This window comes from Pseudomonas sp. PDM32, from assembly GCF_019219225.1.
In the GTDB taxonomy this organism is placed as follows: Bacteria; Pseudomonadota; Gammaproteobacteria; order Pseudomonadales; family Pseudomonadaceae; genus Aquipseudomonas; species Aquipseudomonas laurylsulfatiphila.
Genome location: NZ_JAHUWE010000010.1, coordinates 57,672 through 115,342 on the forward strand (window position 1 = coordinate 57,672; position 57,671 = coordinate 115,342).

The window sequence follows — 57,671 nt, forward strand, 5'->3', positions numbered from 1 at the left end:
TCGAAGCCGGCGCCGACAGCGAAGCCCTGTGGCGCTGGAAGCTCAGCTCCCTGTTCCTGGCCTGCACCACCCTGCTCGGCTTCGGCCTTTGGTGGCGTGGCCGCTGGCAACCGGCGGTGGCGCGCACTGCCCAAACCGGCCCGAGCCCGCGCACCGTGCTCGACGACCTCAAGCGCGCCTGCCTGGCCAATGATTCCCACGCCACCCGCCAGGCCCTCGACGCCTGGGCCCGGCAACAACCGGAAACCCTGGCCGACATGGCCGCCCGCTTCGTGCCCCTGTCCAACGCCCTCGACGGCTTGAACGGCGCGCTCTACAGCGAAAGCGGCCAGTACTGGCAAGGTGACGAGTTGTGGCGGGCGATCAAGGCGATTCCGATGGCCGAACGGGTGCAGGATCCGGTCGGTGACAGTGGGTTGCCGCCGCTTTATCCGAAATAGAACCCTTCGCCGGCAAGGATGCATTTGTGGCGAGGGGGCTTGCCCCCGTTGGGCTGCGAAGCGGCCCCAAGTTTTTTCTGGCACACCGAGCTGCCCGGATTTACGGCCGCTTCGCGACCGAACGGGGGCAAGCCCCCTCGCCACAGAGCATTCCATCGCGCGACCGGGCATTTTTACCAGTAAACTCTCCCCCCTTTCGCCGCCTTCATTTTTCACGCGGCCACCACCTGTTTTTTGTACCGGAGTCCGCCTTGCGCTTGTTTCACACCTCCGACTGGCACCTGGGGCAAAACCTGCACGGCCAGGATCGCGATTTCGAACATGGCTGTTTTCTCGAATGGCTGTTGCGCCAGCTGAAACTGGATCAGCCGGATGTGCTGTTGATCGCCGGCGACATCTTCGACACGGTCAACCCGCCGGTCAAAGCCCAGGAGCGGCTCTACGACTTCATCGTCAGCGCCCACGAGCAGCAGCCGTCGCTGACCATCGTGATGATTGCCGGCAACCACGATTCCGGCTCGCGGATCGAGCTGCCGGCCCCCTTGATGCGCCGCTTGCGCACCCATGCGCTCGGTCGTGTGCTGTGGCTGGATGACGGACAGCTGGATGCCGAGCGCCTGTTGTTGCCGTTGCCTGACGCCAGTGGTGAAGTCACCGCCTGGTGCCTGGCGCTGCCGTTCCTGCGCCCGGCGGAAGTCACCGGCGCGCATTTGGGCGACAACTACCTGCGCGGGATCGGTCAGGTGCACGAATGGCTGATCGAAGCGGCCAACGCCAGGCGCACGCCAGGCCAAGCACTGATCGCCATCAGCCACGCGCACATGGCGGGCGGTTCGGTGTCGGAAGACTCCGAGCGCAGCCTGATCATCGGCAACGCCGAAGCCCTGCCCGCCAGCCTGTTCGGGCCGAGCATCAGCTACGTTGCCCTCGGTCACCTGCACAAACCGCAGAAGGTCAACGGCGAGGAGCGCATCCGCTACAGCGGCTCGCCGATTCCGCTGTCGTTCTCCGAGATCAGCTATCAGCACCAGATTCTCGATATCAAGCTCGACGGCGAAACCCTGGTCAGCGTCGAGCCGAAACTGATTCCCCGCGCGGTCAACCTGCAACGCATCGGCCCGGCGCCCTTGAGCGAGATCCTGCTGCAGCTGGCGGACCTGCCGGACATCGACCTGTTGGCCGACATCCAGCGCCAACCCTGGCTGGAGGTGCGGGTGCGCCTCGATGAGCCGCAGCCCGACCTGCGCAATCAAGTGGAAACCGCCCTGCAAGGCAAGGCCGTGCGCCTGGTGCGCATCGCCGCCGAGTACGCCGGCAATGGCGGCCGTGACGGTGCCGATGAGGGCAGCGCGCTGATCGAACTGGACCAGCTCACGCCCCAGGAGCTGTTCAGCCGCGCCTGGCAGGACAACTACGGCAGCGAGGTCGACGAGCAAACCCTCAAGGACTTTGCCGAGCTGTTGCAGGACGTGCAGATGGAGAGCGAACAGCCATGAAGATTCTCGCGATCCGCCTGAAAAACCTCGCCTCCCTGGCCGGGCCGTTTGAAATCGACTTCACCGCCGAACCCTTGGCCAGTGCCGGACTGTTCGCCATCACCGGCCCCACCGGTGCCGGTAAAAGTACGTTGCTCGATGCTTTGTGCCTGGCGCTGTTTGGCGCCGTACCACGCCTGAACAACACCGGCCGCGACGCCAAAGTGCCGGACGCCGACGGCGAAATCGGCACCGGCGACCCGCGCACCCTGCTGCGTCGCGGCACCGGTGAAGGCTACGCGGAAGTGGATTTCGTCGGAGTCGACGGCCGCCGTTACCGCGCCCGCTGGGAAGCCAATCGCGCCCGGGACAAGGCCGCCGGCAAGCTGCAGGCCAGTCGCCAAAGCTTGCGTGACATCGATCAGGACCAGTTGCTGGCCAGCCAGAAAGGCGAATACAAGGCTCAGCTCGAGGCCGCACTGGGGCTGAACTTCGAACAGTTCACCCGCGCCGTGCTGCTGGCGCAAAGCGAGTTCAGCGCCTTCCTCAAGGCCGACGACAACGACCGCAGCGAACTGCTGGAAAAACTCACCGACACGGCGCTTTACACCCGCCTCGGTCGTCGCGCCTTCGACAAGACCAAGGAGGCTCGCGAGGTTCACAAACTGCTGCAGGATCAGGCCAGCGGAGTGACACCGCTGGCGCCACATGCCCGTGCGGAACTGGATGAGCGCTTCAATGCCGCGCAGCAACAGCTGAAGTTGCAGCAGGCACAACTCAAACAGCTTGAGCAGCAGCACACCTGGCTCAAGGATTTGCGTCAGTTGCAGGACACTCAACTTGCCGCGACCGAACAACTTCACGGTGCCCAACAGCAGTGGGAAGGATTGGCCGGCGAACGCTTGAAGCTGACACGGCTGGAACAACTCGGCCCGCAACGACATCAGTTCGCCCGCAAAACCGAACTCGATGCACTGCTGACGCCACTGGCCGCCCAGGTTGCTGCCCATACCCGGCAGCAGCACGAACTGACTGAACGCCAGACGTTGCTGGAGCAAAACCTCTCTGCCACACAAATTGCCCTCAGCGAAGCCCTGCAACGACAAACCGACAGTGCTCCGCTACTGCGTCAGGCCTTCGAGGAACAAAGCACCCTCGCCCGCCTGGCCAGGGACACCGCCCTCAGCGCCGACGCGAAGCACACCGCAAAACAAACCTGCATCCAGGGCCAAAGCGCCATTCAAGCCTTGCTGGAAAAGCAGAACCAGGTTGCCGAACGTTTGCAGCGTATCGCCACCGAGCTTGAGCAAAGCGGCCATCTGGCACCGCTCAGCGACGCGTGGAATGCCTATCGGGATCGCCTGCAACAGTTGATGTTGATCGGCAACCGCTTGAACCAAGGCCAGGCCGAGCTGGCGACCCTCGAACAAACCGCCACCCGCTGCGGCGAAGAGCTCGCCTTGCAAAAGCAGCAACTTGAAGTGCTGTTCAAGGAGGCCGGCGCGGAGCCGGACGCCGTGGCCGAGCAGATCGGCATCCTCGGCAACCTGTTGCAGGACAACCGTAAACAGCTGCGCGCCATCGAAGACCTGACGCGGCTGTGGGCCAGCCAGCAGGAACTGGACAAGCGCGGCGCCGAACTGCAACAACGTCAGCTTGCCGCGCAACAGGAACGTGAGCGCCTGACTCAGGACGGGGTGAAAACCAAAGCCGAACTGACGGTCGCCGAACAAACCTTCAACGTCACCCGGGAACTGCTGGAACGCCAACGTCTGGCCCGCAGCGCGAGTGTCGAAGAGTTGCGCACGCAGTTGCAGGACGACCAGCCGTGCCCGGTCTGCGGCAGTCACGAGCATCCTTACCATCAGCCCGAAGCGCTGCTGCAAAGCCTCGGTCGCCACGATGAAAACGAACAGGCCCGCGCGCAGCAAGCGGTCGACCAGCTCAAGGAAAAGCTCACCGAACTGCGCGCAGAGGTGGTGGGCGTCATCGCCCGGCAAAAGGAGCTGCTGCAACAACAGGAGCAACTGGACGCCCAGCAACAAGCCTTGGCACCGAGCCTCGACGCTCACCCACTGGCCCCACAGCTGCTGGATCAGGACACCGAAAAGCGCGACGCCTGGCTGACCCGGCAAAACGATCAGTTGAACCAGAGCATCACTCAGGACGAACAACGTCAGCGCGCCCTGCTCACCCTGCAGCAGGACGCCGCGCGCTTGACCCAGCAATTGCGCCATGCCGAAACCGCGCATCAACAAGCGGCCCAGCACCTGAGCAACCAGCAGCGCGAACTGGACAGCGACCGTCAACGGCTCGACGAGGAACTCGCCGCATTCGGCAGTCTCCTGCCGGCCGAAACCCTCGATGCGCTACGGATGGAGCCTGCTGCAACGTTCATGCAGCTGGATCGGCAGATCGCCGAACGCCTCACACAGCTCGATCAGCAGAAAGAAGAACTTGCCGAGCAGCAACAGCGTCAACAAACGCTAGAGAAAGAACAGGATCGCCAGCAAACCCGCGTACAACAACTGCAAATCGCCGAGCAGCAGTTCAGTGCACTGGCCGAACAGCAAACGGCTTGCCAGCACCAACTTACACAACTGCTGGGCGAGCACGGCAGCGCCGAGCAGTGGCAGCAAGGGCTGGAAAGCGCCGTAGAGCAAGCGCGCAATGCCCAGGCAACAACGGCGCAGGAGCTGCAGCAGGTACGTACGCAACGGGTGCAGATCGCCGCCGAACTCAAGGCACAGCAGGAGCGTTTGCAAGCGCTGGAAAACGAAGATCGCGATCTCACCGACAAGATCGCCGACTGGCGCGGCCGACATCCTGAGCTGGATGACGGTGGCCTCGAAGATCTGCTGCGGGTCGACGACATGCAAGTCAGCGAACTGCGCCAACGCTTGCAACACAACGAAAAAGCCATCGAACAGGCCAAGGTGCTGCTGCAGGAGCGTGATCAGCGCTTGCTCGACCATCAAGCCCAGCACAACGGCCATCTCGATGCCGAGCAACTCGCCACTGCCCTCACCGACCTGCAAAACCAGTTCGCCGTCAGCGAGCAGCACTGCGCCGAACTGCGCGCCGAGCAGGTCGAGGACCAGCGCCGGCAGAACGCCAATCAGGCCCTGGCCCAACAGATTGCCGGCGCCTACAACGAGTATCAACGCTGGGCACGCCTGAATGCGTTGATCGGTTCCGCCACCGGCGACACCTTCCGCAAGATCGCCCAGGCCTACAACCTCGACCTGCTGGTGCATCACGCCAACGTGCAATTGCGCCAACTGGTGCGCCGTTATCGCCTCAAGCGCGGCGGCAGCATGCTCGGGTTGCTGGTGATGGACACCGAAATGGGTGACGAACTGCGTTCGGTGCATTCGCTGTCCGGTGGCGAGACCTTCCTGGTATCGCTGGCACTGGCCCTCGGCCTGGCGTCGATGGCATCGAGCACGCTGAAAATCGAGTCGTTGTTCATCGACGAAGGCTTCGGCAGCCTCGATCCGGAGTCCCTGCAACTGGCCATGGACGCCCTCGACGGCTTGCAGGCCCAGGGCCGCAAGGTCGCGGTGATTTCCCACGTACAGGAAATGCATGAACGGATTCCGGTGCAGATTCAGGTCCGCCGCCAGGGCAACGGCCTGAGCACCCTGGAGGTGAAATGAACACGCTGTATTCCTTCCGCCGCTGCCCGTACGCCATGCGCGCACGCATGGCCCTGCGTTATTCGGCAGTGGCCGTGGACATCGTCGAAGTCAGCCTGAAGGCCAAACCCGCCGAGATGCTCGCGCTGTCGGGCAAAGGCACGGTGCCGGTGCTGAGCGCCGACGGCCGGGTGATCGACGAAAGCCTCGACATCATGCGCTGGGCCCTGGCACAGAACGATCCGCAAGACTGGTTGCTCAAGGATGATCCTGACGCAGCGGCGCAAATCGCCAGCCTGATCGAACAGAACGATCAGGTGTTCAAGGTGCACTTGAACCGCTACAAGTACGCCGAGCGTTATCCCGAGCAGCCGATGGAGGCGTATCGCGCCGAGGGCGAGGTGTTTTTGCAAAGGCTGGATGAGTTGCTGGAGGGACGCGACTATTTGCTGGCCGACCATGCAAGCCTGGCCGACGTGGCGCTGATGCCCTTCGTGCGGCAGTTCGCCCACGTCGACCGTGAATGGTTTGCGCAGACGCCGTATCGGCGGTTGCAGGACTGGTTGCAGCGGTTTCTGGAGTCTGAACTGTTTACCAGTGTGATGCGCAAGTAAGCACACCGACACTGTGGCGAGGGAGCTTGCTCCCGCTGGGCTGCGAAGCAGCCCCAAATCCATTGCACTCAATTCTTCAGGTAAACCATATCAACCGGTTTACGACTGCTGCGCAGCCGAGCGGGAGCAAGCTCCCTCGCCACAAAGGATTCAGTGACCAGCAGAGTTCAAGCCAACACCTCACACATCCCGATCGCCGAGCAATCCACATGGAACGGGCCGAAAACCACGCCTTCATTCCTGATCGGCGGGTTGCCTGCCAGCATGCCCTGCACGTTGGCATTTTCGATATTGCGGGCGATGTTGTGATTGGCTTCGATGGCGCGCGCCACTGAACCCGCCGAGCCCTGTCCGATCCCCAGCAGGGAGGATCCGTTGGTCATGAACGCCAGGAAGGCGATGACCCACAGTCTGTGCCCTTTCATGCGCCGGCGACTCCTGCGAGTTCAGCCTGATCAACGCTGGCGTTTTGCGCGCGGTGATCAAACTGGATGCCGGGATGAGCGACCTGGATCGGCGCTTCGAAGCTGGATTGTGACTGGGCTGACAGGCTGACCCACAGCACCATGGCAAGGTACAGGCCGATCGCTACATAGGCGCCGTGTTTGGCAGAAGTGAGAATTGCGCTGGCCATGATGTTCTCCGCAGGCATGTTTCAATGCCCACAGAATCGATCAAAAAAGCCTGGGTCACCACTCAGGGTTATCCATAGTGATCATCAGCTTCGTTGATCATCAAGCCAGACTATTTCAGTCTTCAATAAAACTCATCAAGCGCTCGCGCGCAGCTTCCGGTTCTCCAGAAACAGCGTCGGATGCCGACAAAATAGGGGTGGAATAGAGAAACAGAAGAACCAATGCCAGACGCGTCACCATGCTGCCGATCCTTGCCGTGAGGAGGAGTCAAAAAATCAGCGTCAATTTAAACGGATGGCCATGTGATATCAAGCGCGACATTGATAGCAAACTGATGCTGTCGCAAATGCGTTATGCAGGAGCGACATCACTCTGATCGTTTTCAACAGCTGTCGATCATCAGTGACTTCGCTCCTGCATAAAGGCAGGGGGGGGAAGTTCAGGCTTGGGTCTTGTGATCCAGCGCGGCGTAGAAGTTGGCACTCTGTTGCAGGTATTTCTGGGTGTAGCTCTGGGTGTGGGCTTTTTTATCGCTGATTTCAACGTTGGCACTGGCTGGCAGCGCAACGGTGGCAGAAATGGCGGAAGCGGCGATGACAGAGAAGATGTTGAAGTTCATGGCGGTATTCCTCGGATTCAGTTGGCTTGCTTGCCCGGTGGGGCCGTGAAGCAAACTTAACCCTCGAGGGTTCATGCCTTGAAATGCTTTGTAGCAGTACCAGATATCAGCGTCATTGATAAAAGCAGGCAGGCCCCATCAACCGGGGCCTGCGGCTTATTGACGCAGCAGAAACTTCAGGTCGCTCGGGGCGTCCATCGGCAGTTTTTGCACGGTTTTACCCAACAGACCGCTCTTGGCGTCGCGTTCGACGACGACAATCTGGTTGCTCTTCTGGTTGGCGATCAACAGGAATTTGCCGCTCGGGTCGAGGCTGAACTCCCGCGGATGATCGCCTTCTACCGCCCGGCGTTGCAGCTCGGTTAGGCGTCCGGTTAGCGGATCAATGGCAAACACCAGCAGTTGATTGGCCGTACCACGGTTGCTGACGTAGAGGAACTTGCCATCGGCCGAGGCATGCAGCGCCGCGGCCGCCTTGTCCGAGACGGATTGCCCGGCAGCCAGGTCGACCATCTGCGTCTGCTCGAGCGTGCCGTCGTGGTAATCGAACACCGCCACCTGAGCGCTCATTTCCATGGTCAGCCAGGCATGTTTGCCATCGGCGCTGAACAGCAAATGACGCGGCCCGCTACCGGGCGGCAGTTGCACGAATGCCGGGTTGGCCGGGGTCAATGGCCGCTGCGGATTGGCCTTGGGGTCGAAACGGTAGGCAAACACCTTGTCGGCGCCCAGGTCGTTGGAGAACACGTATTTACCGTCCGGCGATGGGACGGTCGAATGCACGTGCGCCGAGGCCTGGCGCTCGGGATTGACCCCGCTCGCCGGGTGGCTGCTCATCTGCACCACCGGTTTGAGCTTGCCATCTGCCGCCACCGGCACCACCGCGAGGGTGCCGCCGGGGTCTTCGGCCACCGAGTAATTGCTGACAAACAAATGGCTGCCATCGACGCTGAGACTGGAATGGGTCGGTTCGTTGCCCAGGCTTTGCACCTGGCTGATCAGGCTCAGCCCGTGGGTCTTGGGATCAATCGCATAACTGCTGACGCGCCCGACCGGATCAGCCTGGCCCGGACCGTTTTCGTTGACCACGAACAGGTGTCTCTGGTCTTTCGACAGGGTCAACCAGGATGGATTTTCGCTTTTCACCACTTGCAAGGGAGTGGCGTTGATCTGCCCGGTGGCGCTGTCGAACGCCAGGCGGTAGATCCCCTGGCTTTGCCCGGCGGTGTAGGAGCCCACCAACAGTTGATAGTCCTCGGCGGATGCGGCCTGGACGCCCATCGCGCCGATGCTGCCGGCCATCAACAGTGGCCAGAGGTTACGCATCGTCCTGGTCATCATCTTCGTTGTCACAGCCGACGATATCGCCCAGGCACACCAAACGGTGTTCGCCCGAGTCACCGGTGATCAACCAGCTTTGCAGCGAGGTGTCGAAGGTCGCGGACTGAACCTGCGCCGGAGTGAACTCCCAGTGTTTGGCCGCACGGCCATCCATGCATTCAATGTGCAGGTTATCGAACTCGTCGAGGGCAAATTCGAAGGCATGCAGCCCGTCGATTTCCACCATTCCGCAGTGTTCGAGGGCATTGAGCAGGGTGTCGGTTGGGGCAGTCATGGCAATCAGTCTTTGAATGAGAAAGACGCAATGATAGCTCATCGCACCCCATTTCCCTTGGCTGGAATGATCAACCTGTGGGAGCGGGCTTGCTCGCGAATGGGGGGGGGTAACATTCAACATCTCTATCGACTGACACTCCGCCTTCGCGAGCAAGCCCGCTCCCACAGGGATTGTGGTCAGCCGCTAGAGGGCGTCGCGCGATGGTTGCCCATCCACCAGTCGCTGGATCCGCAGCGGATTGCCGTTCTTCAGCGCGTCCGGCAGCAAGCTGTCCGGGTAGTTCTGGAAACACACCGGGCGCAGGAAACGATCGATGGCCAGTGTGCCCACCGATGTACCGCGCGCATCGGAGGTTGCCGGGTAAGGTCCGCCGTGGACCATCGAGTCGCAGACTTCCACGCCAGTCGGATAGCCATTGACCAGGATTCGCCCGACCTTCTGCTCTAGCAACCCCGTCAGCCCGGCGAACTGCTCGAGGTCTTGCGGCTCACCAATGACGGTGGCGGTCAATTGGCCGTGCAGGCCGTTCAGGGCCGCCGTCAGTTGCGCCTGATCCGCGACCTCGACCATCACGGTGGTCGGCCCGAACACTTCCTCTTGCAGGACTTCATCGCCATCGATCAGCAGGCGCGCATCGGCCTTGAACAGCTGCGGATGAGCCTGATTGCCCTGCTGCGGATCGCCGGCCAGGTGTTGAATTCCCGGATGCGCCAGCAGTTTTTGCAAGCCTTGACCGTAGCTGCCCAGGGTGCCGACATTGAGCATGGTTTGCGCCGGTTGGTCGCCCATCAGCACGGCCACTTGCTGCACAAAGGCACTGAACGACGCCGAGCGAATGCCAATCACCAGACCCGGATTCGTGCAGAACTGCCCGCAACCCTGCACCACCGAAGCAGTGAGGTCCCGGGCAACCGTGTCGGCCCGCGCCTGCAATGCCTGGGGCAAGACAATCACCGGGTTGATGCTCGACATCTCGGCGAACACCGGAATCGGTTGCGCACGTGCCGCGGCCATGTCGCACAGAGCTCGACCACCTTTGAGCGAACCGGTGAACCCCACGGCCCGGATGGCCGGATGCTTGACCAGCGCCTCGCCGACACCGGCGCCGTAGATCATGTTGAACACCCCGGCCGGCATACCCGTTTTTTGCGCAGCGCGAATGATCGCATCTGCCACCTGCTCGGCCGTGGCCATGTGGCCGCTATGGGCCTTGAACACCACCGGGCACCCGGCGGCCAGCGCCGAGGCGGTATCGCCGCCGGCGGTGGAGAACGCCAGCGGAAAGTTGCTGGCACCAAACACCGCCACAGGTCCCAGGCCGATGCGGTACTGACGCAGGTCCGGACGCGGCAACGGCTGACGCTCCGGCAATGCCCGGTCGATTCGCGCGCCGTAGAAATCACCGCGACGCAGCACCTTGGCGAACAGGCGCATCTGCCCGCTGGTACGCCCACGCTCGCCTTGAATCCGGCCTGCGGGCAACGCCGTTTCGCGGCAGACGACAGCGACAAAATCATCACCGAGGGCGTCCAGTTCATCGGCGATGGCATCGAGAAACTGCGCCCGTCGCTCCGCACTCAGGCTGCGATAGGCCGGATAGGCGGCCGCTGCTGCGTTGGCCGCCGCATCGACCTCCTGCGGTGTCGCCTGAAAAAAAACGTGGGGCAATGCCTCACCCGTGCTGGCATCGACACTCTGCAACTTGATGCTGCCGGCGGCGCTGCGTTGCCCGCCGATGTAGTTGTGACCAATAATCCCGATCATGGGCAAATCCTCAAAGTGTGCCGACAGTGCCGGGGTCGAATGCCGCCGGGACCGGGGCGATGCCGTTGATCAATGGTGCGCCGAACTCGGCCTGGGTGATCTCGAACACGTCACCCGGTCGGGTGCGAATGCCGTCGGCAAAGGACAGGGTCGCGGTGCCGAAGAAGTGAACGTGCACATCCCCCGGGCGCAGGAACTGGCTGTACTTGAAATGATGGAATTCCAGGTTGGCGAGGCTGTGGCACATGTTCGCCTCGCCACTGAGGAACTCGTTCTGCCACAGCACTTCGCCGTTGCGCAGGATGCGACTGGTGCCCGCCAGATGCTGTGGCAATTCACCGACCCGCAGTTCCGGACCATAACTGCAGCTACGCAATTTCGAATGGGCCAGGTACAGGTAGTTCCTGCGCTCCATGACGTGGTCGGAGAACTCGTTGCCCACGGCAAAACCCAGACGATACGGCTTGCCGTCGTGACCGATCACGTACAGGCCGGCGATCTCCGGTTCTTCCCCGGCATCTTCGGCAAACGGCGGCAATGGAAACGGCTGGCCCGGCCTGACGACGATGCTGCCATCGCCTTTGTAGAACCATTCCGGTTGCACACCGGCTTGATCCGCCGCCGGCTTGCCGCCCTCCACGCCCCATTTGAATATGCGCATGGTGTCGGTCATCGCGGTTTCGTCGCCGCTTTGCTGGTGCATCTTGTCCCGGGCCGACGCGCTGCCCAGATGGGTCAGGCCCGTACCACTGACCAGCATGTGCGCCGGGTCCGGATGGTCCAGCGGCGGCAGGATGCGCTGTTGCGCCTGCAATTCGGCATAGTCATGGCTGATGCCCAGCCCCAGGCTCTGCACCTGTTGGTCAAGGCTCGCGCCCGCCTCGATCGCCGCCAGTGCCAGGTCGCGAACAGTGCGCGCGCCCTGCACTTCACGAACCAGGCCGTTGTCGACCACGCCGACACGGCGTTCGCCGTTACTCAATTCGAATTGAACCAAATGCATGAGTTTTCTCCTGTAAAACAAAACTTCAAATCACCGCAGAACCAATGTGGGAGCGGGCTTGCTCGCGAAGAGGCCGTCATACCCGACATCACCAGTGACTGACACTCCGCTTTCGCGAGCAAGCCCGCTCCCACATTTGGTCGGTGTGAACTCTCAAAATCAGGTACGGGTGGCCCCACGCGCGCTGGCGGCAAACTCATCGGCCGGCAACACGTGCTTGCGTTCCAGCAAGCGATACACCACACCGGTCAACACCAGCCCGAACACCATCACGCCCGACAGGAAATACAGGCCCGAAGCCAGGTTGCCGGTGTATTCCTTGAGTGCGCCGATCACGAATGGGCCGAGGTAGCCGCCGAGGTTGCCCACCGAGTTGATCAAGGCGATCCCCGCCGCCGCACTGGCGCCGGCAAAGAAGCGGCCCGGCAAGGTCCAGAACACCGCCGTGCAGGAAAACAGGGCGAACGCCACCAGGCACAGCGCCGCCAGTTGCAGCACCGGCACCGACAGCCAGGCGCTGAGAAACAGGCCGATCGCACCCAGCACGTAAAGCATGGCGAGGTGGCCGTAGCGGTCATTCAAGCGGTCGGAACTGCGCGGAATGATCAGCAGGCCGACAATGCCGAAGATGTACGGCACCGCGGAAACGAAACCGGTCACCAAGTCGCTGCCACCGAACTGCTTGATCAGGGTCGGCAACCATAAGCCGAGGCCATAGATGCTCAGGGTCACCGGCAGGTAGAACAGCGCCAACAGCAGGACGCGCTTGTCCTTGAGGGCGTGCAGCGGATTGCCGTGACGGGTCTGGCCGTACGCGTCCAGGTCCTTTTTCAGCTCGCCGCTCAGCCAGTCTTTTTCCGCCTGGTCCATCCACTTCACTTGCTGCGGACCGTCCGGCAACCAGCGCAGCACAGGCCAGGTCAGCAGGATCGCCGGGGTGCCAATGACAATGAACAGCCACTGCCAGCCATGCAGCCCGAGCACGCCATCCATACCCAGCAGGCCGCCGGACACGGGGCCGGTGATCATCATCGCAATGGGTTGCGAGAGGATGAACAGCCCGAGGATCTTGCCGCGATGTCGCACCGGGAACCATTGGGTGATGTAGTACAGGACGCCCGGGAAGAATCCGGCCTCGGCGGCGCCAAGCAAAAAGCGCATCACATAGAAGCTGTTCGGCCCCTGGACGAAGGCCATGCCGATGGTGATGGCGCCCCAGGTGAGCATGATCCGCGCGAACCAGCGCCTCGCGCCAAAGCGGTCGAGCATCAGGTTGCTGGGGATTTCCAGCAGGAAGTAGCCGATGAAGAACAGCCCGGCGCCAAGTCCGTAGGCCGCATCGCCCAGACCGATGTCGGCGCCCATGTGCAGTTTGGCGAAGCCCACTGCGGAGCGGTCCACGTAGGCGATCAGGTACAGCAGGATCAGGAAGGGAATCAGTTTCAGCGTGATGCGACGGATAAGCCGCAGTTCCTGGCTCATGAGATCGGTCTCCGATTGTTGTTGTTATGGAACCTCGGGGGACGCCTCTCGCGAAAAATTCGCCAGGGCCATCCCTCCGTTTGAGCGGACTATATAGTAATACTATTTACTCAACAACACTTCCAAACGTCGCAATTTGAGCTTATGTTACGCCTCAGCTCGAACAATATAGTCATACAATAAGAGAACCGATCATGTCTGATAAGAAACCCACCCTGCGCTCGGCCCAATGGTTTGGCACGGCCGACAAGAACGGCTTCATGTACCGCAGCTGGATGAAGAATCAGGGCATCGCCGACCACCAGTTCCATGGCAAGCCGATCATCGGCATCTGCAACACCTGGTCGGAACTGACTCCGTGCAACGCGCATTTCCGCCAGATTGCCGAGCACGTCAAACGCGGCGTGATCGAGGCCGGCGGCTTCCCGGTGGAGTTCCCGGTGTTCTCCAACGGCGAATCCAACCTGCGTCCTACCGCCATGCTCACCCGTAACCTGGCGAGCATGGATGTCGAAGAAGCCATACGCGGCAACCCGATCGATGGCGTGGTGCTGCTGACCGGTTGCGACAAAACCACCCCGGCACTGCTGATGGGCGCCGCCAGTTGCGACGTGCCGGCCATCGTCGTCACTGGCGGGCCGATGCTCAATGGCAAGCACAAGGGCAAGGACATCGGCTCCGGCACCGTGGTCTGGCAGCTCAGCGAACAGGTCAAGGCCGGCACCATCAGCATCGACGACTTCCTCGCGGCCGAGGGCGGCATGTCCCGCTCGGCCGGCACCTGCAACACCATGGGCACGGCCTCGACCATGGCCTGCATGGCCGAAGCACTGGGCACTTCCCTGCCCCACAACGCCGCAATCCCGGCCGTGGATGCGCGCCGCTATGTGCTGGCGCACATGTCCGGCATGCGTGCAGTGGAGATGGTGCGCGAAGACCTGAAACTGTCGAAGATCCTCACCAGGGAAGCCTTCGAAAACGCCATTCGCGTCAACGCCGCCATCGGTGGTTCGACCAACGCAGTGATCCACCTCAAAGCCATCGCCGGGCGCATTGGCGTGGAGTTGGACCTCGACGACTGGACCCGCATCGGTCGCGGCATGCCGACCATCGTCGACCTGCAACCGTCGGGACGTTTCCTGATGGAAGAGTTCTATTACGCCGGTGGCTTGCCGGCAGTGCTGCGTCGCCTCGGCGAAGCCAACCTGATCCCGAACCCGAATGCCCTGACCGTCAACGGCAAATCCATCGGCGAGAACACCAAAGACGCGCCGATTTATGGCGAGGACGAAGTGATCCGCACCCTCGACAACCCGATCCGCGCCGATGGCGGCATCTGTGTCTTGCGCGGCAACCTGGCACCGCTGGGCGCCGTGCTCAAGCCGTCCGCCGCCACGCCGGCACTGATGCAGCATCGCGGTCGCGCGGTGGTGTTCGAGAACTTCGACATGTACAAGGCGCGGATCAACGACCCGGAACTGGACGTGGATGCCAACTCGATCCTGGTGATGAAGAACTGCGGGCCGAAGGGTTATCCGGGCATGGCCGAAGTGGGCAACATGGGTTTGCCAGCCAAGCTGCTGGCCCAGGGTGTAACCGACATGGTGCGTATTTCCGATGCGCGCATGAGCGGCACCGCGTACGGCACTGTTGTTCTCCACGTCGCCCCGGAAGCCGCTGCCGGTGGACCGCTGGCCGCAGTGAAAGAAGGCGACTGGATCGAACTCGATTGCGCCAGCGGCCGGTTGCACCTGGATATTCCCGATGCAGAACTGGCCGCGCGCATGGCCGACCTGCAACCGCCGCAGAATCTGATCGTCGGGGGATATCGTCAGCTGTACATCGACCATGTGCTGCAAGCGGACCAGGGTTGCGACTTCGACTTCCTGGTTGGTTGCCGTGGGGCTGAAGTGCCGCGTCACTCCCACTGATCACCTCCGTCCCCTGTGGGAGCGGGCTTGCTCGCGAAAGCGGAGTGTCAGCCTACGCATATGTTGCCTGACCCACTGCTTTCGCGAGCAAGCCCGCTCCCACATTTGATCTACGCCCGCCTCAAGTTCGTGCCGCGCCTGCTATCATGCGCGACACCTATTCGCACAGGACCGCGCCGTTCCCCATGGATTACCGCAAACCCTCCGACCGCAAAAGCATGCACTCGCGCATCGTCCAGGAACTGGGCATGCAGATCGTCTCGGGACGCTTTCTACCGGACGACAAACTGCCCGCCGAAGCGCTGTTGTGCGAAGAATATGCGGTCAGCCGGCCGGTGCTGCGCGAAGCCACCCGAGTATTGGTTGCCAAGGGCCTGGTGTATTCCCGCCCGCGCGTGGGGACCGTGGTCAAGCCGCGCAAGGACTGGCACATGCTCGATCCGGACGTGCTGCACTGGTTGATGCAGAGCAGTCCGCAGAACCATTTTTTCGACCTGCTGACCAGTGTACGCAGCATCATCGAACCGGCCGCTGCCGCCCTCGCCGCGCAATTCGCCACCGAGGCGGACATCGCGTCCATCGGTGAGGCCTACCAGCGCATGGAAGCCGCGCCGACACCGGAGGCGTTGTTGCAGCCGGACTTGGACTTCCACAGCCGCATCGCCGACGCCACGCACAACGACTTGCTGGCCAACCTGTGCAACATGCTCTCGGTGGCGATAGCCGAAGCCTTGAAGCATTCGAACCAGCGACCGAACCTGCATGAACTGGCGCTGCCGCGGCACAAGGCGATTCTTACCGCCATCGAGAACCGTGATGCTCTGGGCGCACGGCATGCGACGCTGGTGCAGCTCGATGATGCGCGCAGTGCGTTGAATGTCGTATTGGGCGCCGATCTTTCATAACGACCAAAGAACCCATGTGGGAGCGGGCTTGCTCGCGAAGGGGGACTGCCAGTCACTATTGATGTCGACTGTTCCTGCCCCTTCGCGAGCAAGCCCGCTCCCACATTGGACGGTGTGAAATTCGAATAAAAAAAGCCGCAACCCTGAGGTTGCGGCTTTTTCACTTCTGCATGGATCAGTGAGCAAACAACGAATTACCCTTCTGCCCCGCCAGTTTCTCCGGCTTGATCAGGAACCGCGCCAGTGCCGGCAGCAGCCACAGTGCGCCGAACATGTTCCACAGCAGCATGAAGGTCAGCATCAGACCCATGTCGGCCTGGAACTTGATGGCCGAGAAGATCCAGGTGCACACGCCGATCGCCAGGCACAGACCGGTGAACAGCACGGCCTTGCCGGTGGACTTCAGCGTCTGGTAGTACGCCTCTTGCAACGGCAGGCCGGCGCGCAGGAAGCTTTCCAGGCGGCTGTAGATGTAGATGCCGTAGTCCACGCCAATCCCCACCCCGAGCGCCACGACCGGCAGGGTCGCCACTTTCACGCCGATGCCCATGAAGGCCATCAGGGCGTTGCCGAGTACCGAGGTCAGCACCAGCGGCAGCACGATGCACAGGGTCGCCGCCCACGAGCGGAAGGTGATCATGCACATGACCGCCACGCAGATGTACACCAGGATCAGGATAGTCAGCTCGGACTTCTTGATCACCTCGTTGGTGGCCGCCTCGATCCCGGCGTTACCGGCAGCGAGGATGAACTCCAGGCCTTCCTTGTTGTTTTCCTTGGCGAACTCCTGCACCGCATGCACCGCACGATCCAGGGTCTCGGCCTTGTGATCGTTGAGGAACACCAGCACCGGCGCCAGGGAGCAGCTGTTGTTGTACAGGCCGTCGGCGCGGGCAATGGAGTTGTTCAGCACATCAGGGTTACGCGACAGGGTTTCCCATTTCAGGTTGCCTTCGTTCATGCCCTTGATCATTTGCTTGGATACAGTCACCAGGGAAATCGCCGACTGCACGCCCTCGGTGTTCTGCATCTTCCACATCAACTCGTCGATCGGCGCCATGGCTTCATAGCGCGAGCAGCCTTCGGACTTGGTCTTGACCATCACCACCAGCACGTCGGAACTGGTCGAATAGTTGTTGATGATGAAGTTGTTGTCCTTGTTGTAGCGCGAGTCCGGACGCAGCTCCGGGGCACCCTGGTCGAGGTCGCCGATTTTCAGGTTCTGGCTGTACCACAGGCCACCACCAAAGGCGATCAGCGCTAGCAGAATGGAAACCGGTGCGACTTTGGCGCTGGCGAAATTCGCCAGCAGGCGCCAGAACGGATGTTCGCGGGTGGCGTCTTTCTTGCTGCGGGCCACGGCACGCTTGCTGATGCCGACATAGGAAATCGCCACCGGCAACAGGATCAGGTTGGTGAACACGATCACCGCCACACCGATGGATGCGCCGATGGCCAGCTCGCGGATCACGCCGATATCGATGATCAGCAGCGTGATGAAACCCACGGCATCGGCGAGGATCGCGATCATCCCCGGCAGGAACAATTGACGGAAGGTGCGACGCGCCGCCGTCAGGGCGTTTTCCGCTTCACTCGATTGCAGGGCGATCCCGTTGATCTTCTGCACGCCGTGGGAAATACCGATGGCGAAGATCAGGAACGGCACCAGCATCGAATAGGGGTCGAGCCCGAAGCCGAAGAAGTGCATCAGGCCCAGTTGCCAGACCACGGCCACCAGCGTCGTGCTCAACACGGCGACGGTACTGCGCAGGCAATTGGTGAACCACAGCAGGAGGATCAGGGTAATGACGAAGGCGATGCCGAAGAACATCACGACCATCACCAGGCCATCGATCAGGTCACCGACCTTCTTGGCGAAACCGACGATGTGGATCTTCACATTCGGGTTCTGCGCTTCGAACTTGGTGCGGATCTTGTCTTCAAGCTCGTGGGAGAACTGGCGATAGTCCAGCGCCAGCAACTTGCCCTGGTCCTGCGGGTCCGGGTAGGACTCCAGCAACGGAATATCGACGATGCTCGATTTGAAATCGTTGGACACCAGGCGCCCGACCTGACCGGACTTAAGCACGTTGTTGCGCAGCAAATCGAGGCTGGCCTGGGAGCCGTTGTAGCTCTGCGGGATCACTTCACCGCCGGCGAAGCCCTCCTCCGTCACTTCGGTCCAGCGAATACTGGGGCTCCACAGCGACTTCAGACCGGAACGGTCGACACCGGAAATGTAGAACACCTCGTCGTTGATCTGACGCAGGGTCTCCATGTACTCCTTGGAGAAGATGTCGCCATCGGTGGCTTCCACCGAGATCCGCACGGTGTTGCCCAGGTTCGCCAGATCGTTGCGGTGCTCCATCATCTTCTGGATGAAGGGATGCTCCAGCGGGATCATTTTTTCGAAGCTGGTGGACGGACGGATCAGCGTCGCCTGCCAGAACAGGAAAATACTGACCAGCAGGCAGATCGTGATCACTGCCGGGCGGTTGTTGAAGATCAGGCGCTCGAGGAACGTCGCCTTGTCCTGGTGATGTGTACTCAAGGAAGTCATAGCTCCGCCTTCTTATTATTAACCCGGCTCATTTGCCCGACTCGGTACCGTTTGGCGAGGTGACGCGAACGCCGCCCTGCCCGGCCAGAACCAGATTGCCATTGCCTGCCGCCGCCACTGCCGAGACCGAAATACGGTCCGGACGGTTGACCACCTTGAAGGTTTCGCCATTGTCACTGCTGCGAATCACCGAACCGCCGTTGCCGACGATCACGATCGAACCATCGTCGAGCAGCGTGCCGCCGGACAGCCCGAACTCCAGGTCGCCGCGCTCAGCCTTGAGCTCGACTTGCTCCCAGGTGCTGCCGAAATCCGTGGAGCGATAAAGGTTGCCGCGCAGACCGTAGGCCAGCAGCGTATTGGCCTGCGCCGTGCCGATCACGCCAAACAGCGAACCTTCGTACGGACCTTCGAGCTTCTCCCAGGTCTGGCCCCAATCAGCGGAGCGGAACATGCTGCCCTGCTCGCCAACGATGAACAGCCCAGCATCCTTGACCGCGGCGATCGCGTTCAGGTGGTACTGGTCTTCGTTGTCCAGGCGGTCGCTGGCATCTTCCCAATGCTTGCCACCGTCGGTGGTTTCCATCAGCGAGCCATAAGCGCCCACGGCAAAGCCGCTGTCGACGTCCTTGAACCAGACATCGAGCAGCGGCGATTCACGATTCAAATCTTCGAATTGCTTGGTCCAGGTCGCGCCGCCGTCCTCGCTGGCGAGGATCTGCGCGTCATGGCCGACGGCCCAGCCGTGCTTGTCATCGACAAAAAACACCGACGTCAGCAGGGCCCGGGTCGGCACCTTGGCCTGGGTCCAGGTCGCGCCCTGGTCATCGGAATACAGGATGTGCCCACGATCCCCGACCGCCACCAGGCGCTTGCCGGCGTGGACGACATCGAGCATCAGGCTTTTGGCAGCCTTGGCCGATTCAATGGAATAAACAACATCGGATGCTGGCGCCGCCGCGGCCAGCACAGGTGCCGACAGCATGGCAGAGCCCAACAGCGAGAGCGCTGTAGCCAGCAACGCTAATTTGCGCAGTGCCGGCGGGCGGCAGATACCCACACCCATGACAGGCTCACTCATAGACCTTCTCCCATTATTATTGTTAGGTCGTTCAACCTTTCTGGGCGCCGCAAGGATGCGTGTCTGGACCGGCTGTTTCAGAGCATAGTCCTGAAACCCGCAATCCAGAGCCCCTTCGGAAGCTGGCCTATCCTATCGGTGTTTTTTAATGTCTGACAATCGACGCCACGTTATCTTTTGTTAACCGAAGGGGATGGGGGCTTGGTCTGAATGGTTGGGTATCAGGTGGGGTGATGGGGGGGGATTGCTTGACCAGTTCAAGCTCGCTCCTACAGAGCCCGCCGCCATCCATGGGCAAGAAGATCAAAAGATCGCAGCCTGCGGCAGCTCCTACATTGACCGGGTACACCGCCAATATCGTGGACGGACAAAAATCCCCGTAGGAGCTGCCGCAGGCTGCGATCTTTTGATTTTGATTTTTCACAATGTCTAAAGAGCGGAAGATCAAGATCAAAAGATCGCAGCCTGCGGCAGCTCCTACAGGCCGAGCGTTAGCTCGCCTGCAGCTCTTGATCTTGATCCACCCGCCCCCTCGGAAGGCTGAGTGGAGGCGTTCATCCGGGGGGTAGGCGCGCAGCGCCGTTCGGCGCAGCCGAACACATCGAGAGGAGGTCGAGCGAAGCCGACCGGAGGCGATGCCCCCGGATGAATGCCGGAGCGAAGGAACCCCGAGCTTTAGCGAGGGGCCGTACGTAAGGGGCGAGACCTTTTGGTTCCTTTTGGGGCGTTTGCCAAAAGGGACTCGCCGTAAGGGCGAAACCATAAGCCGCCGTTACCGAAGCAACGGATATGCACTCAATCAACCCATGACCCTGGCCGGCCCGAAGGCCGCCAAGGTCAACAGCAGACTCAAGCCAAACTCTTGCTGACCACCTCAAACACATCACTGGACAACTGCCCCGAAGCCCGAATCCGCTCCAGCTCTCCCTTCATCAAAGCCTGCCGGGCACCGTCATACTTGCGCCAGCGAGTCAAAGGCGCCAACTGCCGAGAAGCAATCTGCGGATTGAACCCGTTCAGCTCAATCACCAGATCCGCCAGGAAGCGATACCCGGAACCATCAGCCGCATGGAAGTTGATCAGGTTTTGCCCGGCAAACGCGCCGACCAACGCCCGCACCTTGTTCGGGTTCTTGATGTTGAACGCCGGGTGCTCCATCAACGCTTTTACCCGCGCAAGTCCTCCCGGCAACACGCTGCCGGCCTGGACACTGAACCACTGGTCCATGACCAGCGGGTTGTCCTTGAAGTGCTCGGCGAAGCTGGCCAGGGCCTTGGCCTTCTCGGCTTCGAACGGCGAGTTGACCAACACCGCCAGCGCGGTCAGGCGTTCGGTCATGTTGTCGCACGCGTCGAACTGCTCCAGCGTCGCCGCCAGAACCTCCGGCTTGCCGCTGAGCATCAGGTACGACAGCGCGATGTTCTGCAAGGCACGACGGGCAAAATGTTCCGCCTCGGCCACGTACGGTGTTTGCTTCGAAAGTTCGCGGTTGGCCTGGTAACGCAGCCACAAGCCTTCGAACAACGCGTCAGCCAGTTGCTTGCGGGCAAATTCGCGGGCGCTGTGAATCGCTTCGACATCCGCCACTTCGCTGATTTCGGTCAGGTACGCTTCGCTTGGCAGCGAGAGCATTTCGGCGACCATGGCCTGGTCCAGCGACTCGTCCGAGAGCACCGTGCGCAGCGCCGACACCAGACGCTGATCGAGCACCAGCGCTTCGCCCTTCTGCTGCTGGGCGATCAGCTCTTGCAGCACCTGCACCGACAGTTGCTGGCCGGCATCCCAGCGGTTGAAGCCGTCGCTGTCGTGCTGCATCAGGAACATCAACTGGTCGCGGTTGTACGGGAAGCTCAGTTTCACCGGCGCGGAGAAACCACGCAGCAGCGAAGGCAGCGGCTGTTCGGCGATATCGACGAAGGTGAAGGTCTGCTCGGCTTCGGTCACGGAAATGACCCGCGAAGTGCCTTGCGCGGCGGCCTCACCGGACAGACGCAGGGTAATCGCTACCCCTTTGGTATCCAGCAGCCCCAGTTCGACCGGGATCACGAACGGCAGTTTTTCAACCTTGTCCGGGGTTTCCGGGCAGCTCTGGCGGAAGGTCAGGCTGTAGGTTTTCGCCGCGGCATCAAAGGACTCGCTCACCGCCAGACGCGGTGTTCCGGCCTGGCTGTACCAGCGCTTGAACTGGGTCAGGTCGACGCCATTGGCATCTTCCATGGCCTTGATGAAGTCATCGCAGGTCACGGCCTGGCCGTCATGGCGTTCGAAGTACAGGTCGCTGCCTTTGCGGAAGCCTTCGGCGCCGAGCAAGGTGTGGATCATGCCGACCACTTCCGAGCCCTTTTCGTACACGGTCAGGGTGTAGAAGTTGGAAATCTCGATGAAGCTGTCCGGGCGCACGGCGTGAGCCATGGGGCCGGCGTCTTCGGCGAACTGGTGGGTGCGCAGGTACGCCACGTCCTGGATGCGCTTGACCGTGGCCGAGTTCATGTCCGAGGAGAAACCGGCATCGCGGAACACGGTGAAGCCTTCCTTGAGCGACAGCTGGAACCAGTCGCGGCAGGTCACGCGGTTGCCCGACCAGTTGTGGAAGTATTCGTGGGCGACGATCGCCTCGACCCGCTGGTGCGCGGCGTCGGTGGCGGTTTCGGCCTTGGCCAGCACGGCGCTGGAGTTGAAGATGTTGAGGCCCTTGTTCTCCATGGCGCCCATGTTGAAGTCGTTGACGGCGACGATCATGAAGATGTCCAGGTCGTACTCGCGACCGTAGACCTCTTCATCCCAGCGCATGGACTTCTTCAGGCTGTTCATGGCGTGCTGGCATTTGTCGATGTTTTCCGGCTCGACGTAGATGCGCAGCGCCACGTTGCGCTCGCTCAGGGTGGTGAAGCTGTCTTCGACGCACCACAGGTCACCGGCCACCAGCGCAAACAGGTACGCCGGTTTCTTGAACGGGTCTTCCCAGGTCGCCCAGTGCCGGCCGTCTTCTCCGGGGCCGGAAGCGATCGGGTTGCCGTTGGACAGCAGCACCGGATAGCTGTGCTGCTCGGCGACCACCGTGGTGGTGAAGGTGCTCATCACGTCCGGGCGGTCGAGATAATAGGTGATCTTGCGAAAGCCTTCGGCCTCGCACTGGGTGCAGAACATCGTGCCGGACTTGTACAGGCCTTCCAGCGCGGTGTTGGATTCCGGGTGGATCCTGACGCTGGTATCGACCGTGAAGGTAGCGCTGGTCGGTTGCAGGGTCAGGTGATTCTCGGTCAGTTGATACTGCGCCTCGGAAAGCTCCTGGTCGGCCAGGGTGACCGACAGCAGTTCCAGCTGCTGGCCATCCAGCACCAGCGGCGGCAGCCCCGGGCCACGCTCGGGGTTGCGGCGCATCACCAGTTGCGCATGGACCAGGCTGTGGTCCTCGTACAACTCGAAGGTCAGGTGTGTTTCGTCGATCAGGTACTCGGGCGCCTGATAGTCCTTGAGGTAGATCATCTTCGGTTGTTCGGTGCGCATGCTGGAGTCCTTACTGATGCACGGCGAGCTGGTAAGCCGTGTATTTACGAATGTTGATCACGCCGGTGTCGAAGATCAGGTATTGGCCCTTGACCCCCATCAGCGTGCCTTCGGCAATCGGGTTCTTGTCCAGGTTGAAGCTGACAATCTTCGCCGGGTATTGCTCGACCGGATAGCGGATCTCCAGCGGTTCGACGCCGGTAACCGTCTGGATCGCCTGCAAGCCGAATCGTTCCTGCAACCCTTGCAAGCCTTCGGCGCAGCTGTCGAACAGTTGATCGCGAACCTCGGCCAGGTTCACCGCCGCCGCATCGCCCTTGAGTAAAGCACGCCAGTTGGTCTTGTCCGCCACCTGGCTGCGAAACAGATCCTCGACGAAGCCCGACTGCTGCCGGGTCGAGACGCGCACGATCGGCAAGGCCTGGCTAGCACCCTGGTCGAGCCAGCGGGTCGGCAGCTGGGTGGCGCGGGTAATCCCGACTTTGATCCCCGACGAGTTGGCCAGGTACACCACGTGATCGGTCATGCAGAACTTCTCGCCCCACTCCGGCTCACGGCAGGTGCCGGCGTCGAAGTGGCAGCGCTCCGGGCTCATGATGCACACATCGCACTGAGCCAGTTTGGTCATGCACGGGTAGCAGTAGCCCTGGCTGAAACTGGTCTTGGTCTTGCGCCCGCAATGGGTGCAGTGGATCGCCCCCAGGTATTCCAGGCGCACCGTGGTCCCGATCAACGGATTGACCGGAACCTCGGTTTCGCCCAGACGGAAAGCGTATTGCACGTTCGGCCCGTCAAGGCGTGCCGACATTTTGCTGATTGCACCGCGGCCAATCTCGATCAATGGATGGCATCCGACTTGAACAGGATATTCGGCACTTCGATCGACTTCGAGGCGCATTCCTGCGGCCCCATGTAGCCGGTACGCTGGTCTTCGGGCAGGTTCTGGATTTCCCAGGCGATCATCGCCTGCAGCGACAGCTCGCGTTGTTCGGCGGTGAGTTTGCCACCGTCGGACCATTTGCCGATTTCCACCGCCAGTTTCAGGCTCTCGTAGATATCGGGGGTGATGTTCTGGATCATTTCGTTAAAAGAGGACATTGGGTCTCCGTCTCTTTATTGCATGTTCTTGAATTAGGCGGCCAGTTTACGGCGGTTATACAAACCGCCCAACAAACCGGTGAAGCATCCGATGAGTAACCCGCTGACGTGGGCCGCGTTGGCGATTTCGCCGAAGCCGATCATCGAGACCAGCCCGGACAGGCACAGCAGCAACCACACCAGCATCATCACCAGCACGCCGCGCGGCAGGCGATAAGCCGGGTTCGGCGCCAGCAGCTGGAAGATCCAGCAATGCCCGAGCAGGCCATACAGTACGCCGGACAGGCCACCGAACAAGGTCGGGCCGCTGAAATAGTACTGGGCGTAGTTGGACACCAGGCTGAACAGCAGGGTCAGGCCGATCAGGTTGATACTGCCCTGGCGCGACTCGATGCGCCGCCCCAACTCCCAGTACCACATGCCGTTCATCGCCAGGTGCAGGATGCCGAAGTGGACCAGCATCGGCGTGAACAGGCGCCACCACTGCCCCGCCGCCAGGCTGTCGGCCAGCGGTGTGAAGTGGAGGTATTCGCCGACTACGCGAAATTCGAGGAAGGTCAGCCAGCGCATCGTTTCCAGGTTGTCACCGAGCAAGGTGACCGCACCGACGAGGATGCTCAGCAGCAATACCAGTGCTGTGGCCCTGGCGTATTTCAGCTGTTCGACAAAGCCCGGACGCTTGATGGTCTGCGCCACCGGAATGTCCAGTTGCTGGTCGGGATCGCCCGCCGGAAACCGTTCGTACAGTGCGCGCACATCTTCACTGATGTTGTCCGGCACCCACAGCACTTGCTCGCCTGCTTCTTCGCTGACCCGATGGGGCACTTGCATGCGCTTGAGCAAGTTGACGAACCCGCTCAAGTCCACTGCCAGGGGCAGACGCAATACCGCTACAGCACTCATTGCAGCACCTCCGGCCGCTCGACATCGACCCAGACGAATTTATCCGGATCGAGGCGGGTTTCCTGATCCAGTCGATAGGCAACCAGTTTGCCGTAGAGTACTGCGCTGTAATCCAGGCAGGCCAGGTTCGGGCGGATCGGTGCCGGCTTGCCGCTGCGCCAGTAATGGCCGACGAACAACAACGGTTCGTCGATGCCATAGCGCAGCAAGCTGTTCTTTTCAGTGGACGTCAGCGGCGTCCGGGCCACGGGTTCAGGCAACGCGTCCGGCTGGAACACGATGTCGCCGTAGGTTTTCGGATCGTCTTCCCAGAACTTGGTGCGGAAGAACGAACGCACCAGGCCGTCGCCGCTGGTCATGGTCAGGCCATGGGGCAAGCGCATGTCGGTGCCGCGCAACAGGCGATCGAACACGGTGCAGGCAAACGAACCCGACTCCGCCGACGCCTGGAGAAAATGCTCGTCGATACAACCGTTGGGGAACAACGCCCGCAGCGGCTCGATCAGCCCGGCATCCCAGCAGGCGTGGACCACGCGAAAACGCCCGGCATCGACGAACAGTGGCAGCTCATAGAACCATTGCTGGAAATCGTGCCAGTCAGCCGGATGGCCTTCGAACTGGGTCAGGGTTTCGTGCAGCAGGCGGGCATGGCGCGGCGTGTGCTCGCGCACGAACTGCTTGCCGCTGCCGGGCAGCGCCGGCGTGCTCCAGCCCAGCGCATTGAACTCATGGTTGCCCATGATGCACAGCGCCTGACCGGCCTCGACCATGTCGTGGACGATGTGCAGCGCCTCGCGAATCCGCGGGCCGCGGTCGATGATATCGCCGACGAACACCGCCATGCGCGAGGCATGCCGCCAGACGCCACCCTGTTTGTGATAACCGAGTCGGTCGAGCAAGTGCTCCAGGGTCAGGGCGCAACCGTGCACGTCACCGATCAGGTCGTAGCTACGCGCGGGATCGAGCATCAGTCGCCTCCACCCCCCAGCTTGCTGCCCCAGCCGAGCTTGGTCCGGCAGACTTCGTAGTAGTTGTGGTCGAGCGGGTGAATCAGCCGCAGTTTCTGGGCTTTTTTGCTGACGGTAATGGTGTCGCCGGGTGCGCAGGTGAAGTGGTTCTGCCCGTCACACGAGACTTGCGGGTAAATCTGCATATCCTTGGACACGACGATTTTCAGCTCACTGTTGCCATCGACCACTATCGGTCTGCCCGACAAGGTATGGGGGTACATCGGCACAATAACAATAGCGTCGAGCTTGGGGTGCATGATCGGCCCGCCGGCAGACAGCGCGTACGCGGTGGAACCGGTCGGCGTGGCGACGATCAGGCCATCGGCCTTCTGGCTGCAGACGAACTGGCCGTCGATGTACAGCTCGAATTCGATCATTCGCGTGGATTTGCCAGGGTGCAGCACGACGTCGTTCAGGGCATCGCCCTGACCGATCGCCTCACCATGGCGGCGGACTTCGGCCTGCAGCAGGAAGCGGTTTTCCACCAGATAGTGGCCGTCCAGCACTTCGGCGACCTTGGCCTCGAGCTCGTCGGGGCGGATGTCGGTCAGGAACCCCAGGCTGCCCCGGTTGATGCCGAGCACCGGAATATTGTGCTTGGCCAGCGCCCGGGCAGCGCCGAGCAGGCTGCCGTCACCACCGACCACGATGACCATGTCGCAGACTTCGCCGAGCATCTTGCGCGACGAGGTTTGCAGGCCGTGCCCTGGCAGCACTTCGGCGATGGTGTCTTCGAGGATCACGTGCAGGTGACGATCGAGCAGAAACCGTTTCAGTCGGCGGACGGTATCCAGCACCTGGGAACTGCCCAGGCGACCGATGATGCCGATATTGCGAAATTGCTCCATGGGGCTCCTGCGGGGATCTGTGTGGCGGCGAAAACCACGATTATGGGCGAAAGCCGCCCGTAGACAAAATCCTTTCAGCTTCAAGGGTGTGCCCGGGTTTCGGGCTATGCTCGCAAGATGATGCTATTTCCGGATCTGCTCCACCTGCCCCATCAGTTACGCCACCCCGAAGTGCGTGACCTGGCGTGGGTCATCCTCGCCCCGCCCATGCTGGACGACACCCCGTGGCCGCAACGTCACCCGTTGGCCGGCAGCGACTGGGTGCAGGCACCGGACCGGCTGGAGCTGTGGCTGCGACAGCTGGACCGGGACAGTTATGGCTTGCTGCACTGGCTGGCCCAGGCCCGCACCCGCCGCCTGGGCCTGTACTACGAACGCCTCTGGCAATTTGCCGTGCAGCATGCGCCGGGCATTGAGCTGATTGCCGCCAACATGCCGATTCGCCGTGAAGGGCACACCCTGGGTGAGCTGGACATGCTGCTGCGCGACCGCGACGGTGTGCATCACCTGGAACTGGCGATCAAGCTCTACCTCGGTCCGCAATCCGGCGACGGGCACGACACCGCCCAGTGGCTGGGCCCGGGCTGCCACGATCGGCTCGACCGCAAACTGGCGCACCTGAGCCAGCATCAACTGCCGATTTCCGCACGCCCCGAGAGCCGTGAAGTACTGGCGGCGCTGGATATCCAGGCCTTCAGTGCCCATTTGTGGCTGGGGGGTTATTTGCTGTACCCCTGGCCCGGACAGGCCGCCCCGCCGTCGGGTGCCCATCCGCAGCATTTGCGCGGTCGCTGGCTGCATCAAAAGGATTGGCCGGCGTTGGTTGCCCAGAGCGCGCCCGGTCGCTGGCAACCCTTGCCCCGCCATGCCTGGCTGGCACCGGCGCACTATTCGGCGGAGCACACCTGGACCCCTGAACAGATGCGGGCATGGCTCAATGACCTGGACCCGTTGGCGCCGGCACAACTGCTGGTACGCCTGACGGAAAATGCCAATGGCGACTGGGAAGAGGCCGAGCGCCTGTTTCTGGTGGCGGATCTTTGGCCGAATGTGCCGGGACAGGGATGAGTTTTTGTATTGCCTGTGCCGGCCCCTTCGTCGGATCGCCGCCCGGACCAAGCCCGCTCCCACAGGGATTCTCAGCGGATACAAAATCTGTATTCGACCGAGATCAAATGTGTGTGGGCTTGCTCGCGAAGAAGTCACCACGGTCTATCCGGGATGCACGAAGACTGCCCGCCTACAACCGAATCACATGCCCCTCGACAGGTGGGACCTGGCCATGGAACAAGCGGGAAATGACACTTTGAGCGGCCTCGTAACCTCGACTTTCAATGACTTCCAGCAAGGGTTTTTCCCGAGCTGTCACCTGCCGAAAAAACCGCAGCAACCCTTCGCCAATATGCTGGCTGACCCCTTCCGGCCCCCATTCGGCATTGCGCTTGCGGATCTGGATCGGCGCAAAAAAGAACACCGGTTGTGGCCCTTCGATAGCCGTCAACCGTGCCTCATCGGTACTTTGCGCAGAACCGGCGAAGCAGCTGTAGACCAGTTGCCCGGCAAAGTGCCGGTGGACCCGATCACGTAGATCCAGGTCGCCGGAAAAATCCATATACAACGTAGGACGGTCGCCGGCAAGGGTCGCCAACTCGGCATAGGACACCACGCGTTCGTAACACCCGAGGTTTTCGACAAACGCTTTGTTGCCGGCAGATGTCAGCGCCACACGTTCCAGTTGCGGATAGCTCTCCAGACACACGGCCGTGCCGTAGGCGGTCTTGCTGGAAGCGCTGGAGAACACCAGGCGGGTCGCTTCGAAAAACCGATTGTCTTGCAGGAAATCCGCCAGCATCGACGAGGTCAGAAACAACGGCTTGAGCAGAATCTGCAGGTTTTCGGTTTCCGGCCTGTAGTACGCATCCCAACCGCAGCGCGTGTATTGGTTGTACGCCGAGGTCAGCCCTAAACGGTGCCCGGCCCCGTCGTAGAAGCCACGTTCGGTGACCCGTTCCGGGCGCATCCACAGGTGACTGGCCAGCGGAAAGTACCCGTAAAAGCGCTCGCCCACCTCGATGCCGGTCACGGTCGACGCAATGACGTCCGCGAATCCCCAGGCCGGAATATGGCCCCAGCCCTCCTCGCCGGCGGGAAAGAAACCCCAGTAGTTCATTGAATTGCCATACGCCGCGTACGTAATGTTGTTGGTGGTCAGTGCGCAACGATCAATCTTCAGGATCACCTCGCCGGCTGCCGGAACCAGGCTACGTCGCTCCTGCGCTATACGGCTCTGGTCCAGGGCATTTTTGCGGGTAATCAGGCGTGTTACCGTGGTGAAATCCTGCATGTTCGATCTCCTGCTGCGACACGGTGGCGGGTCACACAAGGGTAATGACTGCCGATGAAGAGTGGGTTCGGAAACACCAGGGGCGGCTCGCCCATCCTCAACTCCCGCGCCAAGCCGCTGAAACGACCCAGCCAGGCTCGGGCGATCTTCACCGTCGAGGCGATTTACGAGGCTTTTGTTCGGATTTGGCAGCGCAACGGCTGGTCAAGTCTGACCACCCGGGACGTGGCACTGGAGGCCGGCGTGGCGATTGGCACGCTGTATGACTATTTCCCGAGCAAAAAAGCCCTGCTGTCGGGTTACATCCGGCATCGCCTGGATGTACTGCTGGCTCAACTGGATCAAGACGTCATCCAGGCAAACGACCTCGACTGGCTGGCGCGCATCAAGCGACTGGTGCGCCTGACCTGCGACCCTGACGATCCCCGACAACCGCTGTTCAACCATGCCGTGTCGCTCATCGAGCATCAGATCGCCGAACCCAAGCATCACCGAAGGGTGTACGAGGAACTGTCGCAAAAATGGCGGGAAGCCTTCGCGGCCTGCGGCGATTTGCCGACGCAGCCGTCAGCGCCGACTATTGAAGCCTGGGTCATCATGGCCTGGGGCGGACGTCGCTACTGCATCACGGCACAACCGGCGGCGGAACAAACCGCCGCCTGGCTGTCGGAAATGGAAGCACTGGTGTGCAGCCGATTGGCCAGCGCGTCGCGGGACTGAGCGCTGGCAAACGAACATCAGACTTTCTTGTGCTGCTCGACCCATTGCCCATAGGCATTGATGAAACTTTGCAGGAACGGCTTGACCGACTCGGACAGCTTGCCCGCCTCGTCGAACGCCGAACCGGCATTCCCCAGATAGGCCTCAGGTTGCTGCATCAGCGGCACATTGAGGAACACCATGGATTGACGCAGGTTGTGGTTGGCACCAAACCCGCCGACGGCCCCCGGCGAAACGCTGATAATCGCGCCCGGCTTGCCGTTCCAGGCACTCTTCCCATAAGGACGCGAACCCACGTCAATCGCGTTTTTCAACGGCGCCGGCACCGAGCGGTTGTATTCCGGGGTCACGAACAGCACCGCGTCGGATGAACTCACTTGTTGTCGGAAAGTGCTGTAGGCTGCCGGCGGGGAAGCGCCATCGATGTCTTCGTTGTAGAGCGGCAGGTCGCCAATTTCGACGATGTTGAGCTTGAGATTGGCCGGAGCCAGTTCAGCCAGGGCCCGTGCGACCTTGCGGTTGATCGATTCCTTTCTCAAGCTGCCGACCACGACGGCGACCGAATAGACGTTGCTCATGGGAATGTCTCGACTGTCCGATAGGAAGAGCTTGTAGTTATAGATGACGATTCAAGCAGCGGGCGACTGAAAACGCCGTCCCTGACTATTTTTTTCCTGTAGGAAAACTTACCTCACCCAGGCACGGTCTACAGAGCCGCAAATTGAGTGATTTATCTCCAGAGGTTCTAAGCAGATGGCAGCAGTACTCGTCGGTCAGTTCCATGCAAGAGACGCGGAAGGCCGTATTTATTCGGTGCACGAGTTCCAGGAATCCACCCCGGCGGTAGACGGTTCAGGGCCTGTCACTACCTATAAGCTGGCCATTGGCGACCGTGTCAACAAGGTCGACGACAATGAATTCATGCTGGTGCAAACCGGCGTGACCATTACCCGCGAACCGCAAACCGTCATCGCTTCATAACCCGTCGTTATGAGCAGAAGTCATATGCGCGGACTTGGGGTAGGATTCAGCCACTGACTCCTCCACCTGCTGAACATGGACTTCACGCATGCGCTTACGCCATATCGAAGTGATCCAGGCGCTCCTGCAGACCGGTCACCTGGGCACCGCCGCCGAATGGCTGCAGTTGCCAGTGACCGAAGTCGAGCGCTTGCTGCGCGACGCCGAGGATCAGTTGGGGTTCATGCTGTTCGCCAGCGTTCGCGGACGATTGCAGGCCACCCGCGAAGCGCAGCAACTGCAGGTGGAAATTGCCCGGGTCTACGACGCGCTCGAACCGGTGCAGCGTCTGGCCAACAGCCTCAGGCAATATCTGGCGCCGCCGCTGCGCATCATCTGCACCCCGCCCCTGGCCAACCAATTGTTGCCTCACAGCATCGCGGCCCTGCGCCGACGCCTGCCCGACGCGCCTTGCACACTACTGAGCCAGCCGACCCGCGACATCGTCCGAAGCCTGCTGCTGCGTGAAAGCGATCTGGGCCTGAGCCTGCACGACCCCGATCACGCCGACCTCGATTGCCAGGTGATTGCCCAGGGCAAACTTCAGTTGCTCGCCCCCCATGGCTGGCTGCAACCGAAACAGAAATACATTTCACTGCAGGACCTGGCCGGTCAATCGATGATCGGCCTGGAGGGGCACGACCCGCTGAGCCCGGCACTGGAAAACAAACTGCACGGCTTGCGTCCTGCCCCAGTGATCCAGACCCGGGTGCAGACGCACCAGATGATGCGCAGCATGGTCGAGGCCGGCGAAGGCCTGGCCATCGTCGACCCCTTCACCGCCCTCGGCGCCAAAGCCTCGGGACTGGACAGCTGCCCGCTGGCACCCGCCATCCCGGTCAGCCTCTACGCCCTGTCCCTGAAAAACAACGAAGCGTCTCCGGCGGTTCAGGCCCTGTTGGCCATCGTCACGGAACAAGCCGCGGCGATGCTGACGAACTGAGCGGGTTTTCCAGCGGGTTTTCGAATATTCGATACCAGAACAGCGCCACTTCGGCGGTGTTCGGATCGATGCCGCGATAGCGCAGATGGTCGACCCCGCCGATCACGTAACCGCAGCGTTCGTAGAGCCGGCAGGCCCCCAGGTTGTTGTTCTGTGTTTCGAGCATGATGCCTGGAAGTTTCTTCTTGCGGCTCCAGAACTGCGCCACATCCAGCAGGGCCTTGGCCACGCCGTGCCGCCGGGCCGGCGCATGCACCGCCAGTTCGTCGATATGGGCAAAGCCGTTCCAATTGGTGCTGACCACCAGGTGCCCCACAGGCTGGTCATCCAGATAGGCCATGAAAATCGCGCTGTCGGCGGCATCGCGAAAGCTGCTGAACTCCTCCGGGTCGATGCCGTAGCACTTGCGGTAAGGCGTGATCGGCGTCACCGGCCACTGCGCGACCGGTTTGCCGATTTCGGCCGCACCATAGGCCGCGACTTCAAAACTGAAATCACTGCCCCAGATGTAGGCGGCAAAACCTTCATCGGCAACCCGTACCGACAACCCTGGATAATTCGGATTTATAACCGGCTGCATACTGGGAAAGGTCCTCACTCCTTGATGCAATCGACGGTGTAGCACCGCCCACTGCCCTGATCTTCATGTTGCAATCCGTGCACATCAGCAACGAACCCCGGGAAACTGCTATCGAACGTGCGGGCAAACGCCAGGTAATCGATGATCGAGCGGGTCGACTCGGTAAAGCGCTCACCCGGCATGATCAACGGAATGCCGGGTGGATACGGCACCAGCATCACCGCGGCGATCCGTCCGTCCAGCGCATCGATCGATACGGCTTCGACTTCACCGCGCACCAATTGATCATAGGCGTCTGCCGGTTTCATCGCGACTTCCGGCAGAACGGTGTACATGCGCTTGAGGTGCCTGGCAGTGGCATTGCTGCGATAACAGGCATGCAACTGATCGCACAGATCACGCAGGCCCATGCCCTGATACCGCGCGACATTCTCTTGCGCCACGCAAGGCAGGCAACTGGCCAGACTGACGTTGGCGTCATAGCTGCGCTTGAACTCCAGCAATTCGGTGAGCAGCGTACTCCACTTGCCCTTGGTGATGCCCATGGAGAACAACACCAGGAACGAATACAGCCCGGTCTTCTCAACCACCAGGCCACGCTCCCAAAGGAACTTGCTGACCACCGCCGCCGGAATCCCGCGCTCGCTGAGGGCGCCACCGGCCGTCAGCCCCGGCATCACCAGCGTGACCTTGATCGGGTCGAGCAGCACATAATCCTCGGTCACGCCGCCAAAGCCGTGCCAGTCGGCGTCCGGCTGCAGCAACCAGTCCTCGGTGACGACCCGCTCGATGCCTTCCACCGACGGCGGTTGCCAGATCGAAAACCACCAGTCATCAGCGGCAATGTGCTGGCGCAAGTTAGCCAGCGCCCGGCGAAAGCTCAGGGCTTCGTCGAACATTTCCTGCAGCAGCGAACGCCCGGCCGGCCCCTCCATCATCGCCGAAGCCACATCCAGCGAGGCGATGATGCCGTACTGCGGCGAGGTCGAGATGTGCATCATGAACGCTTCGTTGAAGCGATCCCGGTCCAGTTGCCGCGCGCCGCCATCGCGCACGTGAATCATCGACGCCTGACTGAAGGCCGCCAGCAACTTGTGGGTGGAATGGGTGGTGAACACCAACGGACTGTCTTCATCGCGGGACGTGCCCATGCCGTAGCGCCCGGCAAAAAACTCATGGAACGCCGCATAGGCGTACCAGGCCTCGTCGAAGTGCAATACCTCGACACTATTGCCCAGTTGCTGCCTGATCAGTTCGGCGTTGTAGCAGAGGCCGTCATAGGTCGAATTGGTCACTACGGCCAGCTTGACCTTCGGTGCACGCCCCTTGGTCAGCGGGCTGGCGTCGATCTTGGCCTGGATCGATTCGCGACTGAACTCGCTCAGGGGAATCGGGCCGATGATCCCCAGCTCATTACGCTCCGGACACAAGTACAGCGGGATCGCGCCGGTCATGATGATCGAGTGCAGCACCGACTTGTGGCAATTGCGATCCACCAGCACCAGGTCATCGCGAGCGACCACCGAGTGCCAGACAATCTTGTTGGCGGTGGACGTGCCATTGATCACGAAAAAGGTGTGATCGGCGCCGAAATTACGCGCTGCACGGGCCTCGGCTTCAGCCAGGGGACCGGTGTGATCGAGCAAGGAACCGAGTTCCGGCACCGACACCGAAAGATCCGAGCGCAGGGTGTTTTCCCCGAAAAACTGGTGAAACGCCTGCCCGACCGGACTCTTGTGATACGCCACCCCTCCGCCGTGACCGGGGGTGTGCCACGAGTAATTGGAATCCGCGGTGTGCTGCACCAAGGCCTTGAAGAACGGCGGCAACAGGCCATCGAGGTATTTGCGCGCGGCGCGGGCCACCTGCCGGGCAAGAAAGGGCACGGTGTCTTCAAACAGGTAAAGAATGCCGCGCAACTGGTTGAGCTCGGCCATGGCATCGGCGGGCGCGTTTTCCAGGGTCACTTTTTCGCCCAGGGCAAAGATCGGCAGATCCGGCGCACGCACTCGCGCCAGACCGATCAGTTCGGCCATGTTTTGCAACAAATGCGAATGGGTGCTGGCGTCCTCAGACGCTATCAACATGCAGGACAGGCCATGGTAGGTCGACGCCACCAGTCGTCCTTCGGTGTAGTCCACCGCCGAAACGACGCTGAACCCTTCCTGCTCCAGCTCCCGGGCAATCCCCCGCACGCGGTCACCGGCGACGCTATCGGCCTTGATGTCGCGATGGACAATCAGGACCGGGAATTTCAAATCTTTATACATGAGGCTCAGTGTCCTGAGGCGGCAGACCAGAGCCTGCCAATCACCTCAGGGTAGAGTGTTGCAGCGCAAGTGGCGAGCGAGATGCACCAACTTGTGGCGACTAGAGCGCTTCCCTGTGGCGAGGGGGCTTGCCCCCGTTGGGTCGCGAAGCGCCCCCCAACAATCTTTCGGATAAACCGCAGAGAATGGAATTACGTCTGCTTCGCAGCCGAACGGGGGCAAGCCCCCTCGCCACAAAAGCAGTGTCTGCCAAACAGGGGGTCAGGCCTGCGCCTCAGCCTCAGCCAACTGCACCCACAACGCCGGGGCACCAGCGGATTTGCCGATGATTTCCAGGCGCGCCGCGTGGCGGGCCAGGTCGTCTTCGCTGGCGCGGATGATGCGCGTCGGCTGGCGATCCGCCGGCAAACGACGGATCTCGGTGGCCGAGTTGTCCGCCCCTTCACCGGAGCCATTGCCATCGGAGGCGTTACCGGCCAGGGACAGGCTGGTCTGCCCGCCGGTCATGGTCAGGTAGACGTCGGCGAGAATCTCGGAGTCGAGCAAGGCGCCGTGCAGCTCACGGCCGGAGTTGTCGACGCCATAACGTTTGCACAAGGCGTCGAGACTGTTGCGCTGCCCCGGGTGACGCTCCCGGGCCATCATCAGGGTGTCGAGGATCGTGCAGTGCTGCGTGATGTCCGCGCGATCCTGCTGCCCCATCAGGGCGAATTCGTTGTTGATGAAGCCAACGTCGAACGCCGCGTTATGGATGATCAGCTGCGCGCCCTTGATGAACTCGAAGAACTCTTCGGCCACCTCGGCAAAACGCGGCTTGCCCACGAGGAATTCGTTGGTGATGCCGTGGACACCGATGGCGCCCTCGTCACTTTCGCGATCCGGTTGCAGGTACACGTGAAAGTGCCGGCCCGTCAGGCGTCGGCCGATCAACTCGACACAACCGATTTCGATAATCCGGTGGCCGTCGGTCACCGGCATGCCGGTGGTTTCGGTGTCGAGTACAACGGATCTGGTTGCCATCAGTGCTCAGCTCTCAATCGGTATTCGGGCAAAAGCGGTGATGTTATCACGCTTGCAGAGGCTTTCAGATACACCGAGTCGCCGCCTTCGCGAGCAAGCCCGCTCCCACAAGGGATCTGTGGCGCATGGAGATCAATGTGGGAGCGGGCTTGCTCGCGAAGGCCTCGGCGCGATGCATCGGTAGTACCGGAATCAGCCCTGCTTGTACCCGCGCACTTCGTCGACGCCACGGTTGGCCAACTGGTCGGCCCGTTCGTTGCCGTGATGACCAATGTGCCCGCGTACCCATTTCCAGGTCACCTTGTGGCGGTTGACCTGCTCGTCGAGTAATTTCCACAGGTCGGCGTTTTTCACCGGTTCCTTCGCCGCGGTTTTCCAGCCGCGCTTTTTCCAGTTGTCCATCCACTCGTTGATGCCTTTCATCACGTACTGGGAGTCGGTCACCAGCAGCACCTCACAGGGACGCTTGAGCTCTTCCAGGCCACGGATCGCGCCCATCAGCTCCATGCGGTTGTTGGTGGTATTGGCTTCGCCGCCCCAGAGTTCCTTTTCAACGCCCTTGCACACCAGCAGTGCGCCCCAGCCGCCCGGGCCAGGGTTGCCCTTGCAGGCGCCGTCGGTGAACAGTTCTACGCTATCGCTCATGCCAATCTATCCAGAAAATGCGCTGGCCCGCCGATCGCTGATCGACGACGCCCGAAGCCGGGACAGGCCCGGCCGCAAATGAAAAAGTGTGTTACGGTTCGATGTTGCGACGGTTGACCTTGGCCATCGGCAAGGGAATCAACTTGCCCATCGGCTCGCGCCGCTCCTGACGGACCGGTCGCAGGCCCACCACGATCTTGCGTGCCACCAATAAATAGAAGCCGCCGCCCGACAGTTGCCAGTCACCGGCCTTGCGCTCCCAACCGGCCAGGCGGGTCTGCCACGCCGGTGACGCAAGCGGCGGACGATAGCACCCGAAGCGGCGTTTCTCCAGCGCGAAGCCCAGCAGGTTCAGCCAGTCCGCGACCCGTGACGGCGAAATGCAGCGCGCCTTGCGCAGCCCATCCTGGGCAAACACATGCCGCAGGCCCCAACTGCTCCAGGGATTGATGCCGATGATCAGCAAATGCCCGCCGGGCCGCACGCTGCTTGCCGCCTCGCGCAGCAAACCGTGGGGCGACAGGCAGAAATCCAGGCCATGTTGCAGCACCACCACATCGGCGGCGTGTTCGCTCAGCGGCCAGGCCTGCTCCTCACAGACGATCTCGACCCCCGGCAACGGCGCGCCAAGGCGTACGTTACGCTGCACCTGCGGCGCTGACGGCGGGGTCTGGGCCGACGGACCGTAATGCACCAGATAGCCACCAAAGAACCGCCCGAGTTCGTCTTCGAGCATGCGCCGCTCTTCGTCCAGCAGGAATTGCCCGATCGGACCTTCCAGCCACTCGCGGGCCGCTCTGATCAACGCCAGCCAGTCAGGATCAGCCTGTGCGAACGCTTTATCAGTCATTGCATTCTCCAACGCGCCAGGAAGTTCTAAGATGCGCCATTGTTTTCCGCTTGGCGAATCCGACGATGATACAGATCACAGCCCTGCCCGCCTTCACCGACAACTACATCTGGTTGTTACAAGACCACGGCAGCAAACGCTGCGCGGTCGTCGACCCGGGTGATGCCGCCCCGGTACACGCCTGGCTCACGGCCAATCCGGGTTGGGCCCTGAGTGATATTCTGATCACTCACCACCATCATGACCACGTCGGCGGGGTCGAACAGCTGAAAAAAGCGACGGACGCGAAAGTCTATGGTCCGGCCAGCGAAACGATCCCGGCACGGGAGATTGCGCTCAAGGACAACGACCGCATCAGCGTGCTCGGGCTGGATTTCGACATCTTGGCGGTCCCCGGCCATACCCTGGGGCATATCGCCTATTACCACCACGGCTTGCTGTTCTGCGGCGACACCCTGTTTGCCGCCGGCTGCGGGCGGTTGTTCGAAGGCACGCCCCAGCAAATGTACAGCTCGCTGACACGTCTTGCGGAGTTGCCGGAAGACACGCTGGTCTACTGCACCCACGAATACACCCTGAGCAATCTGAAGTTTGCCGCAGCCGTCGAGCCGAACAATCCGGATACGGCCGAACGCCTGGCCAAAGTCACCCGCCAACGGGAATCCGGGATCATGACGCTGCCGTCGACACTGGCACTGGAAAAGCTCACAAACCCGTTTTTGCGTTCCGCTGAAACATCCGTTAAAGAAAAAGCGGACGAACGGACCGGCACCGATAACTCGGCGCCCGATATGGTTTTTGCTGCGCTTCGAGCGTGGAAAGACACGTTCTAAAGGGGCCCCACAAGGCTGCAACAATTCTGAAAGGTTGACCGCGCAGGGTGCGCTTTCTAGAATCGCCCGACATTTTTGCCCGGAACTTACTTCCAGCCAATGTCGTCACCTATTCGCAAAGCCATCAGTTCAGACGCATTGACCCGCTTGGCTCAAGCCATTGCGGTGGCTGTGTCCGCCACCCTGGCGGGCTGTTCCAGCCATGCGCCGCAGACCGATGCGGCGCACACGCCGAACATCGCCGCGCGCGCCAAGCAGAAGCCGATCTGGCTCAGCGAAAAGCCCAGCCCGCAAATTCCACAGGACGTCTGGGAGCGTATGCGCCAGGGCTTCCAGTTGCAGGACGGGCTGGGTGTCAACCCGCGCATCGAGCAGCAGCGCCTGTGGTTCGCCAGCAATCCGTCTTTCCTCGAAAACGCCGGTGAACGCGGCAGCCTCTACATTCACTACATCGTCGAGCGCCTTGAAGAGCGCAACATGCCGCTGGAACTGGCCCTGCTGCCAGTGATTGAAAGTGCCTACAACCCGATGGCCTACTCCCGGGCCGACGCGGTGGGTCTTTGGCAATTCATCCCGTCCACCGGGCGTTACTTCAACCTGCGCCAGACCCGTTTCTATGATGGCCGTCGCGACATCACCGCGTCGACCACCGCCGCGCTGGATTACCTGACTCGCCTGCACGACATGTTCAACGGCGACTGGATGCTGGCCCTGGCGGCCTACAACGCCGGCGAAGGCACCGTCAGCCGGGCCATCGAGCGCAACGAGCGTCTCGGCCTGCCGACCGACTACTGGAACCTGCCGCTGCCCTCCGAAACCCAGGCCTATGTGCCGAAGTTGCTGGCACTGTCGCAAGTGGTGATGGCGCCTGAAGCCTACGGCGTGAACCTCAACCCGATCGCCAACCAGCCCTATTTCCAGGTCGTCGAAATCAACCAGCGCATGGACCTGTCCAAGGTCGCTGAAGTGGCCAACATCGACGAAGACGAACTGTTCCAGCTCAACCCGGCCTTCAAGCAGCGCACCACCATCGACGGCCCGCAGCACCTGCTGGTGCCGACCTCCAAGGCGCAACTGCTGACCAGCAGCCTGCAGACCATGCGCCCTGAAGAGTTGATCAGCAAGAAATCGCTCAAGCCGGTCTTCGAAGGCGCCGACGACACCCAGGTCGCCAGCGCCAGGCGCTCCTACCGGGTCAAACGGGGTGACAACCTCGGCTCCATCGCCAAGGCCAACAACGTTGACGTGAAGGACCTGCAACGCTGGAACAAACTGACCGGCAAGAACCTCAAGCCCGGCCAGACCCTGGTCATGCAGGACACCAGCAAACGCAGCTCCGGACGCGTCAACACCGTGATTGCCGCCAACTCCAAAAAACAGCAGACCAAGTACAAGGTCCAGCGAGGCGATTCGCTGGCCATCGTGGCCAAGCGCTTCAACGTCGAGATGCAGCACCTCAAGCGCTGGAATCCTCGTGTCGGCCAGGCACTGAAACCCGGCCAGATGTTGACGGTGGCCAATCCGCATTAAAAAGAGCCCCTGATTCCAGGGGCTTTTTTTGTGGCGAGGGGGCTTGCCCCCGCTGGGTTGCGAAGCGACCCTAAAACTGTTTCGCACACTGACAAATCCACCTGTTCAGTCATTTTTTCGCCTGCTTCGCAGTCGAACGGGGGCAAGCCCCCTCGCCACAATTTTCGCGCTCGACAAATCATCACCCAAGCAATTAACCGTGCATTAATCCCCCGTCTTTTTCCTGTCCATACAAGCTGTTACTGTACGGTCCACAAAGCCCAAGCCGCCTGGATCGGATCTCCTATTTGAAGCGTCCCCTGCCCCTGCTCCTGATCAGCCTGGCCTTGAGCTCCACCGCAAGCGCGACGATCAGCGAAAGCCATGGTTATGCGCAGTTCGGCACGCTCAAGTACCCGGCCCGATTTACCCACTTCGACTGGGTCAACCCGCAAGCGCCTAAGGGCGGTACGTTGCGGGTGATGGCGTTTGGCACCTTCGATACGCTCAACCCGTACACCTTCAAGGGCACCAGCCCGGTCACCACACCGAACTTCCTGCAATACGGCATCAACGAACTCAACGAACCGCTGATGGTCGGCACCGGGCAGTACGCGCCTTCGGGTGACGAACCCGCGTCCAGCTATGGCCTGATCGCCCAGTCGGTGGAGTACAGCGAGGACCGCAGTTGGGTGGTGTTCAACCTGCGTCCTGAAGCACGCTTCCATGACGGTACGCCGATTACCGCCTTCGACGTTGCGTTCTCCTATCGCACGCTGCTCAAGGAAGGGCATCCGCTGTACCGCACCAACCTTCAGGAGGTGCTGCGGGTCGACATCCTCAACCCGCAGCGCATCCGTTTCGTGTTCAAGCGTGCCGGCAATCCGCTGCTGATCCTGCGCCTGGGTGAAATGCCGGTGTTGCCACAGCACTACTGGAAGGGCCGTGACTTCAAGGCCACCACGTTCGATCCGCCACTGGGCAGCGGGCCGTATCGCATCACGTCGGTCACGCCAGGACGCCAGATCGTCTTCGAACGGGTCAAGGATTACTGGGGCAAGGACCTGTCGGTCAATCGCGGCAAGTACAACGTCGACCGCATGGAAGTCGAGTTCTACCGCGACAGCGACGTCGCGTTCGAGGCATTCAAGGCCGGTGAGTTCGACATCTATATCGAGCATCAGGCGAAGAACTGGGACACCGGCTACAACTTTCCCGCCATCCGCCGCGGTGACGTGATCAAGGCACAGATTCCCCACCAGATCCCGACCCAGACCCAGGGCCTGTTCATGAACGGCCGCCGGCCGACGTTCTCGGACGCCAGGGTCCGTGAAGCACTGGGGTTGATGTTCAACTTTGAATGGACCAACCGCGCGCTGTTCAGCGGTGCCTACAAACGCGCCATGAGCTATTACCCCAACAGCGAGTTCTCGGCCAGCGGCTTGCCGGTCGGGCATGAGTGGCTGTTGCTCAAGCCCTACCGTGAACAGCTGCCGGCCAGGCTCTTTACCGAGCCGTTCAGCCTGACGCAGACCGATGGCCGCGCGATCCCCCGGGAGACTTTGCGCAAAGCCCTCGGCCTGTTCGCCGAAGCCGGCTGGAAGCTCAATGGCCAGCACCTGCAAAACGCCACAGGCCAACCCTTGCGCCTGGAGTTGTTGCTGGTCAACCCGAACCTGGAACGCATCCTCCAGCCCTACGTCGAAAACCTCGCCAGCATCGGCATCGATGCGCAGCTGCGCACCGTCGATCGCGCGCAATACAAGCAGCGCCTCGACCAGTTCGATTTCGACATGATCCTGATGACCCTCAACCAGACCCTGAGCCCGGGCCTGGAACAATGGCAGTACTTTCACTCCAGCCAGGCCGGGGTCAAGGGCAGCAAGAATTACGCCGGCATTGCCAACCCGGTGGTCGACCATCTGCTCGAACAGTTGCTGGCCGCCCAGACCCGTGACCAGCAAGTCGCCGCCGGCAAGGCCCTTGACCGCGTGCTGCTGTGGCAGCACTACATCGTTCCCAACTGGTACCTCAATTATCACCGTCTGGCGTACCGCAACCGGCTCGCCTTTGTCACCACGCCGCCTTACACCCTGGGCCTGAATGCGTGGTGGCTGAAATCTTCGGAGAAAGATTAATGAACCCCATCCGCACCCTGCTCCTGCAGGCCAGCGGCCTGTTGTTCGCCGGGCTGGCCTGCGCCGCCCCGCAACACGCCGTGACCCTGTACAACGAGCCGCCGAAATACCCGGCCGACTTCAAGCACTTCGACTACGTCAATCCCGACGCGCCCAAGGGCGGGATCTTCCGCCAGGCCGGGTTCGGGGGCTTCGACAGCCTCAACCCGTTCATCAGCAAAGGCGTGCCGGCGGATGATATCGGCATCATCTACGACACCCTGGCCAAGCAAGGCCTGGACGAACCGTTCACCGAGTACGGCCTGATCGCCCGGCTGATCGAGAAAGCCCCGGACAATGGCTGGGTGCGCTTCTACCTGCGCCCCGAAGCTCGCTTCCATGACGGCCATCCGGTACGCGCCGAAGACGTGGTGTTCAGCTTCCAGATGCTGACCAAGGACGGCGCACCGATGTACCGCGGTTACTACAACGACGTGGCCGAAGTGATCGCTGAAGACCCGCTGACCGTGCTGTTCAAGTTCAAGCACACCAACAACCGCGAGCTGCCGCTGATCCTCGGCCAGTTGCCGGTGCTGCCCAAGCATTGGTGGGCCGACCGCGACTTCAACAAGGGCAACCTGGAGATCCCGTTGGGCAGCGGCCCGTACAAGGTCGGCGAAGTGAAGGCCGGGCGCTCGGTGCGCTACGAGCGAGTCAAGGATTACTGGGGCAAGGACCTGCCGGTCAATCGGGGTTTCTATAACTTCGACGTGATGACCACCGATTACTACCGCGACAACACCGTCGCCCTGGAAGCGCTCAAGGCCGGGCAGTTCGATTACTGGCTGGAAATGACCGCGAAGAACTGGGCCAACGCCTACAACATCCCGGCGGTCACCGAAGGCCGACTGGTCAAGGAGCAGATTCCCAACGGCAACCCGACCGGCATGCAAGGCTTCGTGTTCAATCTGCGCCGCCCGGTGTTCCAGGATGTGCGCGTGCGCCAGGCCCTGTCGCTGTTGCTGGATTTCGAATGGACCAACAAGCAACTGTTCAACGGGGCCTATGTGCGTACCCGCAGTTACTTCGAGAACTCGGAAATGGCCGCCACCGGCCTGCCTGACACCGATCAGGTGGCGCTCCTCGAGCCGTTCCGCACCAAGCTGCCACCGCAGGTGTTCAGCGAAGCCTTCCAGAACCCGACCACCGACGGCAGCGGCATGATCCGCGCCCAGCAACGGCAAGCCTATCAACTGCTGCAGGAAGCGGGCTGGCGCATCGTCGATGACAAAATGGTCGACGCCACCGGCAAGCCGGTGGTCATCGAATTCCTGTTGGCCCAGACCGAATTCGAACGGGTGCTGCTGCCGTTCAAGCGCAACCTGAGCGACCTGGGTATCGACCTGGTGATCCGCCGGGTCGACGTCTCGCAGTACATCAACCGCGTGCGCTCCCGGGACTTCGACATGATCGTCGGCAGCTTCCCGCAGTCCAACTCACCGGGTAACGAACAACGGGAATTCTGGATGTCGGCCGCCGCCGACAAACCCGGCAGCCGCAATTCCATGGGGCTCAAGGATCCGGTGGTCGATCAACTGGTCGAGCGCCTGATCAACGCCGATTCGCGCAAAAGCCTGGTGGCCCATGCCCGCGCGCTGGACCGCGTTCTGCAATGGGGCTATTACGTAATACCCAACTGGCACATCAAGACCTGGCGCGTGGCGTACTGGAACCACCTCGGCCACCCGAAGGTCTCGCCCAAGTACGACATCGGCACGGCCACCTGGTGGGTCAAGCCCGACATCAAGCCGGCGATAGAAGTCGAAACCATATTGCAGGCCGATCCTGCGGGCACGGAGTAATCAGATGCTGGCGTACATTTTTCGTCGACTGTTGCTGATCATTCCGACCCTGTTCGGCATCTTGCTGATCAATTTCGTGATCATCCAGGCCGCCCCGGGCGGACCGGTGGAGCAGATGATCGCCAAGCTCGAAGGCTTCGAAGGCGCCACCAGCCGCATCGCCGGCGGCGGTGCCGAAGTCTCGGTGGCAGGCTCAGCCTATCGCGGCGCCCAGGGCCTGGACCCGGCGCTGATCAAGGAAATCGAGCACATGTACGGTTTCGACAAGTCGGCGCCCGAACGCTTGTGGATCATGGTCAAGAACTATGCGTCGCTGGATTTCGGCGACAGCTTCTTTCGCGACGCCAAGGTCATCGACCTGATCAAGGAAAAGATGCCGGTCTCGATCTCCCTCGGTCTGTGGAGCACCCTGATCATGTACCTGGTGTCGATCCCGCTGGGGATCGCCAAGGCCACGCGACACGGCAGCCATTTCGACGTCTGGACCAGTTCGGCGATCATCGTTGGCTACGCGATCCCGGCGTTCCTGTTCGCCATCCTGTTGATCGTGGTGTTCGCCGGCGGCAGTTATCTGGACTGGTTCCCGTTGCGCGGGCTGACCTCGAACAACTTCGATGAACTGAGCATGGGCGGCAAGATCCTCGACTACTTCTGGCACCTGGCGCTGCCGGTGACCGCGCTGGTGATCGGCAACTTTGCGACCATGACCCTGCTGACCAAAAACAGCTTCCTCGACGAGATCAACAAGCAGTACGTGATCACCGCCAGGGCCAAGGGCCTGACCAACCACCGCGTGCTGTACGGCCACGTGTTCCGCAACGCCATGCTGCTGGTGATCGCCGGTTTCCCTTCAGCCTTCATCGGTATCTTCTTCACCGGCTCGCTGCTGGTGGAGGTGATCTTCTCCCTCGACGGCCTGGGCCTGATGAGTTTCGAAGCGGCGATCAACCGCGATTACCCGGTGGTGTTCGGCACGCTGTTCATCTTCACGTTGCTGGGGCTGGTGGTGAAACTGATCGGCGACCTCACCTACACCTTTGTCGATCCGCGTATCGACTTCGAAAGCCGGGAGCATTGAGATGAACCTGTCCCCTCTCAATCGCCGACGCTTCGAACTGTTCAAGGCCAACAAGCGTGGCTGGTGGTCGCTGTGGCTGTTCCTGATCCTGTTCGGCGCCAGCCTGGGTGCCGAGTTGATCGCCAACGACAAGCCGCTGGCGGTGCATTACGACGACAACTGGTACTTCCCGGCGCTCAAGCGCTACCCGGAAACCACCTTCGGCGGCGAATTCCCGCTGGAAGCCAACTACAAGAGCCCGTACATCCGCGAACTGCTCAAGGCCAAGGACGCCTGGGTGCTGTGGGCGCCGATTCCCTACAGCTACCAGAGCATCAACTACGACCTGAAAGTCCCGGCCCCGGCCCCGCCCTCGACGGACAACCTGCTGGGCACCGACGACCAGGGCCGCGACGTGCTGGCCCGGGTGATCTACGGTTTCCGCATTTCGGTGCTGTTCGCCCTGACCCTGACCGTGCTCAGCTCGATCATCGGCGTGATCGCCGGGGCCTTGCAGGGTTTCTACGGCGGCTGGGTGGACCTGGCCGGGCAGCGCTTCCTGGAGATCTGGTCCGGGCTGCCGGTGCTGTACCTGCTGATCATCCTCGCCAGCTTCGTGCAACCCAACTTCTGGTGGCTGCTGGGGATCATGCTGCTGTTCTCGTGGATGAGCCTGGTGGACGTGGTGCGCGCCGAGTTCCTGCGCGGGCGCAACCTGGAATACGTGCGCGCCGCCCGCGCCCTGGGCATGCAGAACGGCGCGATCATGTTCCGCCATATCCTGCCCAACGCGATGGTCTCGACCATGACCTTCATGCCGTTCATCCTCACCGGCGCCATCGGCACATTGACCGCCCTGGACTTCCTCGGTTTCGGTCTGCCGGCGGGCAGCCCGTCGCTGGGTGAACTGGTGGCCCAGGGCAAATCCAACCTGCAGGCGCCCTGGTTGGGCATCAGCGCCTTTGCGGTGCTGGCCCTGATGTTGAGCCTGCTGGTGTTCATCGGCGAATCCGCTCGCGATGCCTTCGACCCGAGGAAGTGAAATGAATCAGGAAAATCTGATCGAAGTGCGCAACCTGTCCGTCGAATTTGTCGTCGGCAATCGTTGTCAGCGGGCCGTCGAAGGCATCAGCTTCGACATCAAGCGCGGCGAAACCCTGGCCCTCGTCGGCGAGAGCGGTTCCGGCAAATCGGTGACCGCGCATTCGATCCTGCGCCTGCTGCCCTACCCACTCGCCCGCCATCCCTCCGGCACCATCGAATATTCCGGGCAAAACCTGCTGGACCTGAAGGAAAAAACCATCCGCCACATACGTGGCAACCGGATTGCGATGATCTTCCAGGAGCCGATGACCTCGCTCAACCCTCTGCACTCGATCGAGAAGCAGATCAACGAAGTGCTGGGCATCCACAAGGGCCTAAGCGGCAAGGTCGCGACCAAACGCACCCTGGAGTTGCTGGAGATGGTCGGCATCCCCGAGCCGCACAAGCGCCTCAAGGCCCTGCCCCACGAATTGTCCGGCGGCCAGCGTCAGCGAGTGATGATCGCCATGGCCCTGGCCAACGAACCGGAACTGCTGATCGCCGACGAGCCGACCACCGCGCTGGACGTGACCGTTCAGCTGAAAATCCTCGAATTGCTCAAGCAATTGCAGGCGCGACTGGGCATGGCGCTGCTGCTGATCAGCCACGATTTGAACCTTGTGCGAAGAATTGCGCATCGCGTATGTGTCATGCAGCAAGGTTGCATCGTCGAACAGGCATCGTGCGAAGAATTGTTCCGCGCGCCGCAGCATCCGTACACTCGGGAACTGCTGGCAGCGGAGCCCGGCGGCAAGCCCGCAAGCAACGTGATCGGCCCGCCATTGCTGGCGGTCGAGGACCTGAAAGTCTGGTTTCCGATCAAGAAAGGCTTGCTCAAGCGCACGGTGGATTACGTCAAGGCGGTCGACGGCATCAACTTCAGCCTGCCCCAGGGCCAGACCCTGGGGATAGTGGGTGAAAGCGGTTCCGGCAAGTCGACCCTGGGCCTGGCCATTTTGCGGCTGATCGCCAGCAAAGGCGCCATTCGCTTTGAAGGCCAGCCGCTGGACAGCCTGACGCAGCAACAGGTTCGGCCGCTGCGGCGGGAGATGCAAGTGGTGTTTCAGGACCCGTACGGCAGCCTGAGCCCGCGGATGTGCGTCAACGACATCGTTGGCGAAGGCCTGCGGATCCACAAGATGGGCACCGAGGCGCAACAGGAACAAGCGATCATTGCAGCACTCAAGGAGGTAGGCCTGGATCCGGAAACCCGGCACCGCTACCCCCACGAATTTTCCGGCGGGCAACGGCAGAGAATCGCCATTGCCCGGGCATTGGTGTTAAAACCGGCGTTGATTTTGCTGGACGAGCCGACTTCGGCCCTCGACCGCACGGTACAACGCCAGGTAGTGGAGCTTTTGCGTTCGCTGCAAACCAAGTACAACCTGACGTATCTGTTTATCAGCCATGACCTGGCTGTGGTGAAAGCGCTGAGCCACCAGTTGATGGTGGTCAAGCATGGCCAAGTGGTCGAACAGGGAGACGCGCAAAGCATTTTTGCCGCCCCCCAACATCCGTATACACAGCAGTTGCTGGAAGCCGCTTTTTTGGCTCCGGCCACTGCGCAATAACCTGAAAGAGGAGCAACACATGGGTTTTCTCGCCGGTAAGCGCGTACTGATCGTCGGTGTCGCCAGCAAGCTGTCCATCGCATCCGGCATTGCTGCCGCCATGCATCGCGAGGGCGCTGAGCTTGCCTTCACTTATCAGAACGACAAACTCAAGGGTCGTGTCGAAGAGTTCGCACAGAGCTGGGGTTCGAACCCTGAGCTGTGCTTCCCGTGCGACGTGGCCAGCGATGAAGAAATCGCCAAGGTCTTCGTTGAGCTGGGCAAGAAGTGGGACGGCCTGGACTGCATCGTGCACTCCGTGGGCTTCGCCCCGGGCGACCAACTGGACGGCGACTTCACCGAAGCCACCACCCGTGAAGGTTTCCGCATCGCTCACGACATCAGCGCCTACAGCTTCGTGGCCTTGGCCAAGGCCGGCCGCGAAATGATGAAAGGCCGCAACGGCAGCCTGTTGACCCTGTCGTACCTGGGCGCCGAGCGCACCATGCCGAACTACAACGTGATGGGCATGGCCAAGGCTTCCCTGGAAGCCGGCGTACGTTACCTGGCCGGCTCCCTGGGCCCGGACGGTACTCGCGTCAACTGCGTATCGGCAGGTCCCATCCGCACCCTCGCCGCTTCCGGCATCAAGAACTTCCGCAAGATGCTGGCAGCCAACGAAGCGCAAACTCCGCTGCGCCGCAACGTCACCATCGAAGAAGTCGGCAACGCCGGCGCCTTCCTGTGCTCGGACCTGGCGTCCGGCATCAGCGGTGAAATCATGTACGTGGACGGTGGCTTCAACACCACGGCCATGGGCAGCCTCGAAGAGTAATCTTCGGTCAGCCAATAAAAACCCGCCTCTTTTTGGCGGGTTTTTCATGCCTGTGATTTCCGCCATGACTCGATCAAATGTGGGAGCGGGCTTGCTCGCGAATACGGTGTGTCATTCAGCATTTACATCGACTGACACTACGCCTTCGCGAGCAAGCCCGCTCCCACAGGGTCAGTGTTGTGCCAGGCATTGAGCGAACAACTGCTGAATCGGTTGTTGCCGCTGGCTGTACCGCTGCAACAACACAATCTCCCGATAAAACGTCAACTCGCCCAAGGGGATGACTCGCACCCCGGCCCCATGCTCAAGCCACAACCCCGCCTGCGGCAACAACGAAATCCCCAACCCACACTCGACCATTTTGACAATCGCCTCCAGCTCATCCAGCTCCAGTGCCCCGTGCACCTCGATCTGCTGTTCGCGCAAAAACCGCGTCACCAGTCGCCCGCCAAACGAATTGCGGTCGTAGCGCACATGCGGGTGCTCGGCGAGCAGTTGCAACGGATCATCGCCGTCCAGGTCCGCCGGTACGATCAGCACGAACGGTTCCCGGCGTATCACCTGTGCGGACAACTCCTTGGGCAACTCGAATGGCGGCTTGATCAGGATCGCCAGGTCCACTTCTCCGGTGTCCACCTGACTCAACAGGTTCAGTGACACACCCGGCACCAGCCTGGGCTCCAGCAAGGGCGCCTGCTGGCGCAATCGCAGCAGCGCCTGGGGCAGCAGCCCGGTCTGGGCGGTCGCCACCGCGCCGATTCTCAACTCGCCACGGTACTCGCTGACATCGTCACTGACCGCCATGCGGTTGAAGGTTTCGAGCATTTCCCTGGCCATCGGCAACGCACGCTGCCCCGCCGCATTGAGCAGCGCCTGGCGGCCGGTGCGGTCGAACAGACGGATGCCCAGGGCCTGCTCCAGGTTACGAATCTGCGCGCTCACGGCCGACTGCGTCAGGCCGATATGCATGCCGGCCGCGGCGAACGTGCCGTGACGCGCCACGGCGACAAAGGTTTTCAGTTCTCGCAGCATGGCGGCCTCGATTGATCGAAATTATTTGAGCTCGACGCAAAAATTATCGTCTTTCAATCAAAAAGCACAGGACTAAACTCAACACACGCCCACTCACCACCGAGGTTCGCCCGATGCAACTCTCCCCTTTTCACCTGGCCATTCCGGTCTACGACTTGCCCGCCGCCCGGCACTTCTATGGCGCGGTGTTTGGCCTGGAAGAAGGTCGGTCGAGCGACCATTGGGTCGATTTCAATTTTTTCGGCCATCAACTGGTGATTCACCTGGCACCGAAAAACCCTTCGCAAGAAGCAGCCCACACCAATGCCGTGGATGGCCACGATGTGCCGGTGCCGCATTTTGGCGTGGTGCTCGGGATGGCGGAGTGGGAAGCGCTGGCCGAGCGATTGAAGTCGCTGGGAACTCGCTTTGTGATTGAGCCGGGGATTCGTTTTCAGGGGCTGGTGGGGGAACAGGCGACGATGTTTCTGTTTGATCCTTGTGGTAATGCGCTGGAGTTCAAGGCGTTCAAGGATATTGGGCAGTTGTTTGCCAAGTGAGGATATGCGCTGCCTGTCAGGCCGCCTTCGCGAGCAAGCCCGCTCCCACAGGGCATTGTGGTCATCCGGTCATTTGAGAACAACGCCGGCCATTGTGGGAGCGGCGGTGCGACGATTCGACTTGCCCGCGAAGAGGCCCGCCAACACAACACAGCTCTAACGGCTCATCACACTTTCAGCCTCCTCCAGCAGTTCCTCGATCGAGCCATGCACAACCGGGTCATATTCGACCTGCACAACGCTGAAGTGAATGTCATAACTGCGATGCGCCGTGGCGTTGCGCTCATCGAGTATCTCATTGAGTCGTGCCTTGATCGCTGCAATCTCAACGCTGCCAGACCCGGTCAGCAGCGCCACGAAGCGGTCGCCTTCGAGCCGGCCGACCACATCGTTTTCTCGAAAGCCGATACGCAGGACATCGGCGAAGGTTTTGAGCGCATCGTCACCTTTGGCCCGGCCATACAGATAGCTGATGCGTTTGAACTCATCGAGGGAGAAGTACAGCAGCGTCGCCGGCGTCTCCAGTGCCCGGCAAGCCTCCAGCCCGAGCCGGGCCAGCGCGGTGAAGCCATGGCGATTGGACAGCAGCGTCAGCTCGTCCATGCTTGCCATTTGCACGCCTGCCAGCTCTCGCTCGGCCTGGCGCGCCATTTCACGCAGCCGCTCCCGTTCTTGCTGTGGCGTGAGCAACGGGCTCGCGGAACGGCCCGATTTGCCCGTTTTGCCTGAGATCAACATCGTTCACTCCCATTGCAGGTATGCACGTTAGAGTCGCCCATACCCGCATTGACTCCCTGCAAGCGCGCCGTTGGTCAGCTACCCGTCACCGGGCACGGCCCTCCTGCATCGGCCCAGCGTTTGAATTGGCTGACGAAGAGGTCGTGCGGCACCGGCACCGGCGCGCGATTGCCGCCCGGGTTCCAGCCCCACAGCACCAGCTTGTCGTCGCTGACGTGCTTGATCAGCGCGGCGAAATCCCGGTCGCCGTTGCTGGCGCGATCCTTGATCATCGCGCACAGCCGGTCGGCCGGCAGGCCGATCCAGGCCATCCGCTGCGCTGCCGGCGGCAGGCTCCAGTGTGGCGCCCCGGGCGGCGCATGAGGACCATAACTGGCCGGTGGATTGCTTTGCGCATGGCAGGTTGCACAGGGCAACCCGGCCGCGCCCTTGCCGTCCATGCCGCGAACCACATTCATGGCGTGAGGCACGCCGGCATCGAATTGCAGCGGCGAATCCCCGGGAATGTGGCAGTTCTGGCAACGCGGGCTCTGGAAGACCTTCTGCACGGTGTCGAATGCCTGCAAGGCCTCGCGGTCATCGGCGAACACGTGCGATGCATAGGCGATGAGACAGACCAGGATCACCGCCCCAAGCAACCAGTGATGACGTTTCATCTCACACCCCCGACAGCTGCAAGGGCAGCTCGCGCAGGCGCTGCCCGGTCAGGGCAAACACCGCGTTGGCCACCGCCGGCGCCGTGGGTGGCACACCGGTTTCGCCGATACCGCCGGGTTTCTCATTGCTGGGCACGATATGCACTTCGACCACCGGCATTTCGTTGAGCCGCAGCACCTGATAGTCGTGATAGTTGGACTGCACCACCTGCCCGTCCTTGAGCGTCAGCTTGCTGTGCAAGGCGAAGCTCAGGCCAAAGGTGATGCACGACTCCATCTGCGCAGCGATGCTCTGCGGATTGACCGCAATGCCGCAATCCACCGCACACACCACCCGGTGCACGCGGATCGCGAGATTATCCTCGGACACCTCGGCCACCTGGGCCACGTAGCTGCCGAAGGATTCATGCACCGCCACACCCAGGGCATGACCATCGGGCAGCGGCGCCTTCCAGTTGGCCTTCTCCACCGCCAGGTTCAACACACCGAGGTGGCGCGGATGGTCCTTGAGCAAGGTGCGCCGGTACTCCACCGGGTCCTTGCCGGCCGCCGTGGCCAGCTCATCGATCAGCGACTCCATGACAAACGCGGTGTGGGTGTGTCCCACCGAACGCAGCCACAGCACGCTGATCCCGGTTTTCGGCGAGTGCAGTTCGATCTGGTGATTGGCCAGCCCTCCGATGTAGGGGCTGTCTGCCACGCCTTCGACCGAGGTCTTGTCGATCCCGTCCTTGACCATGCTCGCTTCAAGCGAGGTCCCGGCCATGATCGACTGCCCGACCATCACGTGCTTCCAGGCCAGCGGCAGACCGTCGGCGCCCAGCCCGATACGCGCATGGTGCAGGAACGCCGAACGGTAATAACCGCCGCGGATGTCGTCCTCCCGCGCCCATACGGTTTTCACCGGCATACCGGCGGCCTTGGCGACATGCACCGCTTCGCTGACGAAGTCCGAGGTCGGATTGGCCCGGCGCCCGAAGCCGCCGCCGAGAAACTCGGTATGGATTTCGACCTGTTCGGGTTTGAGCCCGGTGATTTGCCCGGCGACCATCTGGTCCAGGGTCTGGAACTGGGTGCCGGTCCAGATTTCGCACTTGTCCTTGCTGATGCTCACGGTGCAGTTGAGCGGTTCCATCGGCGCGTGGGCCAGATAAGGCACACTGTATTCGGCGTCGATGGTCTTGGCCGCTTTCGCCAGCGCAGCCTGGGTATCGCCCGCCTGACCGGCGTTCAGGCCAGGGGTGGCGGCGAGTTTGCGGAAGCTTTCCAGCAGCGCCTGGCTATTGAGCCCCGCGTTCGGCCCCGGGTTCCACTCGACTTTCAGCGCATCGCGCCCCAGCTTCGCCGCCCAGTAATGATCGGCAATCACCGCAATGCCCGTCGGCACTTGCACCACTTTGTGCACGCCGGGAATCGCCAGCGCCTCGGCGCCTTCAAAGGATTTGACGCTGCCGCCGAAGGTGGGCGAACGGGCGACCATCGCCGTCATCAGCCCCTCGAATTGCACGTCCATGCCGAATTTGGCCCGGCCGGTGATTTTCTCCGGTGTGTCCAGACGCTGGGTGGGTTTACCGATCAGTCGCCAGTCTTTCGCGTCCTTGAGTTTGATCGAGGCCGGGTCCGGCGGTGGCAGCTGTCCGGCGTCATCGGCCAACTCGCCGTAGGTGGCACGATGCTCACCGGCAACCACCACGCCCGACTCTGTATGAATTTCGGAGGGAGCAACGTTGAAACGCTTGGCCGCGGCATCGATCAACATCAAGCGTGCCGCCGCGCCGGCCTGACGATAGCGATCGAATTCCATCCAGGTCGAGGTCGAGCCGCCGGTGATCTGCATCCCGCCAAACCCCGGCATGCCGTAATCGGCGGCCGATGCCGGGGAATGCTCGACGCGGATCTTCGACCAGTCGGCGTCCAGTTCCTCGGCAATGAGCATGGTCAGGCCAGTCCAGATGCCCTGGCCCATTTCCGAATGGCCGAGCAACACGGTGACGCTGTTGTCATTGCCAATACGCAGGAAAGCGTTGGGCGCAAACACCTTGCCCTGATTTTCCGCACCCATGGCGAACCGGTGGGTGCCGGGTATGACAAACGCCACCACCAGCCCACCACCCAGCACAGCACTGCCCTTGAGAAAACCCCGGCGCGATAACGCGTTGGTGCTGTTCATGGCCACCTCAACCCAGCTCGGCGGCGCGCTTGACCGCCGCGCGAATCCGCGGGTAAGTGCCGCAGCGGCAGATGTTGCCGGACAGCGCCTGATCGATGTCGCTGTCGGTCGGTTTGGGAATTTTCGCCAGCAGCGCCGCCGCCGACATGATCTGCCCGGACTGGCAGTAACCGCACTGGACCACGTCGAGCTCCGCCCAGGCCTGTTGCACCGGATGCGAGCCGTCCGCCGACAGGCCCTCGATGGTGAGAATCTTTTGTCCATGGGCGACGGCGGTGGCCGGTGTGATGCAGGCGCGTAGCGGCGCGCCGTCGACGTGCACCGTGCAGGCGCCACATTGGGCCATGCCGCAACCGAACTTGGTGCCGGTGAGGTGGGCGACATCGCGCAAGACCCAGAGCAACGGCATGTCGGCGGGGACATCCAGCTCCTGATCCTGGCCATTGATGTTCAGGGTGAGCATGGCGCGGTTCCTCAGACTCACGGTGATCTGAAGGGGCGTCGCTGCAGTTTTGTACAACCTGCGCGCGCCTCGGGTTATCCCTTCAGCTAAGCGCAGATTTGCCGCCAGACCTCGGTGCATCGACCACCGGTCATGCAAAGGCCGCCTCAATGGGCGGCCCTGGAACCCTTCGCTAGAGCCTTGGCCCCAATAAAATGCCGGTGTAGCGCCAGACAAACAGCGCAAAAGCGCTACACCACAACAGCGCCGACAGCGCCAATCCGAGACTGGAAAAAGGCACCAGCCCTACCCGGCACGCACCCGCCAGCAACACCAGGACAAACCCCGCAACGATCGCCCCGGACGGCTGCAGCAAACGCCCGGTATGTCCCAGGCTGACCCGCGCGATCATCGCCAGAACCAACCCGCCGATACCGCCGACGGCCAGCGCGTGGGTGGCCAGGCTTTGTTGCGCCAGCCAGCCCAGGTGCCACAGCGCCATGGCCAGTGTCGCCACGGCGAGCCAGGCGTAAGCCAGGTACAGCGACCACAGCAGCGGCACGCGCCACAGGCCGCGGTCATGCCAGCGCCACAGGCGCAGCAGGTGCAAAACGCTGATCAACGCAAACAGCAGTGCCAGCCACACACGGGGGACGTCATTCAATCCGGCGGCAAAGGACAGCGCCGCCAGCATCGCGCTGACCAGCAGCACCTTGCCCGGCAACGGATGGGCCACAGCCGTTGCCGGGCGGTTCAAGCCGCGCTGGATAAAGAACGGAATCACCCGCCCGCCAATCACGCTCATCAGCGCACCGACCAGCCACAGGGCAGCCAGCACGCCATGCCGCTGCAGGTTGCCGTCATCAATGGCAATCCCCAGCAACGTCAACGCCTGACACCCGGCCAGCAGCGACACCATCAACAGAATCGGATAATTCTCGCGCTTGCCCGCGGCCACCAGGTCGCGCCCCAACGCCCACGCCAGCAGCGGCAGAAAAGGTACCTGCAAGGCCAGCAGCAAGAACGCAGGCATCGGCAGCCACCAGGCCAGTCGCGCCAGCAGCCACACCAGCACCAGGCCGATCAGCGGCCAGCCCTTGAGCCCCGGCCAACCTGTCCAGTTCGGCACCGCGGTCAGGAGGAACCCGGCAATGATGGCCGCGGCAAATCCGAAGGGCATTTCATGTCGATGCCAGGCCAGCATGCCGCCAAGGGGGTGCGCTTGGGGTAAACGGCCGTACAGCCAAACTGCCCAGACCGCCACGGCGAGGGTGGCGAACCCGGCTCCGGCCAGAAAGAACGGGCGAAAACCAACACTGAAAAGCGCTGCAGCGCCAAGCTTACGCATCAAGCCACCACCTGGAGCAGGCTTGGGCTCTGGCAATATCGATGAAGGTTGCTTAAGAAGTCGGACATTTTGCGTTTTCCTGAAGGCGTTCAGTTATACGCAACCTGCATCATGTTTCGTGCCAACGATAAATGTCTTTGTAAATCAATAACCTCAGACTATCGCAGTCAATTTGACTCATAGAAAAAATAGTCATTATGACTCACACACGAGTCATATCGACCGCAAACTCATTCTAACCCGGGTCAAACCTGATAAAAGCAAACCAATATCATTTGCACAGTCACAGGCCTTTTGCTTTAATCGCGATCAATTCTTATTTGCATAGGCGTGCCGATCGCCCTTGGACATGTGCTCACGATGACGGTTGCCGATTCCTCCTGCGCCCAGAACCTCTACGCCAACCACCACCACTGGCTGCACGAGTTGCTGCGCCGACGCTTGAACAATGCGTTCGATGCCGCAGACCTGGCCCATGACACCTTCATTCGGGTGCTCAATCGTCCGCAGGTGTTTGACGGGGAAACCCACGAACGCTCTTATCTGGCGACCATCGCCCGAGGCCTGTGCATTGACCATTGGCGTCGTCGCCAGCTGGAACAGGCCTGGCTCGAGACCCTGGCCGCGCAGCCCCAGGCCGTCCAGCCTTCACCAGAGCAGCGGGCGATCATCGTCGAAACCCTGTACGAAGTGGATGCCATGCTACAGCGCTTGCCCCAACGGGTGCGCGATGCGTTCGTTCTGGCGCAGGTGCATGGGCTGCCCTACCGAAACATTGCCGAAGAAATCGGCGTGAGCGAGCGCATGGTGAAAAAGTACCTGGCCCAGGCGCTGATGCATTGCGCAATGCTCGAAGCCGAACTCGACGGCCTGCTGATTCAATGACCCGCGCCGCCGCCAACGCCATCAGCCACGCCAGCCTCGAACAGGCGGCCAGTTGGTACGTGCAACTCAACGATCACCACGCCAGCGAGCAGGAACGCGAGCATTGGCAAGCCTGGCTGGCGCAAAGCGGCGAGCATCAGGCCGCGTGGCACTATGTCGAGCGCGTGAGTCAGCGCTTTGCCGCGCTACAGGACAATCATCAACAAGCGGCCGGCCACGTATTACGCAACAGCGGGCGCGCTTCCATCAGCCGCCGCCAGACGGTCAAGAGCCTGCTGGTCCTGGTGTCGGGCAGTTGGCTCGGCTGGAGCGCATGGCGGCAAAGCGCCCTGCCGCTGACACTGGCCCGATGGACCGCCGACCTCTCCACCGGCACCGGCGAAACCCGGGAAGCCCGGCTCAGCGATGGCAGCCGGATCTGGCTCAACGCTCTCAGTGCGGTGAATGTACGTTTCGACACCGCACAACGGTTACTGCTGTTGCAGGCCGGAGAGGTGTTGATCGCCACCGCCAGCGACACCAGTCGCCCGCTGCTGGTGCAAAGCGTCGAGGGCCGCCTGCGCGCGCTAGGTACGCGTTTCAGCGTGCGCCAGGAAGACCGGCAAACGCTGTTGAATGTCTACGAAGGCGCGGTTGAAGTCCGCACCACCCAGGGTCAGGTGCAGGTGGTCAAGGCCGGACAGCAGCTGTGTTTTACACAAGACCATACGCCGGCACCGACCGCTGCGTCGGCCGGCCGCGAAGCCTGGCGCCACGGCCTGTTGCTGGCGGACAACCTGCCGCTGGGGCAGTTGCTCGAAGAACTGAGCCGCTATCGTCCCGGGCATCTGGGATGTGACCCGGCGGTGGCCGGGCTACCGGTCATGGGCGCGTTCCCGCTCAAGGACACCGATCAGGCCTTGCGCCTGCTGGAAGCGGCATTGCCGGTACGGGTGCAGAAGCCGTTGGAGTGGTGGGTCAACGTAGGCCCGAAAACCTGATGAGCGTTTTTTCCGGCGCGTCGGTTCCCTTTTGCCTTTTTCGCTCGGTTAATCCTTCAAGCACTACGAATGCAGATTGATCCGACTTCCGGGAACTCCATGCCGCGCGCCCCCCTTACTCGCCAGTGCTTCGCCTTGCATCCGCTGGTGCTGGCGCTGGCGCTGGTCTTGCCGGGCCTGGATGTGTCGCGCAGTCAAGCCGCCCCTCTGGTCGAGAGCGAACAATCCGGCAGCCAGACACGCCATTACGCAATCGCTGGCGGATCGCTGGTGAGCGTTCTCAACCGCTTTGCCGAACAGGCCGGGATCTTTCTCGCCGGACACAATGAACTCGCTGCCGGCAAACGCAGCCCGGGGCTCAACGGTGTCTACAGCCAGCAGCAAGCCTTGCAACGACTGCTGCAAGACAGCGGTCTGCAAGCGCAACGCCAGGGGAACGGCGGGTATGTGCTGCACGCCGCCCTCGTGGCACAAGATGTGCTGGAACTGGGGGCGACCAACATTTCCGGGCA

General features: G+C 61.6%; 52 protein-coding genes (2 of these 52 cut by a window edge). 22 read left to right on the forward strand and 30 right to left on the reverse strand.

Features of this window, described 5'->3' with window-relative positions; genetic code table 11:
• The 4 genes from KW846_RS19530 to KW846_RS19545 all read left to right on the forward strand — a co-directional run.
• Positions 1–440, forward strand: partial view of a BatD family protein gene (locus tag KW846_RS19530; protein ID WP_218484435.1) — the 3' end only. It extends 1,213 nt beyond the left edge of the window; the window shows 440 of its 1,653 coding nt (coding positions 1,214–1,653); its start codon lies beyond the left edge, outside the window; its stop codon occupies positions 438–440.
• 251 nt (positions 441–691) lie between these two features.
• Entirely contained in the window at positions 692–1,936 is a 1,245-nt protein-coding gene (locus KW846_RS19535; protein WP_218484436.1) for an exonuclease SbcCD subunit D C-terminal domain-containing protein, read from the forward strand.
• Complete coding sequence (locus KW846_RS19540; protein WP_218484438.1) at positions 1,933–5,574, forward strand: AAA family ATPase; 3,642 nt, start codon at positions 1,933–1,935, stop codon at positions 5,572–5,574. The genes KW846_RS19535 and KW846_RS19540 overlap by 4 nt, the downstream gene beginning before the upstream one ends.
• The gene (locus KW846_RS19545; RefSeq protein WP_218484440.1) at positions 5,571–6,167 is read left to right on the forward strand and encodes a glutathione S-transferase; all 597 of its coding nucleotides are present in this window, start codon (positions 5,571–5,573) and stop codon (positions 6,165–6,167) included. The genes KW846_RS19540 and KW846_RS19545 overlap by 4 nt, the downstream gene beginning before the upstream one ends.
• Before the next feature lie 167 nt (positions 6,168–6,334).
• Here the strand turns inward: KW846_RS19545 and KW846_RS19550 are convergent, their stop codons facing one another.
• From KW846_RS19550 to KW846_RS19585, 9 genes are all read right to left on the reverse strand, one after another.
• The gene (locus KW846_RS19550) at positions 6,335–6,592 is read right to left on the reverse strand and encodes a hypothetical protein (protein ID WP_218484442.1); all 258 of its coding nucleotides are present in this window, start codon (positions 6,590–6,592) and stop codon (positions 6,335–6,337) included.
• On the reverse strand, positions 6,589–6,801 hold the full coding sequence (locus tag KW846_RS19555) for a hypothetical protein (RefSeq protein WP_116579259.1): 213 nt from the start codon (positions 6,799–6,801) through the stop codon (positions 6,589–6,591). The genes KW846_RS19550 and KW846_RS19555 overlap by 4 nt, the downstream gene beginning before the upstream one ends.
• 115 nt (positions 6,802–6,916) lie before the next feature.
• Positions 6,917–7,042, reverse strand: a complete 126-nt coding sequence (locus KW846_RS30110) for a hypothetical protein (RefSeq protein ID WP_256356799.1) — start codon at positions 7,040–7,042, stop codon at positions 6,917–6,919.
• Positions 7,043–7,241: 199 nt separating this feature from the next.
• A complete protein-coding gene (locus tag KW846_RS19560; RefSeq protein ID WP_007979950.1) occupies positions 7,242–7,421 on the reverse strand; it encodes a hypothetical protein in 180 nt (59 codons plus the stop codon).
• 156 nt (positions 7,422–7,577) lie between these two features.
• Positions 7,578–8,747, reverse strand: a complete 1,170-nt coding sequence (locus KW846_RS19565; RefSeq protein ID WP_218484444.1) for a lactonase family protein — start codon at positions 8,745–8,747, stop codon at positions 7,578–7,580.
• Complete coding sequence (locus KW846_RS19570; protein WP_218484445.1) at positions 8,740–9,078, reverse strand: DUF5629 family protein; 339 nt, start codon at positions 9,076–9,078, stop codon at positions 8,740–8,742. Before KW846_RS19570 ends, KW846_RS19565 begins: the two co-directional genes overlap by 8 nt.
• Positions 9,079–9,222: 144 nt before the next feature.
• Entirely contained in the window at positions 9,223–10,803 is a 1,581-nt protein-coding gene (locus KW846_RS19575; protein ID WP_218484447.1) for an aldehyde dehydrogenase (NADP(+)), read from the reverse strand.
• A gap of 10 nt (positions 10,804–10,813) precedes the next feature.
• Positions 10,814–11,806, reverse strand: a complete 993-nt coding sequence (gene araD1 / locus KW846_RS19580; protein ID WP_218484449.1) for an AraD1 family protein — start codon at positions 11,804–11,806, stop codon at positions 10,814–10,816.
• Positions 11,807–11,965: 159 nt separating this feature from the next.
• The gene (locus KW846_RS19585; protein ID WP_218484451.1) at positions 11,966–13,288 is read right to left on the reverse strand and encodes an MFS transporter; all 1,323 of its coding nucleotides are present in this window, start codon (positions 13,286–13,288) and stop codon (positions 11,966–11,968) included.
• A 194-nt stretch (positions 13,289–13,482) separates the two neighbouring features.
• Here KW846_RS19585 and KW846_RS19590 point away from each other — a divergent pair, with 194 nt between their 5' ends.
• Together KW846_RS19590 and KW846_RS19595 are read left to right on the forward strand one after the other, a co-directional pair.
• Positions 13,483–15,219 (forward strand): IlvD/Edd family dehydratase, encoded by a 1,737-nt coding sequence (locus KW846_RS19590; RefSeq protein ID WP_007979961.1) that lies wholly within the window; start codon positions 13,483–13,485, stop codon positions 15,217–15,219.
• 185 nt (positions 15,220–15,404) lie between these two features.
• Positions 15,405–16,124 carry a FadR/GntR family transcriptional regulator gene (locus KW846_RS19595; protein ID WP_218484741.1) on the forward strand — a complete coding sequence of 240 codons (720 nt, stop codon included), beginning with the start codon at positions 15,405–15,407 and terminating at the stop codon, positions 16,122–16,124.
• Positions 16,125–16,299: 175 nt separating this feature from the next.
• Here KW846_RS19595 and KW846_RS19600 read toward each other — a convergent pair whose 3' ends face one another.
• The 8 genes from KW846_RS19600 to KW846_RS19635 all read right to left on the reverse strand — a co-directional run bounded on the left by KW846_RS19600 (position 16,300) and on the right by KW846_RS19635 (position 27,131).
• Positions 16,300–18,684: an RND family transporter gene (locus KW846_RS19600; protein ID WP_218484453.1), complete on the reverse strand. Its 2,385-nt coding sequence runs from the start codon at positions 18,682–18,684 to the stop codon at positions 16,300–16,302.
• A 28-nt stretch (positions 18,685–18,712) separates the two neighbouring features.
• Positions 18,713–19,765, reverse strand: coding sequence for a YCF48-related protein (locus tag KW846_RS19605; RefSeq protein WP_007979965.1), 1,053 nt, complete (start codon positions 19,763–19,765; stop codon positions 18,713–18,715).
• 849 nt (positions 19,766–20,614) lie between these two features.
• Positions 20,615–23,272, reverse strand: a complete 2,658-nt coding sequence (gene pepN / locus KW846_RS19610; protein ID WP_218484455.1) for an aminopeptidase N — start codon at positions 23,270–23,272, stop codon at positions 20,615–20,617.
• Positions 23,273–23,282: 10 nt separating this feature from the next.
• On the reverse strand, positions 23,283–24,113 hold the full coding sequence (locus KW846_RS19615) for a DUF2797 domain-containing protein (protein ID WP_218484458.1): 831 nt from the start codon (positions 24,111–24,113) through the stop codon (positions 23,283–23,285).
• Entirely contained in the window at positions 24,110–24,370 is a 261-nt protein-coding gene (locus tag KW846_RS19620; RefSeq protein WP_007979148.1) for a YeaC family protein, read from the reverse strand. Before KW846_RS19620 ends, KW846_RS19615 begins: the two co-directional genes overlap by 4 nt.
• Before the next feature lie 33 nt (positions 24,371–24,403).
• Positions 24,404–25,273 carry a rhomboid family intramembrane serine protease gene (locus tag KW846_RS19625; protein WP_218484460.1) on the reverse strand — a complete coding sequence of 290 codons (870 nt, stop codon included), beginning with the start codon at positions 25,271–25,273 and terminating at the stop codon, positions 24,404–24,406.
• Positions 25,270–26,244: a metallophosphoesterase gene (locus KW846_RS19630; RefSeq protein WP_371319497.1), complete on the reverse strand. Its 975-nt coding sequence runs from the start codon at positions 26,242–26,244 to the stop codon at positions 25,270–25,272. The genes KW846_RS19625 and KW846_RS19630 overlap by 4 nt, the downstream gene beginning before the upstream one ends.
• Positions 26,241–27,131, reverse strand: a complete 891-nt coding sequence (locus tag KW846_RS19635; RefSeq protein WP_007979142.1) for an NAD(+) kinase — start codon at positions 27,129–27,131, stop codon at positions 26,241–26,243. Before KW846_RS19635 ends, KW846_RS19630 begins: the two co-directional genes overlap by 4 nt.
• A 117-nt stretch (positions 27,132–27,248) precedes the next feature.
• Here KW846_RS19635 and KW846_RS19640 point away from each other — a divergent pair, with 117 nt between their 5' ends.
• A complete protein-coding gene (locus tag KW846_RS19640; protein ID WP_218484462.1) occupies positions 27,249–28,199 on the forward strand; it encodes a DUF1853 family protein in 951 nt (316 codons plus the stop codon).
• Between the two features lie 172 nt (positions 28,200–28,371).
• Here the strand turns inward: KW846_RS19640 and KW846_RS19645 are convergent, their stop codons facing one another.
• Positions 28,372–29,475 (reverse strand): DUF2855 family protein, encoded by a 1,104-nt coding sequence (locus KW846_RS19645; RefSeq protein WP_218484463.1) that lies wholly within the window; start codon positions 29,473–29,475, stop codon positions 28,372–28,374.
• A 54-nt stretch (positions 29,476–29,529) separates the two neighbouring features.
• Here KW846_RS19645 and KW846_RS19650 point away from each other — a divergent pair, with 54 nt between their 5' ends.
• On the forward strand, positions 29,530–30,195 hold the full coding sequence (locus KW846_RS19650) for a TetR/AcrR family transcriptional regulator (protein WP_218484465.1): 666 nt from the start codon (positions 29,530–29,532) through the stop codon (positions 30,193–30,195).
• 17 nt (positions 30,196–30,212) lie between these two features.
• Here the strand turns inward: KW846_RS19650 and KW846_RS19655 are convergent, their stop codons facing one another.
• Positions 30,213–30,773, reverse strand: a complete 561-nt coding sequence (locus tag KW846_RS19655) for an NADPH-dependent FMN reductase (RefSeq protein ID WP_007979138.1) — start codon at positions 30,771–30,773, stop codon at positions 30,213–30,215.
• A gap of 175 nt (positions 30,774–30,948) precedes the next feature.
• On the opposite strand from KW846_RS19655, the gene KW846_RS19660 reads away from it, so the two are divergent.
• Together KW846_RS19660 and KW846_RS19665 are read left to right on the forward strand one after the other, a co-directional pair.
• Positions 30,949–31,176 (forward strand): hypothetical protein, encoded by a 228-nt coding sequence (locus KW846_RS19660; protein ID WP_218484467.1) that lies wholly within the window; start codon positions 30,949–30,951, stop codon positions 31,174–31,176.
• 88 nt (positions 31,177–31,264) lie between these two features.
• Positions 31,265–32,158: a LysR family transcriptional regulator gene (locus KW846_RS19665; protein WP_218484469.1), complete on the forward strand. Its 894-nt coding sequence runs from the start codon at positions 31,265–31,267 to the stop codon at positions 32,156–32,158.
• Here KW846_RS19665 and KW846_RS19670 read toward each other — a convergent pair.
• The 5 genes from KW846_RS19670 to KW846_RS19690 all read right to left on the reverse strand — a co-directional run bounded on the left by KW846_RS19670 (position 32,124) and on the right by KW846_RS19690 (position 37,523).
• Positions 32,124–32,738, reverse strand: coding sequence for a GNAT family N-acetyltransferase (locus tag KW846_RS19670; RefSeq protein ID WP_007979127.1), 615 nt, complete (start codon positions 32,736–32,738; stop codon positions 32,124–32,126). The two genes, KW846_RS19665 and KW846_RS19670, sit on opposite strands and share 35 nt — an antisense overlap.
• A gap of 14 nt (positions 32,739–32,752) precedes the next feature.
• Positions 32,753–35,008: an arginine/lysine/ornithine decarboxylase gene (locus tag KW846_RS19675; RefSeq protein ID WP_218484471.1), complete on the reverse strand. Its 2,256-nt coding sequence runs from the start codon at positions 35,006–35,008 to the stop codon at positions 32,753–32,755.
• A 261-nt stretch (positions 35,009–35,269) separates the two neighbouring features.
• A complete protein-coding gene (gene dnaQ / locus KW846_RS19680) occupies positions 35,270–36,028 on the reverse strand; it encodes a DNA polymerase III subunit epsilon (RefSeq protein WP_007979124.1) in 759 nt (252 codons plus the stop codon).
• Positions 36,029–36,220: 192 nt separating this feature from the next.
• Entirely contained in the window at positions 36,221–36,673 is a 453-nt protein-coding gene (gene rnhA / locus KW846_RS19685) for a ribonuclease HI (RefSeq protein WP_007979123.1), read from the reverse strand.
• A 91-nt stretch (positions 36,674–36,764) separates the two neighbouring features.
• Positions 36,765–37,523: a class I SAM-dependent methyltransferase gene (locus tag KW846_RS19690; protein WP_218484474.1), complete on the reverse strand. Its 759-nt coding sequence runs from the start codon at positions 37,521–37,523 to the stop codon at positions 36,765–36,767.
• A gap of 65 nt (positions 37,524–37,588) precedes the next feature.
• On the opposite strand from KW846_RS19690, the gene gloB reads away from it, so the two are divergent.
• The 8 genes from gloB (at position 37,589) to fabI (ending at position 48,369) form a co-directional block, all read left to right on the forward strand.
• Positions 37,589–38,356, forward strand: coding sequence for a hydroxyacylglutathione hydrolase (gene gloB, locus KW846_RS19695; protein WP_218484477.1), 768 nt, complete (start codon positions 37,589–37,591; stop codon positions 38,354–38,356).
• Between the two features lie 99 nt (positions 38,357–38,455).
• The gene (locus KW846_RS19700) at positions 38,456–39,886 is read left to right on the forward strand and encodes a transglycosylase SLT domain-containing protein (RefSeq protein ID WP_218484480.1); all 1,431 of its coding nucleotides are present in this window, start codon (positions 38,456–38,458) and stop codon (positions 39,884–39,886) included.
• Positions 39,887–40,185: 299 nt separating this feature from the next.
• Positions 40,186–42,003, forward strand: a complete 1,818-nt coding sequence (locus KW846_RS19705) for an extracellular solute-binding protein (RefSeq protein WP_371321766.1) — start codon at positions 40,186–40,188, stop codon at positions 42,001–42,003.
• Positions 42,003–43,844: an extracellular solute-binding protein gene (locus KW846_RS19710; RefSeq protein WP_218484483.1), complete on the forward strand. Its 1,842-nt coding sequence runs from the start codon at positions 42,003–42,005 to the stop codon at positions 43,842–43,844. Before KW846_RS19705 ends, KW846_RS19710 begins: the two co-directional genes overlap by 1 nt.
• A 4-nt stretch (positions 43,845–43,848) precedes the next feature.
• The gene (locus tag KW846_RS19715; protein WP_007979116.1) at positions 43,849–44,922 is read left to right on the forward strand and encodes a microcin C ABC transporter permease YejB; all 1,074 of its coding nucleotides are present in this window, start codon (positions 43,849–43,851) and stop codon (positions 44,920–44,922) included.
• Position 44,923: 1 nt separating this feature from the next.
• Complete coding sequence (locus tag KW846_RS19720) at positions 44,924–45,943, forward strand: ABC transporter permease (RefSeq protein ID WP_218474305.1); 1,020 nt, start codon at positions 44,924–44,926, stop codon at positions 45,941–45,943.
• Position 45,944: 1 nt separating this feature from the next.
• Positions 45,945–47,555, forward strand: coding sequence for an ABC transporter ATP-binding protein (locus KW846_RS19725; RefSeq protein WP_218484485.1), 1,611 nt, complete (start codon positions 45,945–45,947; stop codon positions 47,553–47,555).
• 19 nt (positions 47,556–47,574) lie between these two features.
• On the forward strand, positions 47,575–48,369 hold the full coding sequence (fabI, locus tag KW846_RS19730) for an enoyl-ACP reductase FabI (protein WP_007979113.1): 795 nt from the start codon (positions 47,575–47,577) through the stop codon (positions 48,367–48,369).
• A gap of 171 nt (positions 48,370–48,540) precedes the next feature.
• Here the strand turns inward: fabI and KW846_RS19735 are convergent, their stop codons facing one another.
• The gene (locus KW846_RS19735) at positions 48,541–49,401 is read right to left on the reverse strand and encodes a LysR family transcriptional regulator (protein ID WP_218484487.1); all 861 of its coding nucleotides are present in this window, start codon (positions 49,399–49,401) and stop codon (positions 48,541–48,543) included.
• A 113-nt stretch (positions 49,402–49,514) separates the two neighbouring features.
• Between KW846_RS19735 and KW846_RS19740 the strand changes: the two genes are divergently transcribed.
• Positions 49,515–49,940 carry a VOC family protein gene (locus KW846_RS19740; RefSeq protein WP_015095381.1) on the forward strand — a complete coding sequence of 142 codons (426 nt, stop codon included), beginning with the start codon at positions 49,515–49,517 and terminating at the stop codon, positions 49,938–49,940.
• 156 nt (positions 49,941–50,096) lie between these two features.
• On the opposite strand, the gene KW846_RS19745 is transcribed toward KW846_RS19740, so the two are convergent.
• From KW846_RS19745 to KW846_RS19765, 5 genes are all read right to left on the reverse strand, one after another.
• Complete coding sequence (locus KW846_RS19745; RefSeq protein WP_218484488.1) at positions 50,097–50,678, reverse strand: GGDEF domain-containing protein; 582 nt, start codon at positions 50,676–50,678, stop codon at positions 50,097–50,099.
• Positions 50,679–50,752: 74 nt separating this feature from the next.
• Complete coding sequence (locus tag KW846_RS19750) at positions 50,753–51,334, reverse strand: hypothetical protein (RefSeq protein WP_218484490.1); 582 nt, start codon at positions 51,332–51,334, stop codon at positions 50,753–50,755.
• A gap of 1 nt (position 51,335) precedes the next feature.
• Positions 51,336–53,504 carry a xanthine dehydrogenase family protein molybdopterin-binding subunit gene (locus KW846_RS19755; RefSeq protein WP_218484492.1) on the reverse strand — a complete coding sequence of 723 codons (2,169 nt, stop codon included), beginning with the start codon at positions 53,502–53,504 and terminating at the stop codon, positions 51,336–51,338.
• A gap of 7 nt (positions 53,505–53,511) precedes the next feature.
• Positions 53,512–53,967: a (2Fe-2S)-binding protein gene (locus KW846_RS19760; protein WP_007976259.1), complete on the reverse strand. Its 456-nt coding sequence runs from the start codon at positions 53,965–53,967 to the stop codon at positions 53,512–53,514.
• 172 nt (positions 53,968–54,139) lie between these two features.
• Positions 54,140–55,294 (reverse strand): NnrS family protein, encoded by a 1,155-nt coding sequence (locus tag KW846_RS19765; RefSeq protein WP_218484494.1) that lies wholly within the window; start codon positions 55,292–55,294, stop codon positions 54,140–54,142.
• A 360-nt stretch (positions 55,295–55,654) separates the two neighbouring features.
• Here KW846_RS19765 and KW846_RS19770 point away from each other — a divergent pair, with 360 nt between their 5' ends.
• From KW846_RS19770 to KW846_RS19780, 3 genes are all read left to right on the forward strand, one after another.
• Positions 55,655–56,179 (forward strand): sigma-70 family RNA polymerase sigma factor, encoded by a 525-nt coding sequence (locus KW846_RS19770; protein WP_218484496.1) that lies wholly within the window; start codon positions 55,655–55,657, stop codon positions 56,177–56,179.
• Positions 56,176–57,159: a FecR domain-containing protein gene (locus KW846_RS19775; protein ID WP_218484498.1), complete on the forward strand. Its 984-nt coding sequence runs from the start codon at positions 56,176–56,178 to the stop codon at positions 57,157–57,159. The genes KW846_RS19770 and KW846_RS19775 overlap by 4 nt, the downstream gene beginning before the upstream one ends.
• Positions 57,160–57,258: 99 nt before the next feature.
• Positions 57,259–57,671, forward strand: the 5' portion of a protein-coding gene (locus tag KW846_RS19780; RefSeq protein WP_218484500.1) for a TonB-dependent siderophore receptor. Its footprint extends 2,077 nt past the window's final position; only the first 413 of its 2,490 coding nucleotides appear in the window; the start codon lies at positions 57,259–57,261; its stop codon lies beyond the right edge, outside the window.

Coding starts and splice junctions, on each gene's coding strand:
- KW846_RS19550 (WP_218484442.1), bottom strand. CDS start 6,592: ATGAAAGGGCACAGACTGTGGGTCATCGCCTTCCTGGCGTTCATGACC.
- KW846_RS19555 (WP_116579259.1), bottom strand. CDS start 6,801: ATGGCCAGCGCAATTCTCACTTCTGCCAAACACGGCGCCTATGTAGCG.
- KW846_RS19635 (WP_007979142.1), bottom strand. CDS start 27,131: ATGGAGCAATTTCGCAATATCGGCATCATCGGTCGCCTGGGCAGTTCC.
- KW846_RS19710 (WP_218484483.1), top strand. CDS start 42,003: ATGAACCCCATCCGCACCCTGCTCCTGCAGGCCAGCGGCCTGTTGTTC.
- KW846_RS19590 (WP_007979961.1), top strand. CDS start 13,483: ATGTCTGATAAGAAACCCACCCTGCGCTCGGCCCAATGGTTTGGCACG.
- dnaQ (WP_007979124.1), bottom strand. CDS start 36,028: ATGGCAACCAGATCCGTTGTACTCGACACCGAAACCACCGGCATGCCG.
- KW846_RS19640 (WP_218484462.1), top strand. CDS start 27,249: ATGATGCTATTTCCGGATCTGCTCCACCTGCCCCATCAGTTACGCCAC.
- KW846_RS19560 (WP_007979950.1), bottom strand. CDS start 7,421: ATGAACTTCAACATCTTCTCTGTCATCGCCGCTTCCGCCATTTCTGCC.
- KW846_RS19755 (WP_218484492.1), bottom strand. CDS start 53,504: ATGAACAGCACCAACGCGTTATCGCGCCGGGGTTTTCTCAAGGGCAGT.
- KW846_RS19570 (WP_218484445.1), bottom strand. CDS start 9,078: ATGAGCTATCATTGCGTCTTTCTCATTCAAAGACTGATTGCCATGACT.
- KW846_RS19675 (WP_218484471.1), bottom strand. CDS start 35,008: ATGTATAAAGATTTGAAATTCCCGGTCCTGATTGTCCATCGCGACATC.
- KW846_RS19595 (WP_218484741.1), top strand. CDS start 15,405: ATGGATTACCGCAAACCCTCCGACCGCAAAAGCATGCACTCGCGCATC.
- KW846_RS19545 (WP_218484440.1), top strand. CDS start 5,571: ATGAACACGCTGTATTCCTTCCGCCGCTGCCCGTACGCCATGCGCGCA.
- KW846_RS19670 (WP_007979127.1), bottom strand. CDS start 32,738: ATGCAGCCGGTTATAAATCCGAATTATCCAGGGTTGTCGGTACGGGTT.
- KW846_RS19645 (WP_218484463.1), bottom strand. CDS start 29,475: ATGCAGGATTTCACCACGGTAACACGCCTGATTACCCGCAAAAATGCC.
- KW846_RS19770 (WP_218484496.1), top strand. CDS start 55,655: ATGACGGTTGCCGATTCCTCCTGCGCCCAGAACCTCTACGCCAACCAC.
- KW846_RS19745 (WP_218484488.1), bottom strand. CDS start 50,678: ATGTTGATCTCAGGCAAAACGGGCAAATCGGGCCGTTCCGCGAGCCCG.
- KW846_RS19625 (WP_218484460.1), bottom strand. CDS start 25,273: ATGAGTGCTGTAGCGGTATTGCGTCTGCCCCTGGCAGTGGACTTGAGC.
- rnhA (WP_007979123.1), bottom strand. CDS start 36,673: ATGAGCGATAGCGTAGAACTGTTCACCGACGGCGCCTGCAAGGGCAAC.
- KW846_RS19600 (WP_218484453.1), bottom strand. CDS start 18,684: ATGACTTCCTTGAGTACACATCACCAGGACAAGGCGACGTTCCTCGAG.
- KW846_RS19735 (WP_218484487.1), bottom strand. CDS start 49,401: ATGCTGCGAGAACTGAAAACCTTTGTCGCCGTGGCGCGTCACGGCACG.
- KW846_RS19660 (WP_218484467.1), top strand. CDS start 30,949: ATGGCAGCAGTACTCGTCGGTCAGTTCCATGCAAGAGACGCGGAAGGC.
- fabI (WP_007979113.1), top strand. CDS start 47,575: ATGGGTTTTCTCGCCGGTAAGCGCGTACTGATCGTCGGTGTCGCCAGC.
- KW846_RS19720 (WP_218474305.1), top strand. CDS start 44,924: ATGAACCTGTCCCCTCTCAATCGCCGACGCTTCGAACTGTTCAAGGCC.
- gloB (WP_218484477.1), top strand. CDS start 37,589: ATGATACAGATCACAGCCCTGCCCGCCTTCACCGACAACTACATCTGG.
- KW846_RS19725 (WP_218484485.1), top strand. CDS start 45,945: ATGAATCAGGAAAATCTGATCGAAGTGCGCAACCTGTCCGTCGAATTT.
- KW846_RS19750 (WP_218484490.1), bottom strand. CDS start 51,334: ATGAAACGTCATCACTGGTTGCTTGGGGCGGTGATCCTGGTCTGTCTC.
- KW846_RS19650 (WP_218484465.1), top strand. CDS start 29,530: ATGAAGAGTGGGTTCGGAAACACCAGGGGCGGCTCGCCCATCCTCAAC.
- KW846_RS19540 (WP_218484438.1), top strand. CDS start 1,933: ATGAAGATTCTCGCGATCCGCCTGAAAAACCTCGCCTCCCTGGCCGGG.
- KW846_RS19575 (WP_218484447.1), bottom strand. CDS start 10,803: ATGATCGGGATTATTGGTCACAACTACATCGGCGGGCAACGCAGCGCC.
- araD1 (WP_218484449.1), bottom strand. CDS start 11,806: ATGCATTTGGTTCAATTCGAATTGAGTAACGGCGAACGCCGTGTCGGC.
- KW846_RS19740 (WP_015095381.1), top strand. CDS start 49,515: ATGCAACTCTCCCCTTTTCACCTGGCCATTCCGGTCTACGACTTGCCC.
- KW846_RS19655 (WP_007979138.1), bottom strand. CDS start 30,773: ATGAGCAACGTCTATTCGGTCGCCGTCGTGGTCGGCAGCTTGAGAAAG.
- KW846_RS19775 (WP_218484498.1), top strand. CDS start 56,176: ATGACCCGCGCCGCCGCCAACGCCATCAGCCACGCCAGCCTCGAACAG.
- KW846_RS19565 (WP_218484444.1), bottom strand. CDS start 8,747: ATGCGTAACCTCTGGCCACTGTTGATGGCCGGCAGCATCGGCGCGATG.
- KW846_RS19715 (WP_007979116.1), top strand. CDS start 43,849: ATGCTGGCGTACATTTTTCGTCGACTGTTGCTGATCATTCCGACCCTG.
- KW846_RS19700 (WP_218484480.1), top strand. CDS start 38,456: ATGTCGTCACCTATTCGCAAAGCCATCAGTTCAGACGCATTGACCCGC.
- KW846_RS19585 (WP_218484451.1), bottom strand. CDS start 13,288: ATGAGCCAGGAACTGCGGCTTATCCGTCGCATCACGCTGAAACTGATT.
- KW846_RS19690 (WP_218484474.1), bottom strand. CDS start 37,523: ATGACTGATAAAGCGTTCGCACAGGCTGATCCTGACTGGCTGGCGTTG.
- KW846_RS19665 (WP_218484469.1), top strand. CDS start 31,265: ATGCGCTTACGCCATATCGAAGTGATCCAGGCGCTCCTGCAGACCGGT.
- KW846_RS19765 (WP_218484494.1), bottom strand. CDS start 55,294: ATGCGTAAGCTTGGCGCTGCAGCGCTTTTCAGTGTTGGTTTTCGCCCG.
- KW846_RS30110 (WP_256356799.1), bottom strand. CDS start 7,042: ATGGTGACGCGTCTGGCATTGGTTCTTCTGTTTCTCTATTCCACCCCT.
- KW846_RS19760 (WP_007976259.1), bottom strand. CDS start 53,967: ATGCTCACCCTGAACATCAATGGCCAGGATCAGGAGCTGGATGTCCCC.
- KW846_RS19620 (WP_007979148.1), bottom strand. CDS start 24,370: ATGTCCTCTTTTAACGAAATGATCCAGAACATCACCCCCGATATCTAC.
- KW846_RS19605 (WP_007979965.1), bottom strand. CDS start 19,765: ATGAGTGAGCCTGTCATGGGTGTGGGTATCTGCCGCCCGCCGGCACTG.
- pepN (WP_218484455.1), bottom strand. CDS start 23,272: ATGCGCACCGAACAACCGAAGATGATCTACCTCAAGGACTATCAGGCG.